Source organism: Cytobacillus sp. C11.1, from assembly GCF_058145115.1.
Window position 1 is genome coordinate 1,785,449 of sequence record NZ_CM176935.1, and the last position, 56,764, is coordinate 1,842,212.

54 protein-coding genes, 3 pseudogenes, 1 riboswitch and 1 other annotated feature (2 of these 59 cut by a window edge) are annotated in these 56,764 nt (G+C 42.1%); of the genes and pseudogenes, 33 read left to right on the top strand and 24 right to left on the bottom strand.

Features of this window, described 5'->3' with window-relative positions; all coding sequences use genetic code 11:
* Together AC3ZVC_RS08890 and AC3ZVC_RS08895 are read right to left on the bottom strand one after the other, a co-directional pair.
* A protein-coding gene (locus AC3ZVC_RS08890; RefSeq protein WP_490067953.1) for a TraR/DksA C4-type zinc finger protein crosses the window boundary here: on the bottom strand, positions 1 to 194 show its 5' end (the start). 562 nt of this gene lie to the left of the window's left edge; the window shows 194 of its 756 coding nt (coding positions 1-194); the start codon lies at positions 192 to 194; its stop codon lies beyond the left edge, outside the window.
* Between the two features lie 338 nt (positions 195 to 532).
* Positions 533 to 1,465 (bottom strand): 1,4-dihydroxy-2-naphthoate polyprenyltransferase, encoded by a 933-nt coding sequence (locus tag AC3ZVC_RS08895; RefSeq protein ID WP_490067954.1) that lies wholly within the window; start codon positions 1,463 to 1,465, stop codon positions 533 to 535.
* Positions 1,466 to 1,906: 441 nt separating this feature from the next.
* Between AC3ZVC_RS08895 and AC3ZVC_RS08900 the strand changes: the two genes are divergently transcribed.
* From AC3ZVC_RS08900 to menC, 6 genes are all read left to right on the top strand, one after another.
* Positions 1,907 to 3,310, top strand: coding sequence for an isochorismate synthase (locus tag AC3ZVC_RS08900; RefSeq protein ID WP_490067955.1), 1,404 nt, complete (start codon positions 1,907 to 1,909; stop codon positions 3,308 to 3,310).
* Positions 3,310 to 5,055 carry a 2-succinyl-5-enolpyruvyl-6-hydroxy-3-cyclohexene-1-carboxylic-acid synthase gene (menD, locus tag AC3ZVC_RS08905; protein WP_490068869.1) on the top strand — a complete coding sequence of 582 codons (1,746 nt, stop codon included), beginning with the start codon at positions 3,310 to 3,312 and terminating at the stop codon, positions 5,053 to 5,055. Before AC3ZVC_RS08900 ends, menD begins: the two co-directional genes overlap by 1 nt.
* On the top strand, positions 5,056 to 5,880 hold the full coding sequence (gene menH, locus AC3ZVC_RS08910; RefSeq protein ID WP_490067956.1) for a 2-succinyl-6-hydroxy-2,4-cyclohexadiene-1-carboxylate synthase: 825 nt from the start codon (positions 5,056 to 5,058) through the stop codon (positions 5,878 to 5,880).
* A 106-nt stretch (positions 5,881 to 5,986) separates the two neighbouring features.
* Complete coding sequence (gene menB, locus AC3ZVC_RS08915) at positions 5,987 to 6,808, top strand: 1,4-dihydroxy-2-naphthoyl-CoA synthase (RefSeq protein WP_144546471.1); 822 nt, start codon at positions 5,987 to 5,989, stop codon at positions 6,806 to 6,808.
* A 350-nt stretch (positions 6,809 to 7,158) separates the two neighbouring features.
* Positions 7,159 to 8,643, top strand: coding sequence for an o-succinylbenzoate--CoA ligase (locus AC3ZVC_RS08920; protein ID WP_490068870.1), 1,485 nt, complete (start codon positions 7,159 to 7,161; stop codon positions 8,641 to 8,643).
* 2 nt (positions 8,644 to 8,645) lie between these two features.
* Entirely contained in the window at positions 8,646 to 9,755 is a 1,110-nt protein-coding gene (menC, locus tag AC3ZVC_RS08925) for an o-succinylbenzoate synthase (RefSeq protein ID WP_490067957.1), read from the top strand.
* A gap of 50 nt (positions 9,756 to 9,805) precedes the next feature.
* Here menC and AC3ZVC_RS08930 read toward each other — a convergent pair whose 3' ends face one another.
* The 5 genes from AC3ZVC_RS08930 to AC3ZVC_RS08950 form a co-directional block, all read right to left on the bottom strand.
* Entirely contained in the window at positions 9,806 to 10,000 is a 195-nt protein-coding gene (locus AC3ZVC_RS08930; RefSeq protein ID WP_490067958.1) for a hypothetical protein, read from the bottom strand.
* A 498-nt stretch (positions 10,001 to 10,498) separates the two neighbouring features.
* Positions 10,499 to 10,657, bottom strand: a complete 159-nt coding sequence (locus tag AC3ZVC_RS08935; RefSeq protein ID WP_490067959.1) for a DUF1540 domain-containing protein — start codon at positions 10,655 to 10,657, stop codon at positions 10,499 to 10,501.
* Positions 10,658 to 10,784: 127 nt separating this feature from the next.
* A complete protein-coding gene (locus AC3ZVC_RS08940; protein ID WP_490067960.1) occupies positions 10,785 to 11,834 on the bottom strand; it encodes a cytochrome d ubiquinol oxidase subunit II in 1,050 nt (349 codons plus the stop codon).
* Positions 11,835 to 11,847: 13 nt separating this feature from the next.
* Entirely contained in the window at positions 11,848 to 13,209 is a 1,362-nt protein-coding gene (locus tag AC3ZVC_RS08945; protein WP_490067961.1) for a cytochrome ubiquinol oxidase subunit I, read from the bottom strand.
* 320 nt (positions 13,210 to 13,529) lie between these two features.
* A complete protein-coding gene (locus tag AC3ZVC_RS08950; RefSeq protein ID WP_490067963.1) occupies positions 13,530 to 14,555 on the bottom strand; it encodes a metal ABC transporter solute-binding protein, Zn/Mn family in 1,026 nt (341 codons plus the stop codon).
* A 291-nt stretch (positions 14,556 to 14,846) separates the two neighbouring features.
* Between AC3ZVC_RS08950 and AC3ZVC_RS08955 the strand changes: the two genes are divergently transcribed.
* Positions 14,847 to 15,410, top strand: coding sequence for a beta-class carbonic anhydrase (locus AC3ZVC_RS08955; RefSeq protein WP_490067964.1), 564 nt, complete (start codon positions 14,847 to 14,849; stop codon positions 15,408 to 15,410).
* On the opposite strand, the gene yidD is transcribed toward AC3ZVC_RS08955, so the two are convergent.
* Positions 15,407 to 15,646, bottom strand: coding sequence for a membrane protein insertion efficiency factor YidD (gene yidD, locus AC3ZVC_RS08960; protein ID WP_490067965.1), 240 nt, complete (start codon positions 15,644 to 15,646; stop codon positions 15,407 to 15,409). The genes AC3ZVC_RS08955 and yidD overlap by 4 nt on opposite strands.
* Positions 15,647 to 15,786: 140 nt before the next feature.
* On the opposite strand from yidD, the gene AC3ZVC_RS08965 reads away from it, so the two are divergent.
* On the top strand, positions 15,787 to 16,260 hold the full coding sequence (locus AC3ZVC_RS08965; protein ID WP_490067966.1) for an S-ribosylhomocysteine lyase: 474 nt from the start codon (positions 15,787 to 15,789) through the stop codon (positions 16,258 to 16,260).
* 32 nt (positions 16,261 to 16,292) lie between these two features.
* Here AC3ZVC_RS08965 and cls read toward each other — a convergent pair whose 3' ends face one another.
* Together cls and ytzI are read right to left on the bottom strand one after the other, a co-directional pair.
* A complete protein-coding gene (gene cls / locus AC3ZVC_RS08970; RefSeq protein ID WP_490067967.1) occupies positions 16,293 to 17,741 on the bottom strand; it encodes a cardiolipin synthase in 1,449 nt (482 codons plus the stop codon).
* 101 nt (positions 17,742 to 17,842) lie between these two features.
* Positions 17,843 to 18,025, bottom strand: coding sequence for a YtzI protein (gene ytzI / locus AC3ZVC_RS08975; RefSeq protein ID WP_490067968.1), 183 nt, complete (start codon positions 18,023 to 18,025; stop codon positions 17,843 to 17,845).
* A gap of 126 nt (positions 18,026 to 18,151) precedes the next feature.
* On the opposite strand from ytzI, the gene AC3ZVC_RS08980 reads away from it, so the two are divergent.
* Entirely contained in the window at positions 18,152 to 18,589 is a 438-nt protein-coding gene (locus tag AC3ZVC_RS08980) for a Dps family protein (protein WP_490067969.1), read from the top strand.
* A 305-nt stretch (positions 18,590 to 18,894) separates the two neighbouring features.
* Here the strand turns inward: AC3ZVC_RS08980 and AC3ZVC_RS08985 are convergent, their stop codons facing one another.
* A complete protein-coding gene (locus AC3ZVC_RS08985; protein WP_110066387.1) occupies positions 18,895 to 19,152 on the bottom strand; it encodes a DUF6154 family protein in 258 nt (85 codons plus the stop codon).
* Between the two features lie 508 nt (positions 19,153 to 19,660).
* Here AC3ZVC_RS08985 and AC3ZVC_RS08990 point away from each other — a divergent pair.
* Entirely contained in the window at positions 19,661 to 19,990 is a 330-nt protein-coding gene (locus AC3ZVC_RS08990; protein ID WP_490067970.1) for a hydrolase, read from the top strand.
* 27 nt (positions 19,991 to 20,017) lie between these two features.
* Here AC3ZVC_RS08990 and AC3ZVC_RS08995 read toward each other — a convergent pair whose 3' ends face one another.
* On the bottom strand, positions 20,018 to 20,902 hold the full coding sequence (locus AC3ZVC_RS08995; protein ID WP_490067971.1) for a DUF6612 family protein: 885 nt from the start codon (positions 20,900 to 20,902) through the stop codon (positions 20,018 to 20,020).
* A gap of 161 nt (positions 20,903 to 21,063) precedes the next feature.
* Here AC3ZVC_RS08995 and ytkD point away from each other — a divergent pair, with 161 nt between their 5' ends.
* Complete coding sequence (gene ytkD / locus AC3ZVC_RS09000) at positions 21,064 to 21,531, top strand: RNA deprotection pyrophosphohydrolase (RefSeq protein WP_490067972.1); 468 nt, start codon at positions 21,064 to 21,066, stop codon at positions 21,529 to 21,531.
* Positions 21,532 to 21,559: 28 nt separating this feature from the next.
* Here ytkD and AC3ZVC_RS09005 read toward each other — a convergent pair whose 3' ends face one another.
* The 3 genes from AC3ZVC_RS09005 to AC3ZVC_RS09015 are packed head-to-tail and all read right to left on the bottom strand — an operon-like array spanning position 21,560 to position 24,162.
* Complete coding sequence (locus tag AC3ZVC_RS09005) at positions 21,560 to 22,369, bottom strand: ABC transporter permease (RefSeq protein WP_490067973.1); 810 nt, start codon at positions 22,367 to 22,369, stop codon at positions 21,560 to 21,562.
* Positions 22,347 to 23,126, bottom strand: a complete 780-nt coding sequence (locus tag AC3ZVC_RS09010) for an ABC transporter ATP-binding protein (RefSeq protein WP_490067974.1) — start codon at positions 23,124 to 23,126, stop codon at positions 22,347 to 22,349. The genes AC3ZVC_RS09005 and AC3ZVC_RS09010 overlap by 23 nt, the downstream gene beginning before the upstream one ends.
* Positions 23,127 to 23,166: 40 nt before the next feature.
* Positions 23,167 to 24,162, bottom strand: a complete 996-nt coding sequence (locus AC3ZVC_RS09015; RefSeq protein ID WP_490067975.1) for an ABC transporter substrate-binding protein — start codon at positions 24,160 to 24,162, stop codon at positions 23,167 to 23,169.
* Positions 24,163 to 24,817: 655 nt separating this feature from the next.
* Between AC3ZVC_RS09015 and AC3ZVC_RS09020 the strand changes: the two genes are divergently transcribed.
* The 4 genes from AC3ZVC_RS09020 (at position 24,818) to AC3ZVC_RS09035 (ending at position 27,513) form a co-directional block, all read left to right on the top strand.
* Positions 24,818 to 25,603 carry an alpha/beta hydrolase family protein gene (locus AC3ZVC_RS09020; RefSeq protein WP_490067976.1) on the top strand — a complete coding sequence of 262 codons (786 nt, stop codon included), beginning with the start codon at positions 24,818 to 24,820 and terminating at the stop codon, positions 25,601 to 25,603.
* 92 nt (positions 25,604 to 25,695) lie between these two features.
* The gene (locus AC3ZVC_RS09025) at positions 25,696 to 25,938 is read left to right on the top strand and encodes a DUF2584 domain-containing protein (RefSeq protein WP_490067977.1); all 243 of its coding nucleotides are present in this window, start codon (positions 25,696 to 25,698) and stop codon (positions 25,936 to 25,938) included.
* Positions 25,939 to 26,048: 110 nt separating this feature from the next.
* Complete coding sequence (locus tag AC3ZVC_RS09030; protein WP_490067978.1) at positions 26,049 to 26,570, top strand: RNA polymerase sigma factor; 522 nt, start codon at positions 26,049 to 26,051, stop codon at positions 26,568 to 26,570.
* Positions 26,554 to 27,513 carry a hypothetical protein gene (locus tag AC3ZVC_RS09035; protein ID WP_490067979.1) on the top strand — a complete coding sequence of 320 codons (960 nt, stop codon included), beginning with the start codon at positions 26,554 to 26,556 and terminating at the stop codon, positions 27,511 to 27,513. Before AC3ZVC_RS09030 ends, AC3ZVC_RS09035 begins: the two co-directional genes overlap by 17 nt.
* Positions 27,514 to 27,792: 279 nt before the next feature.
* Here AC3ZVC_RS09035 and pckA read toward each other — a convergent pair whose 3' ends face one another.
* Positions 27,793 to 29,379, bottom strand: coding sequence for a phosphoenolpyruvate carboxykinase (ATP) (gene pckA / locus AC3ZVC_RS09040; RefSeq protein WP_490067980.1), 1,587 nt, complete (start codon positions 29,377 to 29,379; stop codon positions 27,793 to 27,795).
* 218 nt (positions 29,380 to 29,597) lie between these two features.
* Between pckA and AC3ZVC_RS09045 the strand changes: the two genes are divergently transcribed.
* The 3 genes from AC3ZVC_RS09045 to asnB all read left to right on the top strand — a co-directional run bounded on the left by AC3ZVC_RS09045 (position 29,598) and on the right by asnB (position 34,093).
* Positions 29,598 to 29,972, top strand: a complete 375-nt coding sequence (locus tag AC3ZVC_RS09045; RefSeq protein WP_490067981.1) for a thiol-disulfide oxidoreductase DCC family protein — start codon at positions 29,598 to 29,600, stop codon at positions 29,970 to 29,972.
* Between the two features lie 105 nt (positions 29,973 to 30,077).
* Positions 30,078 to 30,194: riboswitch (SAM riboswitch) on the top strand.
* Positions 30,195 to 30,697: 503 nt separating this feature from the next.
* On the top strand, positions 30,698 to 31,894 hold the full coding sequence (gene metK, locus AC3ZVC_RS09050; RefSeq protein ID WP_490067982.1) for a methionine adenosyltransferase: 1,197 nt from the start codon (positions 30,698 to 30,700) through the stop codon (positions 31,892 to 31,894).
* A 294-nt stretch (positions 31,895 to 32,188) separates the two neighbouring features.
* On the top strand, positions 32,189 to 34,093 hold the full coding sequence (gene asnB, locus AC3ZVC_RS09055) for an asparagine synthase (glutamine-hydrolyzing) (protein WP_490067984.1): 1,905 nt from the start codon (positions 32,189 to 32,191) through the stop codon (positions 34,091 to 34,093).
* A gap of 37 nt (positions 34,094 to 34,130) precedes the next feature.
* Here asnB and AC3ZVC_RS09060 read toward each other — a convergent pair.
* Together AC3ZVC_RS09060 and AC3ZVC_RS09065 are read right to left on the bottom strand one after the other, a co-directional pair.
* A pseudogene (locus tag AC3ZVC_RS09060) lies at positions 34,131 to 34,971 on the bottom strand (C39 family peptidase).
* A gap of 336 nt (positions 34,972 to 35,307) precedes the next feature.
* Complete coding sequence (locus AC3ZVC_RS09065) at positions 35,308 to 35,829, bottom strand: gamma carbonic anhydrase (protein ID WP_490067986.1); 522 nt, start codon at positions 35,827 to 35,829, stop codon at positions 35,308 to 35,310.
* Between the two features lie 183 nt (positions 35,830 to 36,012).
* Between AC3ZVC_RS09065 and AC3ZVC_RS09070 the strand changes: the two are divergent.
* Both AC3ZVC_RS09070 and AC3ZVC_RS09075 read left to right on the top strand, forming a co-directional pair.
* Positions 36,013 to 36,815: pseudogene (locus AC3ZVC_RS09070) on the top strand (alpha/beta hydrolase).
* A gap of 229 nt (positions 36,816 to 37,044) precedes the next feature.
* Entirely contained in the window at positions 37,045 to 38,139 is a 1,095-nt protein-coding gene (locus tag AC3ZVC_RS09075) for a tetraprenyl-beta-curcumene synthase family protein (RefSeq protein WP_490068871.1), read from the top strand.
* Positions 38,140 to 38,175: 36 nt separating this feature from the next.
* On the opposite strand, the gene mnmM is transcribed toward AC3ZVC_RS09075, so the two are convergent.
* Both mnmM and mnmL read right to left on the bottom strand, forming a co-directional pair.
* Positions 38,176 to 38,748: a tRNA 5-(aminomethyl)-2-thiouridylate-methyltransferase MnmM gene (mnmM, locus tag AC3ZVC_RS09080; protein WP_490067988.1), complete on the bottom strand. Its 573-nt coding sequence runs from the start codon at positions 38,746 to 38,748 to the stop codon at positions 38,176 to 38,178.
* A complete protein-coding gene (gene mnmL, locus AC3ZVC_RS09085; RefSeq protein WP_490067989.1) occupies positions 38,745 to 39,713 on the bottom strand; it encodes a tRNA modification radical SAM protein MnmL/YtqA in 969 nt (322 codons plus the stop codon). Before mnmL ends, mnmM begins: the two co-directional genes overlap by 4 nt.
* A 327-nt stretch (positions 39,714 to 40,040) precedes the next feature.
* On the opposite strand from mnmL, the gene AC3ZVC_RS09090 reads away from it, so the two are divergent.
* From AC3ZVC_RS09090 to AC3ZVC_RS09100, 3 genes are all read left to right on the top strand, one after another.
* The gene (locus AC3ZVC_RS09090) at positions 40,041 to 40,304 is read left to right on the top strand and encodes a YtzC family protein (protein ID WP_490067990.1); all 264 of its coding nucleotides are present in this window, start codon (positions 40,041 to 40,043) and stop codon (positions 40,302 to 40,304) included.
* A gap of 12 nt (positions 40,305 to 40,316) precedes the next feature.
* Complete coding sequence (locus tag AC3ZVC_RS09095; protein ID WP_214727955.1) at positions 40,317 to 40,499, top strand: glycogen biosynthesis protein GlgD; 183 nt, start codon at positions 40,317 to 40,319, stop codon at positions 40,497 to 40,499.
* A 203-nt stretch (positions 40,500 to 40,702) separates the two neighbouring features.
* Positions 40,703 to 41,884 (top strand): MDR family MFS transporter, encoded by a 1,182-nt coding sequence (locus AC3ZVC_RS09100; protein WP_490067991.1) that lies wholly within the window; start codon positions 40,703 to 40,705, stop codon positions 41,882 to 41,884.
* 175 nt (positions 41,885 to 42,059) lie between these two features.
* Here the strand turns inward: AC3ZVC_RS09100 and AC3ZVC_RS09105 are convergent, their stop codons facing one another.
* The gene (locus tag AC3ZVC_RS09105) at positions 42,060 to 42,410 is read right to left on the bottom strand and encodes a hypothetical protein (RefSeq protein ID WP_214727958.1); all 351 of its coding nucleotides are present in this window, start codon (positions 42,408 to 42,410) and stop codon (positions 42,060 to 42,062) included.
* A 142-nt stretch (positions 42,411 to 42,552) separates the two neighbouring features.
* Between AC3ZVC_RS09105 and AC3ZVC_RS09110 the strand changes: the two genes are divergently transcribed.
* From AC3ZVC_RS09110 to AC3ZVC_RS09140, 7 genes and pseudogenes are all read left to right on the top strand, one after another.
* A complete protein-coding gene (locus tag AC3ZVC_RS09110) occupies positions 42,553 to 43,914 on the top strand; it encodes a sigma-54 interaction domain-containing protein (protein ID WP_490067992.1) in 1,362 nt (453 codons plus the stop codon).
* A 384-nt stretch (positions 43,915 to 44,298) separates the two neighbouring features.
* Positions 44,299 to 45,618 carry a GntP family permease gene (locus AC3ZVC_RS09115; protein WP_490067993.1) on the top strand — a complete coding sequence of 440 codons (1,320 nt, stop codon included), beginning with the start codon at positions 44,299 to 44,301 and terminating at the stop codon, positions 45,616 to 45,618.
* Between the two features lie 57 nt (positions 45,619 to 45,675).
* The gene (locus AC3ZVC_RS09120; protein WP_490067994.1) at positions 45,676 to 46,452 is read left to right on the top strand and encodes a 3-hydroxybutyrate dehydrogenase; all 777 of its coding nucleotides are present in this window, start codon (positions 45,676 to 45,678) and stop codon (positions 46,450 to 46,452) included.
* 171 nt (positions 46,453 to 46,623) lie between these two features.
* Positions 46,624 to 47,142: a CBO0543 family protein gene (locus tag AC3ZVC_RS09125; protein WP_490067995.1), complete on the top strand. Its 519-nt coding sequence runs from the start codon at positions 46,624 to 46,626 to the stop codon at positions 47,140 to 47,142.
* A gap of 174 nt (positions 47,143 to 47,316) precedes the next feature.
* Positions 47,317 to 47,541: a binding site (T-box leader), on the top strand.
* A 51-nt stretch (positions 47,542 to 47,592) separates the two neighbouring features.
* Positions 47,593 to 50,009: pseudogene (leuS, locus tag AC3ZVC_RS09130) on the top strand (leucine--tRNA ligase).
* A 590-nt stretch (positions 50,010 to 50,599) separates the two neighbouring features.
* The gene (locus AC3ZVC_RS09135) at positions 50,600 to 50,905 is read left to right on the top strand and encodes a rhodanese-like domain-containing protein (protein WP_490067997.1); all 306 of its coding nucleotides are present in this window, start codon (positions 50,600 to 50,602) and stop codon (positions 50,903 to 50,905) included.
* Positions 50,906 to 51,009: 104 nt separating this feature from the next.
* Positions 51,010 to 51,192 carry a sporulation protein Cse60 gene (locus AC3ZVC_RS09140; protein WP_009333366.1) on the top strand — a complete coding sequence of 61 codons (183 nt, stop codon included), beginning with the start codon at positions 51,010 to 51,012 and terminating at the stop codon, positions 51,190 to 51,192.
* Between the two features lie 42 nt (positions 51,193 to 51,234).
* On the opposite strand, the gene AC3ZVC_RS09145 is transcribed toward AC3ZVC_RS09140, so the two are convergent.
* Positions 51,235 to 52,491 carry a BaiN/RdsA family NAD(P)/FAD-dependent oxidoreductase gene (locus AC3ZVC_RS09145; RefSeq protein WP_490068000.1) on the bottom strand — a complete coding sequence of 419 codons (1,257 nt, stop codon included), beginning with the start codon at positions 52,489 to 52,491 and terminating at the stop codon, positions 51,235 to 51,237.
* A 268-nt stretch (positions 52,492 to 52,759) separates the two neighbouring features.
* Between AC3ZVC_RS09145 and AC3ZVC_RS09150 the strand changes: the two genes are divergently transcribed.
* Complete coding sequence (locus tag AC3ZVC_RS09150; RefSeq protein ID WP_490068001.1) at positions 52,760 to 54,376, top strand: putative polysaccharide biosynthesis protein; 1,617 nt, start codon at positions 52,760 to 52,762, stop codon at positions 54,374 to 54,376.
* A gap of 42 nt (positions 54,377 to 54,418) precedes the next feature.
* On the opposite strand, the gene AC3ZVC_RS09155 is transcribed toward AC3ZVC_RS09150, so the two are convergent.
* Positions 54,419 to 54,643 carry a hypothetical protein gene (locus AC3ZVC_RS09155; protein ID WP_490068002.1) on the bottom strand — a complete coding sequence of 75 codons (225 nt, stop codon included), beginning with the start codon at positions 54,641 to 54,643 and terminating at the stop codon, positions 54,419 to 54,421.
* A gap of 121 nt (positions 54,644 to 54,764) precedes the next feature.
* On the opposite strand from AC3ZVC_RS09155, the gene AC3ZVC_RS09160 reads away from it, so the two are divergent.
* Positions 54,765 to 55,484 (top strand): pseudouridine synthase, encoded by a 720-nt coding sequence (locus tag AC3ZVC_RS09160; RefSeq protein ID WP_490068004.1) that lies wholly within the window; start codon positions 54,765 to 54,767, stop codon positions 55,482 to 55,484.
* 65 nt (positions 55,485 to 55,549) lie between these two features.
* On the opposite strand, the gene AC3ZVC_RS09165 is transcribed toward AC3ZVC_RS09160, so the two are convergent.
* On the bottom strand, positions 55,550 to 55,771 hold the full coding sequence (locus tag AC3ZVC_RS09165) for a DeoR family transcriptional regulator (RefSeq protein ID WP_214727979.1): 222 nt from the start codon (positions 55,769 to 55,771) through the stop codon (positions 55,550 to 55,552).
* Between the two features lie 467 nt (positions 55,772 to 56,238).
* On the opposite strand from AC3ZVC_RS09165, the gene AC3ZVC_RS09170 reads away from it, so the two are divergent.
* Positions 56,239 to 56,764, top strand: partial view of an ABC transporter ATP-binding protein gene (locus AC3ZVC_RS09170; RefSeq protein WP_490068005.1) — the 5' portion only. It continues 194 nt past the right edge of the window; the window shows 526 of its 720 coding nt (coding positions 1-526); the start codon lies at positions 56,239 to 56,241; its stop codon lies beyond the right edge, outside the window.

Sequence of the window (56,764 nt, forward strand, 5' to 3'; positions counted from 1 at the left end):
TCCTTTTCACGTTCATAAAGTTCAGAGCCCATATCAGCGGGGTGGTTGTCATAAAGGGAAAGTTCCCCCACTGTATCTCTTGCACTCGCACTTTCCAGGCTTCCTTCTTTATTGCCTTGAAGCTGAGCTTCCAGTGATCTTTTTTCATCGTTCAATTCCTTTTTTAAGCTGCTGATTTGTTCATTGCTCAACATAATATGTCACATCCTTCTCAGATTGGTATCATGGTGTCTTTCCAAATATTTTTTATAAATAGGCCGAGCTAGCTAATCAGCTTCTAATTCCCCAGCTGAAGCTTGTCCGAACGCTCATGCCGCGCCGATTTAAAAACATAAAACATAGTCCATATGGGTTTAGTATGGACGTTATTGGCAAAATCATAACGGAAGAAAGTCTTCATTGTATAAGGCAAGGCGAATATTCTTCCTTGCGTAAAAAATACCCGTTATTGTCGAATCGAAACCTGGATGGCGTTTTCTGTTGTTTTTTCAAACAAAAAACCCCTGCTTAAGAAGCAGAGGTTAAAGTAATTTTATAAGAAGTAGCCAAGGAACAGGCCTACTGATAATAAAAATCCAAAAATGGTATTTGTCTGTGCCGTAGCCTTCATGGCAGGCATCATCTGCATTGGCAGTGTTTGACCGATAAAACCTTTTGTTGCTTTAACAGCTTTTGGAGCACTAATAACGACAATGGCAAGCCATGGAGAAATGATGTTCATGGCGATTAAGGCAAAAACCCATACATACGACACAATAAACATTCCGGCCAGGAGGTTAATTGCGCCTTTTTTCCCTAATAAAATCGCCAGCGTTTTACGGCCAAATTCTTTATCTCCATCCAAGTCCCTGATATTGTTGGCCAGCAGGATGGCACCAACAAGAATCAGAATTGGGAAGGAAACTAGGATGCTTGTAGAAGTCACTGTTCCCGTTTGGATATAAAATGAAATAAGGATGATCAGCATACCCATAAAAAACCCGGCAAATAACTCGCCAAACGGTGTATAGGCAATTGGCAGTGGACCGCCTGTGTACAAATATCCGACTGCCATGGAAGCCAGCCCGATTACCGCTATCCACCAGCTGGTACTCATGCAAATATAAAAGCCAAGCAGTATGGCAATACCATATAAACCAAATGCCAGGTTCAATACAGTTTGTGGTTTAATCCCTTCACGGACGATCGCTCCGCCAATTCCGACGGATTCCTCCGTGTCCAATCCTCGTTTATAATCGTAATATTCATTAAACATATTGGTAGCAGCCTGGATCAGGAGGCTCGCTGTCAGCATGGCAAAAAATAATCCAAAGTGAATTTCTGTCATTTCCATTGCTAAAGCCGTTCCAAGCAGAACCGGAACAAAAGCGGCTGTAAGAGTGTGAGGTCTTGTCAACTGCCACCAAACTCTCCAGTTCCTTGAATTGGAGGCAGGCGGAAAACTGGTCTGCGTTTGTGGTTGCATTATAACTCTCCCCTTGTTTAATCTATATTCTGTAATGTTAGGTTTTATTGCGTCAATCAAACTTGTTTATTTTAACCGATTCCCAGGGTATTGTCAAAGAAATACTTCATATGGAAATCATGAACCAACTTAAGTGTAGGTAAAGATTAAAGGGGTGTCAACGTATTTTTCCCGTAAACGGAGGCGGTATTTTCCATCTAAAAAGGGAAGATTAAAGTTAGTCTTTCAGGAATTCCTTGGGCTAAGGAGAAGCATCGCTTTCCAATGGCTTAAAATGAGCGTATTTCATATACCCGAGCCCAAAGTAAGCTATAATATAATAAGGATATAAAAAGGATTGCAGTGATTGACATCATTGACATTTTCCAATCCTGAGGTGTATCTTAGAATAAGTTTAAAGTAGGATAATGGCCATTCTGGGCTGTTATTGGAGGGATTTTTTTGGTTACGATACAAGATACGGAACTAAAAGAAGGGATCCAAGAGGCGATCGAGAGGGCAAAGGCCTTATCGAAGCCTGTTTTAGTGAGTGAAGTTCAAAAAATAAATCATATAGAACCCCTTTCTTTTTATGTGGCAGGAAAGAGCCGTTTTTTTGGTGAACGTTTTTTCTGGAAGGATCCTTCTGGTGAAGTTTATATTATCGGTCTCGGTGTATGCAAACAAATTCAGTCAGATCAAAGTGCTGGGCGATTTGATCGTGTTGAAAAGGAATGGAAGCGTTTTATAGATGATAGTATTGTTTTCAATCCATATACCGGAAATGCAGTAGGTCCCGTTATGTTTGGCGGCTTTTCTTTTGATCCATTAAAAGAGAAAACGAAGCTGTGGTCGAAGTTTTCTGATTCACTCTTTCATGTACCTACCTTTATGTACAGTGAAATTAAGGGACAGGCCTTTTTAACAACCAATGTTGTTTGTACCCAGCATGATGACCTTTCTCTTTTCGAAAAGGTTGGCGCTGAACGCGCAGCAGTATTGTCCTCTATAGAGAGTCATTTACCGGAGCCGGGAAATGTCCTGCTCAAGGAAGCGGATATCAATCCGGAGAAGTGGATGAATACGGTGGAAGACATTGTAGAGGAATTAAAAACAGGCTCTTTAAAAAAGGTTGTGCTCGCAAGGGAATCCAGGCTCGTATTTGAAAAGCCGATTGAGATTGAACAAGTGCTTGCAAATCTAATGAATCTTCAAAAAGAGAGTTTTATCTTTGCTTTTGAATCAAATGGAGATTGCTTTATTGGGGCATCTCCGGAACGGCTGATCAAAAAATACGGTGAAAGAGTGTTTACCACATGCCTGGCAGGATCCATTCCTAGAGGTAAAACAGAAGAGGATGACCATATTCTTGGTGATGCCTTATTAAGTGATCAAAAGAACCTGACCGAGCATCAATATGTGGTAGACATGATTAAAGAAGCGATGGAGGAATCCTGTACAGAAGTTGAGCTTCCGGATAAGCCCCAGCTGATGAAAATGAGAGACATTCAGCATCTTTACACCCCTGTTATTGGAAAAACAAGGGATGACGCATCTCTATTGGCTTTGGTTGACCGCCTGCACCCGACTCCTGCTCTTGGCGGACTGCCTAAAAATGAAGCCGTAGAAAAAATAAGAGAGATAGAAGAACTGGATCGGGGCTTTTATGCCGCTCCACTAGGATGGTTGGACTTTAAAGGGAATGGTGAATATGCTGTTGCCATCAGGTCAGGTCTGATTCAGGGCAATGAGGCATCCATTTTTGCCGGCTGTGGAGTAGTCCAGGATTCAAATGCCGAAAGCGAATACCAGGAAACAAAGATTAAGTTCCGTCCAATGCTTACGGCTCTTGGGGGTAATAAATGATGAATCATCAGGAATCGTTAACTTTATATATTGCCGCTTTTGTTGCGGAATTGGTAAAAAGCGGGGTAGAGGATGTCGTGGTCAGTCCCGGCTCCCGTTCTACCCCGATGGCAATGGTGATGGCAGAGCATCCTGAGCTTCGTGTGCATATCCATGTAGACGAACGCTCGGCTGCCTTTTTTGCGTTGGGAATTGCCAAGGCTTCCCAAAAACCTGCCGCTTTGCTATGCACATCCGGGACTGCGGCTGCCAATTATTACCCTGCCATCGTAGAAGCCAATTATTCAAGAGTTCCACTGGTGGTCTTGACTGCCGACCGGCCCCACGAGTTAAGGGATGTAGGTGCGCCACAGGCAATCGATCAAATTCATTTATACGGAAAAAATGTTAAGTGGTTCGTTGAAATGGCACCTCCGGAAAATACAGCAGAAATGCTGCGCTATGCCCGAACTGTATGTGCAAGGGCGGCTTCAATGGCACAGCGCTCCCCTGCAGGCCCGGTTCATCTCAACTTTCCATTTAGAGAACCATTGGTGCCGCAGCTCGATCGAAAAGATTTATTTGCACTGAATGAGCGCGATGATGGTTTTGTAAACATTAAAACAGGTCAGCTTGGCCTTCGGGAAGATGAGTACAGGGAAATAGCGGAGAGCTTAAACACAACCAGCAGAGGCATAATCGTATGCGGCCCTCTGGAAAAAGTTGGTTTCCCTGACGCTGTAATTCAGCTTGCGGAGAAACTCAACTTCCCTATTATTGCTGACCCGCTATCCCAACTAAGAAGCGGTATGCATGATGGCAGCTGGATTATTGATACATATGATAGCTTTTTGAAAAATGAAGACGCAAAGAAGGCCCTTAAGCCTGAAGTTATTATTCGCTTTGGTGCAATGCCTGTGTCAAAGCCTTTGACAATCTTTATGAAAGAAAACAGTGATGCCCGCCAATTGATTGTTGATGGCGGCGGCGGCTGGCGTGATCCGGCATTGCTTTCCACTGAGATGATACATTGTGATGAAACACTATTTTGTAAGTCGCTTACTCCTTCTTTAAATGCCGGCAAGGATGATCAGTTTTTTTCTTTGTGGAAGGAAATCAATCAGATAACCCGGTCCAGATTGGCTGATATAAATAAAGTGGAAGACCTAAGTGAAGGGAAGCTATTTTACCAGCTATCCGAAATGCTTCCTGAAGGCTCCACACTTTTTGTTGGCAATAGTATGCCGATTCGGGATTTGGACACGTTTTTCCATTTCAATGAAAAGAATATAAGAGTGATGGCGAACAGAGGTGCCAACGGAATAGATGGTACCGTATCAACAGCCCTTGGTGCTGGCACCTTGTCACAGCCGCTATATCTCGTTCTTGGCGATCTTACGTTCTTTCATGATTTAAATGGATTAATTGCATCAAAGCTCTATGGAATAGATATCAATATTTTATTGATCAATAACAATGGCGGCGGCATCTTTTCATTCCTTCCGCAAGCGAACCATCCAAAGAACTTCGAAAAACTGTTTGGAACACCGCTTGATCTGGAATTTGGACATGCGATCACCATGTACGGCGGGCAATATGATTTGATTTCTGATTGGGAACATTTTATTTCCACATTCAAACGGAACACTGATGCAAAGGGCATAAAGGTTATGGAGATTACGACAAATCGGGACAAAAACCTAACTGAGCATCGAGATTTGTGGGATTCTGTTTCCCGGGAAATAAGTCGATTGCTTGATAGGTGAATGCCGGTGAATTATGTCATAAAAGGGGTCCGCTATCATGTCGATACTTGGGGTAATGGGTTTCCGCTGCTCCTATTGCACGGTTTTACTGGAAACGGAGAGAGCTGGAAAGAGTTTGAATCCTTCTGGAAGGATCATTCCACAGCCATTGCTTTAGACATTATCGGTCATGGCAACACGGAATCACCAGCTGATATTGCCCAATATGGAATTGAGGAATCTGCAGACGCGATTAATCATCTTTTAGAAAAAATGGGAATTGAGAAAATTGATATCCTCGGTTACTCAATGGGCGGGCGACTCGCGCTCACGTTTGCCATTAAATATCCCCAAAAGGTACGGAAGCTAATCCTGGAAAGCGCTTCTCCAGGGCTTCGTACAGAGGATGAGAGACAAGCTAGGCGTCTTCAGGATGAGAAATTGGCCGAAAAAATAAGGGCCGAAGGAGTCTCCAGGTTTGTTGAGTTTTGGGAGAACATTCCCTTGTTTGAAAGCCAAAAAAAACTCCCATATGACATTCGCAGAGGAATAAGAAAGCAGCGTTTGGATAATTCTATTGAGGGCCTGGCCAACAGCCTAAAAGGGATGGGGACGGGATCCCAGCCATCCTGGTGGGAGCAGCTTTCAAATGTTGAATCCCCTGTTCTTTTAATTACTGGCAGTATAGACAAAAAGTTTTGCAGGATTGCCGGCGAAATGTCGAAGATCCTCCCAAATGGCCAATGGATATCAATTGAAGATGCCGGACATGCAATTCATGTGGAGAAACCTGAAAAATTTGGTACAATAGTAAGTGGGTTTTTGTCGCAAACCGTTGAAAGCTGATTGACATGATCGAAAGCCTGCATTTATAAGCAGGAACCTGTCACATAATGCAGAAGAAGGATGCGGCAAAAAACGCGAATTTTTAATACATAAGGAGGATTCATGTATGTCAGCAGTAGAATGGGTTGCAGGAAAACAATACGAAGAAATTTTATATGAAACATACAATGGAATTGCCAAGATTACGATTAATAGACCGCAAGTCCACAATGCGTTTACACCAAGAACCGTAATGGAATTGATTGATGCGTTTGCTTACGCGCGCGATGATGAAAATGTAGGTGTCATCGTCCTTACTGGTGCCGGAGACAAAGCGTTTTGTTCAGGCGGAGACCAGTCTGTAAGGGGACATGGCGGATATGTAGGCGATGACCAGATCCCTCGTTTAAATGTTCTTGACCTGCAGCGCTTAATCCGTGTAATTCCTAAGCCTGTTATTGCAATGGTAAAAGGCTATGCGATCGGAGGAGGACATGTTCTTCATATCGTATGTGATTTAACAATTGCTGCCGATAACGCTGTGTTCGGACAAACTGGCCCTAAGGTTGGAAGCTTTGATGCGGGATATGGTTCAGGTTATCTTGCAAGAATCGTCGGACATAAGAAAGCACGCGAAATTTGGTATCTGTGCCGCCAGTATGGCGCTCAGGAAGCTTTGGATATGGGGCTTGTCAATACAGTTGTGCCATTGGATAAAGTGGAAGAGGAAACAATTCAGTGGTGTGAAGAGATTCTTGAAAAGAGCCCAACAGCTATCCGCTTCTTGAAGGCTGCCTTCAATGCAGACACTGATGGACTTGCAGGAATCCAGCAATTTGCCGGTGATGCAACACTTCTTTACTATACAACTGACGAGGCTAAAGAAGGCCGCGACGCGTTCAAAGAAAAGCGCAAGCCGGACTTCGGCCAGTTCCCTCGTTTCCCTTGATTTGAAACGGTAAGATTTTACGCAGCTTGATGGCTTGTCCCATCAGGCTGTTTTTATATAGGCTCTGTTAAAGCTTATTGTTGTTTTTTACACCCTGTTGATTGGAGCGGAAGGCACGAGCTCCTCGAAAATGTTATCGCATTTTCTTCGTGCGGTGTTTACTCAGAGATGCTTATTCAAAGTCCTGCGGGAGTGCGGATCAAAGGGAGACCCTGCAGGAGCAAAGCGACGAGGAGCGTCGGACCGCCCGTGGAAAGGGAGTGCCTGCAGGGAAATCAACAGGCAAATTTAACAGAGCCTTTATATAAAAGAGATGAAGCTTACTTTTACATAAAAAAGGGGTGTTTATGATGGAAACGCAGATAATGCCTAACTTTCTTCTTAAAAGATTTTTTTTAACCCCCGAACGCCCTGCCATTCATTTTTCAGGCAAAACTTATTCCTTTTCAGAAGTATATAAACGGGCTTATACCATTGCGGGGCAGTTACAGGCCGCGGGGTTAAGGAGTGGACAATATACCGGCGTGCTGCTCCGAAATCATGTTGATACAGCTTTCATTCTATTGGCTTTACAGCTGATTAACGTAAAAGCAGTCATATTAAATAACAGGCTGACAGCAAAGGAATTGATATGGCAGGTGAATGATTCCCAATCAGCTTACCTGTTAACTGAAAGGGCCTTTGAAGAGGTAAGTCAAAATATCACCGATTCCCTACCAGCTGTATCAGCCATCCTTAAGGAAAATTTATTTGACTCTTATTACACCGATCCTGAAATTGTTGAAGAGATTAGCCTTGATGAGGTATGCACCGTTATGTATACGTCCGGTACAACGGGAAATCCAAAAGGTGTCCTGCAAACTTATGGAAACCACTGGTGGAGTGCGATTGGTTCTGCACTGAATCTGGGGTTAAGTGAAAACGACAGCTGGCTCTGCATGGTTCCCCTCTTTCATATTAGCGGGTATTCAATTCTCATGCGCACCATTATATATGGCATGAAAATGGTGCTTTTTGAATCATTTGATGAGAAAAAAGCCATTGCAGCGATCCATAGCGAAAAAGTTACCATTATGTCTGTTGTCAGTACGATGCTAACAAGGATAGCGGATGACCTTCAAGATAAAAAGCTTCCGGATTATTTCAGGTGCATGCTTTTAGGTGGAGGCCCTGCAGCAAAATCCTTGCTTGAGGTTTGCAGGGGGAAAGATATTCCGGTGTATCAGACATACGGGATGACGGAAACCTCCTCACAGATTGTAACACTGGCTCCGGAATACAGCTTTAGCAAACTCGGATCTGCCGGAAAGCCCCTGTTTCCCTCTCAGCTTTATATTGCTGCGTCAGATGGGGGAAACGCAAAGCCGGACGAAGCAGGAGAAATCTTAGTGAAAGGCCCGAATGTAACGAAGGGGTACTTAAATCGTGAAGATGAAACGGTGAGGAAAATAAATGACGGATGGCTTTCTACTGGAGATATCGGCTATTTGGACTCAGAAGGATTCTTATATGTCCTCGACCGGCGATCTGACTTGATTATTTCTGGCGGTGAAAATATTTATCCTGCCGAAATCGAAGGGGTGTTAGTTTCTCATCCGGGCATAGTTGATGCAGGTGTTATTGGCGTTAAGGACGAGGTTTGGGGGGAAGTCCCTGTTGCCTTTGTTGCCGGAGAAAGGCTGGATAAAGAGGAAATCATACAATATTGCTCGGGGAAGCTTGCAAAGTATAAGGTTCCAAAAAGAATATTGCACATTGATGAAATTCCAAGAAATGCGTCTAAGAAGATTTTAAGAAGAAAGCTCCGGGATTTACTTGAGAAAAGCGGTAAATAGACATGGATATTAAATCAATCACATTATATAAAATAACAATGCCCATGAGGACTCCTTTTTCCACCCATTTGGGTACTGTGGAAGACAGAGAAGGGATAATGGTTGAAGTGAAGGATAAAGAGGGCCGGAAAGGCTATGGTGAAGGAGTAGCATTCTCGTCGCCATGGTATACCGAGGAAACGGTTGAAACGAGCTATCATATGCTGAGGGACTTTCTTATTCCGTTATTGAGGAAGTCGACAGACTTAACCCATCCATCACAAGCTGCTCCTTTATTTGATACTTTTAAAAGAAACCGTATGGCCAAGGCTGCTCTGGAAACTGCCTTGTGGGATTTGGCCGCTAAGAAGGAAGAAGTTCCACTGTCCCAATTTATTGGCGGAACCCAAAAGAGGATTCCATCCGGTGTGGTCGTTGGTGCAAAAACAAAGGAAGAAGTACGAAGTCAAATCGAGTCTTACCTCGAGGATGGCTATCAAAGGGTGAAAATTAAAATCAGCCCTGATAATGACTTTGAGTTTATTTCGGATATTCGCCGTCATTTTCCGAAGCTGCCATTGATGGCAGATGCAAATTCAGCTTACACACTGGATCATATTGACCATTTAAAGAGGCTTGATGATTTTGGGCTGCTGATGATCGAACAGCCGCTGGAACACGATGACATAGTCGACCATGCCAAATTGCAGAAAGAGCTAAAAACACCGATTTGCCTGGATGAAAGCATCGTGACGTTTAATGATGCTCGGCGAGCGATTGAATTGGGCAGCTGCAAAGTGATCAATATTAAGATCGGCCGGGTTGGCGGAATGGGCACAGCCAAGAAAATTCATGACTACTGTCTGGAAAAGGGGATACAAGTCTGGTGCGGAGGGATGCTGGAGTTTGGGATCTCCAGAGCGCATAACATCGCACTTGCTTCCATGGCGGGTTTTACAATACCTGGTGATATTTCAGCCTCGAGCCGCTATTGGGAGGAAGATATTGTTTTTCCTGAGGTGACGGTGGAAAATGGAATAATAGAGGTCCCTTGTAAGCCTGGCATTGGCTTTGAGATTAATGAGAAGAGATTAAAGGAAGTCTTAGTTTCAAAGGAAACCTTTGCGTTTTAGGCAGCAAAAAGCAGTTCTGCTTTAGTGGCGGAACTGCTTTTTTCATATGGCTAAGTGAAGTAATAAATATAGACAGCCAGGGCTACAACAGATAGAAGAATAGCAATGATATAAATATAGGTCAGGTTCGCGGTGTTTTTCTTAGTGGCACTGGAATAGCCTTCATCGCTTTTTCCTGTTAATAATAGTGTGAAAATGACTGCAGCTATAAGAATTATGATGACAAGAGCAATGGCGAAGGTCAATATAAACACCTACTTTTATTATTTTCTATCTTTATTATAGTGTTAATAATAGCATTGTTAATGCTTTATTTATTGCGGTTTTGTGAACTTGCATCTCAGTATTGTATTTTTTAGCTTAAGAGGAAAATTTGCAAAAAAATAAGACGCTTACGCAGCGTCTTTTATCCTAAAAATTATTGAGTAATTTCGTCTTTAATAAATGAATCCTCTTTGATCGCAAAGGAGCTTAATCCAGCAGCAGCGGCGAACGCAGCTCCAAGCATGATAACTGTTGATAACATATGTATCACTCCTGTAAGTTGTTGTTATTCAATACATTCCCCGTTATGTATGTCTTAAACATTATATTTTAAAAAATACTCAACTTTCCCGAAAAAAAGCGATGCCGGTATAGTACCTGGCACCGCTTTATTATTGTAACCTGGAAGACATTAAAAAATGCTTACACTATGGCACGCCTGTGTTCGACAAAATTCGGGCGGTGCCTGTCACCATCTCTTAAAGGTCGTGCGGTTCGAAGGTTTTGCAGTCTGTTTCGCGTGTGTTATCGGCTGTTTCGCCCGTATGGCTGACTACATAGATTTTATCAGCGCTGCAGCGGTTGCCGTTTGCCCAGAATGTACAGTTATTTACTTCGCATAAAACGTCTTTAGCCATTACCTATCACTCCTTAGCAGATTTGCGACCAAACCGAATTCGACAAAATTCGGGCGGTACCTGGTACCAGGGTCTTCTTTATTTTCTGCAGGGTGCGGACATTAAGTCGTGGCATTTGCAGGGAATGTTAGGTTGGGTCTTTGGTTTGTTTTTGCCGCAGATAGCGTTTGTCGTTCATGAATAAGCTCCAAAAGTAAATAAAGCCGGGAAATAGGATTAGGAATCCTGCGATATAGGTAGCGAAAATAGCCCTGAATGAACTTGGGTCTGTAAAGGCGGAGGCAATGGTTACCTCTGGATAAACGATGTATGGCAGATGTGCTTTTCCGTATACATAGCTGGCAGCCAGGTATTGCAGGGTGACAGCTATGACGGAGAGCCTTGGGATTCCCTTCACGCCTTTTTTATTTACCGATGGCAGGAAAAGTGCTAATCCGCCAAGTAAAAACAATCCGAGCGAAAATAATAGCACAGGAAGATCATCAAGCATTTTTTCATAAATCCAGAAGGCTTCCTTCTTTAGTGTGAACATAATGAGAAAAGCCATTGCAATCGAAATCGGACCCAGAATAATGGCATCCCTCCGGTACACAGAGTAGGCTACCATTTCCTCTGAGGCTTTGGAGTAATCCGCCAGCAGCAGGGATGACAAAAACAGGGTGCTGCTGATGGCAAAGCCGATAAATGCATATTCATTGGGGCTTGTAAAAAGACGTGCGAGATCCAGTGACTGCCTGCCATCAGCGAAGTTCACGAAATTCCCGTGAGTGATCGGCAATACGCTGATCAGCAACCCAGGAATCAGTATCCCTGATATACCTGAAACATATGTAAGCGGTTTTCGATATTCCTCAGCGATGTTGGAAAACACGAGGAATGCACTGCGGATAGCCAGCAGCAGTAAAATTAGGCTCCCAGGAATGAGAAGTACGGTTCCCAGAGTATAAGCTGCAGAAGGAAATAGGCTATAAACGGCTACCACAATTGCAACGATAAAGGTGTTTGTAACTTCCCAGGTAGGCGATAAATAACGGTTTGCCACATTTGCAGCTTTGATTTTCGGCCGATTTAAATAAATCATAGACCAGAATCCGGCGCCAAAATCCATCGTTGCCATAACTGCGTATATAAATACGAAACCCCATAGCACCGTTATGGCCAGCAGTTCTTCAGGCATTCAGTTCACTCCTTCACGAGTTTGATCCGTAGAGTGGAACGTTTTTCTGTTCAGCTCTATTGATATCATCAATGACGGTATTCTTTTTAAAGTAATAAAGCATGACAAATACAACTGCCACCCCGAGCACCACATAAATCAAGGCAAAAAGAATAAATAAAATACCCAAATTCTCCGCAGTTGTAACGGAATCGGCAGTGGAAAGCACCCGGTAAATGGTCCAAGGCTGGCGTCCTGTACATGCGAAAATCCAGCCAAATTCAATCCCCAGAACTGCCAGCGGGCCAGATGCAATAAAAGCCCACATAAAGAAACGGGGAAAACGGTCCTTTTTCAAAAACTTGTTCCATACGAAGGCGACCAATGATAATAAAATCAGTAATGAGCCTATGCCGACCATCGCATTAAAAAGGGTATGGATGAAAAGCGGCGGCCACTCTTCTTCCGGAAAATCATTTAGCCCTACTACGACGGTATCAAAGCTATTTCCGGCCAAAAAACTCAACGCCCAAGGGATCTCAATTCCCCATTTCACTTCCTGTGTTTCACGGTCTGTAAATCCGCCGATTGCCAGCGGGGCGTACGATTGAGTTTCAAACAGCCCTTCAGCCGCAGCCAGCTTTTCAGGCTGGTATTCATGCAGATATTGAGCTGATTCATGGCCGTTTATAGCTGTTAGAAAGGAAAAGATTCCTCCTACGATTAAGCTAAGCATTAACGCTTTTTTATGAAAGTTATAAACTCTGGTTTCAAATGGCGTCTTCAACATTTTAAAAGCGGCTACCGATGCGACCACAAATGCCCCTGTGGTATAAGCCGATAATGCCACATGCCCTGCTGTCACAATAAAGCTCGGGTTAAAAAAGGCAGCCCAGGGGTCCACATCGACAATTTCTCCATCAACAATCCTGAATCCCTGCGGTGTTCCTTCAAAGGCATGGACATTTGTAATCAGGACCGCAGAAGCGAACGCACCAAGAGCAACGAGAACCAGGCTTGAAATCCGCATCCATGGCGGGATTCTTTCAGCTGCATACACATATATGGACATAAATAAAGCCTCAATAAAAAAGGCGTAGATTTCAATTTGGAATGGCAATGCCATTACTATGCCGATCACTTCCATAAAACCTGGCCATAAGAGGGAGAGCTGTGTCCCCGCAATCGTTCCTGTCGGGATTCCCACTCCAAGGAGAACGGCAAAGGCCTTGGTCCACCTTTTAGCCATAATGACGTAATCCTGGTCCTTCGTTTTTTGATAAAGGAGTTCGGCAGTTAGCATCATAAGCGGCAAACCAACGCCTATTGTGGCAAAAATAATGTGGAAGCCCATGGTGGTCCCAAATAAGGACCGGGCAATCAATAAATCACTCATTGAATTTTCATCCCTTCAAAATTCTTCAATGGAAATAGTTTCTTCTAAATTAAATCCAAATATGTAAACATTTCCTTGAATTGATTTTAAGGAAAGAATTCTAGAAAACAGGTGAGCTGATTTCTGTTTCAGTCTCTCGGTTTCCCTGGACGGCCCGTTGCTCTTCTGCGCATGATACCTCTGTGCGGGATCTATCTTTGATTCACTCTCCCGCAGGGATATCACGCCTTCCGCTCCCATCAACAGGTGCTGAATTCAAAGTGAACTTTTACACAGCCAAGGGAATAAAAAAACCTCCCAGGCTGGGAGGTGAACTTTAATTATTCATTTAATGCTTTTTCAAGCGAGGCAAGATTGTCTCTCATGAGGGTAAAATAAGTCTGGTTATCTTGTATATCCTCTTCTGTTAAGACAGACAAGTTATGGAGCATTAAAGGTTTGGCACCAATTTCTTTTTGCAGAATTTCGGTAAGCCGTGAGCTTACATTTTGTTCAAAAAAGACATATTTTAAGTCATGCTCTTTTGCTTCAGCAATAATTTTCTGTAATTCCTTTTGGGTAGGTTCACTTGAAGAGTTTAACCCGGAGACGCTAATTTGGTCTAAACCATAACGTTCTTCCCAATAGCCGTAAGCTGCATGGGAAACAATGAATTCTTTATGCTTCGCATTCTTAATGGTTTGCTCGAAATCGCTGTGCAAGTCATCAAGCTCTTGTGAAAGCTCCTGATAGTTTTTTTCGAATTGCTCTTCGTGTTCAGGCATTTGTTCTGCTAAAGCAGCTTTAACCGATTTTGCCAATTCCTTGGCGTATAAAGGGTCAAGCCATACATGCGGGTCAATGTCCCCATGGTTATGGTCATCATGGCCTTCTTCTGCTTCGCCGGAATGATCATCAGAATGGCTTTCTTCTTCGTCACCGGCATGTTCCTCTGAATGCCCTTCTTCTTCTTCATGAGCTGCATCGTGATTGTCTTCGGAATGAACAAATTCGATATTTTCTCCGGCTGCGGCCATTGTAACATTCTCATTTTTCAATGTTTCTTTTGCTTTTTCCACAAATCCCTCAAGTCCGAGTCCCACAAAAATAAATAGATCTGAATCAGCCAAATTCATCATATCTTTTTGAGATGGCTCAAAAGTATGTTCATCTGATCCAGGAGGGTAAACCGTTGCTACTTCTATAAAATCTCCGCCAATCCTTTCTGTAAAATATTGGAGCGGATAGACAGTTGTATAAACAGTCTCTTTCTTGTTTTCCCCTCCTTCTTTTGCAGGGCTTTCATCTGTGCAGGCTGATAAAACCAGAATAAGGCCTAGAAATAAAAAAATAATGGCTTTTTTCATGACGTTTCTCCTCTCTTTATAAAGCGTATTTATTACGATTTATCTAGTAAAAAAATATTTAATACGTAATCATTACGATTTCACTTAGTAATCTTACAAAATATATAGCAAAAAAGCAAGGATAAAAATTTGTTTGCAGCCCCGGCTTTTTGTATCATGGTTAAGAGGGACATTTTTTAACAATCAATAGCCAGCCTGTTAAAGTCTCTCTATATTATTGACAATAACTTTGTCCGATATAGCAGCTAAGAGCTGCTGGTCTCATAATTAATTAGAATGGGAGTGGAACAATTGAAACTTTTAGAAGAAATCTTAAACCATAATCAGCAATTTGTTGAAGAAAAGAGATACGAAGAGTTTGAAACAACAAAATTCCCCAATAAAAAGATGGTTATTTTAACTTGCATGGACACCCGTTTAGTCGAGCTGCTTCCTAAAGCACTGAATGTAAGAAACGGTGATGTGAAAATTATTAAAAATGCTGGCGCGCTTGTCACACACCCTTTTGGAAGTATTATGAGAAGCATTCTTATTGCAGTATACCAGCTGCAGGCGAAAGAAGTATTTGTGATTGGCCATCATGATTGCGGGATGAGCGGAATGAAAGCTGATACTGTTGTTAGCAGTATGAAGGAGAGAGGCATTACAGAGGATGCATTGGATACGGTGACTTATTCAGGAATTGCCGCCGGAGACTGGCTGAAAGGCTTTGAAAATGTAGAAGATAGTGTTGCGCACAGTGTCCATATGGTGAAAAAGCATCCATTAATGCCCGAGGATGTGCCTGTGCACGGATTAGTCATTAACCCAGGCACAGGTAAGCTCGATTTGGTAGTAGACGGGTACGAGTCTTAATCCCTTTTCTTGCCGGGCCATTCCTCAGGGACAAAATCAAGGCCGCCCGGATGAAAAGGATGGCATTTGACGATTCGTTTTATTGTAAGCCATCCGCCCCTTAACGCTCCGAACCGCTTAACAGATTCCAGCCCATAATGGGAACATGTCGGATAAAATCGGCATGTTGGAGGCTTAAGAGGAGAAATAACAATTTGGTAAAAGCGAAATAGTGATATTAATAATTTTTTCAGCATAAAAAGGCCTTCCCTTTTACGAACATATTTTCCTTTAAAATAACATATAATCGTTAAAACGTCTAAATGTTCATATTAATTTGATGAATTTAGTCGGAAATTGCGTTATAATAAAAGGAAAACATTAGGGAGTGTTCTTGATGCCTTCAGTTGAAAGCTTTGAATTAGATCATAACGCTGTTAAAGCGCCATATGTAAGGCACTGTGGTGTACATAAGGTTGGAAGTGACGGTGTGGTCAATAAATTTGATATTCGCTTTTGTCAGCCAAACAAACAGGCCATGAAGCCGGATGTGATTCATACATTGGAGCATCTGCTTGCTTTCAATATCCGTACACATGCCGAAAAGTATGATCATTTTGATATCATTGATATTTCACCGATGGGATGCCAGACAGGCTATTATCTGGTTGTAAGCGGAGAACCGGCAGTCGAGGAAATCATTGATTTGCTAGAAGACACATTAAAGGATGCAGTTGAAGTAACGGAAATTCCTGCTGCAAATGAAAAGCAATGCGGCCAGGCAAAACTTCATGATCTTGAAGGTGCAAAGCGCCTGATGAGATTTTGGCTGGATCATTCAAAGGAAGATTTAAAACAAGTTTTTGCATAAAAGAAAAACGGGCTGCTATCAGCCCGTTTTTTCTATAAGATCGGAGACAGCAGCCTTGAAACTGACTCTTTTAATTTAATTTTTAAAGCCCTCTTGCTGTAGTCTTCCGCTGTCAGCTTTCTTGATAGCTGGATATCTTCTTTAAAGCTTTCCGTTAAGTTTCTCGATACTTCACGATCATATATAAATGCGTTAACTTCAAAGTTCAGCCTGAAACTTCTCACGTCAATATTGGCCGTCCCGACAGAGGAAACTTCTTCATCTACAATTATCGTTTTGGCGTGGATAAAGCCATTTTCATAAATATAAATATTTGCATCAGCTTTCAGCATTTCCCCCACATAGGAAAAGGTTGCCCAATAGACAAACATATGGTCAGGCTTGTTCGGAATCATAATATTGACTTCCACTCCGGAGAGTGCAGCAATTCTCAAAGCGTCCAGAACACTTGCATCCGGAATGAAGTATGGGGTTTGGATATAAATAGATTTGCGGGCTGACGAAATCATTTTAATATAGCCATTTTTAATTTGTTCCCACTCCGAATCAGGTCCGCTGGTAACAATCTGCATTCCTACATTTTCAGACGAATAGGCTGGTGGAAAGAATTCAGGAGCATAGTAAATATCATGGCGATGGGAAGCCTGGTTCCAGTCAAGGATGAAGCGTGTTTGCATGGAGTGGACTGCGCTTCCTTCAATCCGTAAATGGGTATCACGCCAATAGCCGAATCTTGGATTCAAGCCGAGATATTCATCCCCAACGTTGAATCCGCCGACATAGCCAATTTTACCGTCTATGATAGCAAGCTTCCGGTGATTGCGGTAATTAATCCTCAGGTTGATAAAATGCAGACGTGAAGGGAAAAAGGCTTCAATCTCGCCGCCTGCTTCCATTAGCTCTTTAAATACTTTTTTGTGCAGGCTTCTTGAGCCAAGCTCATCATACAGTACTCTCACTTTTACCCCTTCTTTGGCTTTTTCAGTGAGCAGATTGATCAGGCTTTTCCCAAGATTATCTCGCTTGAAGATATAGTATTGTAAGTGAATGTGATCCTTTGCTTCCGTTATATCCCGCATAAGCGAGTCAAATTTCTCTCTGCCATCGGTAAAGATTGTAACAGAGTTATCCTGAGTCAATACAGCATCATTATTGACCAGATGCATGTAGATCAGATCTTTGCATTTCAAAATGATGTTATTCTGAAAACGAAAATCTTTGGCTTTGATCCCCTTAATCTGATTATTGAGCAGTTCATCTATCCCAATCTTCTTGCGGTCTTCCCATTGAAACATTTTTCTTCTCGTTAAATTTTGGCCAAAGAAAAGGTACATGAAAAACCCAAGCAGCGGAATGAAGAACAGGACCATCAGCCATGCCCAGGTAGCACCGGCATCTCTTCGTTCCAAAAATATAACGAAGACAGCAAGAATAATATTTAATACTAAAAAAACAGTAAGCGTTATGGAGTAAATATCCATTAGAATGTCCTCTCCACTTTTATTGTCATTTTATTCAATCCCCTATTAAAGAAAAGGAAAACCTCCGAAAAGGCGGAGGCTCTATTTAGAATAGCGTATGCTTATGAATGGTTTTGGTTTTTTTCTGATTCCTCTTCCTGTTGTTCGTTTTCTCTTTCGTTTTCAGGAAGCGGATCAATCGGGTCTACTGTATGTTTAAATTGATAGGCTTTTGAAGTGGTTACTACACTTAATAATAGAACGACGAAGACGATGATAATTGATATAACTAAAACCGTATACATGTTTCTCCCCCTTTTCTAACAATATTTTACCATGAAATAGCCTTTTCATAAAAATTTCGCTGAAGAACTGGCACAGGTTTTATTTCTATTTTTTGAGGGTAATCTATTGTTGGGAGGATGATTTATATGAGTAAGGAATTAGTAAGTGCTGTTAATCAGCAAGTAGCAAACTGGACTGTTTTATATGTAAAGCTTCATAACTACCACTGGTATATTAAAGGGAAAAACTTCTTTACCCTGCATGCCAAGTTTGAAGAACTTTATAATGAAGCCAATGAACATGTAGATGAATTGGCTGAACGAATTTTAGCATTAGAAGGAAATCCGGTTGCAACCATGAAGGAGTGCCTGGAAACGGCTTCAATCAAAGAAGCGACTGGATCTGAAAAAGAAGAAGAAATGGTCCAATCGATTGTCGATGACTTCGAAAAAATGCTGGACGAGCTTCAGGAAGGCATTGAGCTTGCAGAAGAAGCTAAGGATGAAGGCACAGGCGATATGCTGATTGCTGTTAAGCAAAGCTTGAAAAAACATATTTGGATGCTTAAAGCATACCTGGGATAATAGATAAAGGACTGGCTGCAAAGCCAGTCTTTTATCATTTGATTCTGTTATAGTTCAGTGTTGATATTGGCACTCTGTTCATTGGAGCGGAAGGCTTGAGACTCAAGTGGGAGAAGCGAGTCTAAGGGAGATTCCGCAGGCGCATGGTGCCTGGGAGCATCAGACAGCCCGCGGAAAAAGCAAACGTCTGGTGCGGAAACAACAGACAAGTATTAGCAGTGCTTGTCATTTTTTTGCAAAATAAAAAGCGGCATTGGAGCCGCTGCATAATATTATGGACTGAAAATATATCCTGTTATGTATCGTTAGTGTATGTTTCTATGATGGATGATCGGGCTGCGGCGCTGGCCATAATTTTCGCTTGCGAACTTCCCTTTCAGGCTCTCAATCAAATAAAGCCCCATTAAGTCATAAAGCTCCTGGTTATCCATATCGCGGATAATGCTCAGCAAATCCTCTCTGTCCATTTCCTCCAAGAAGGCGAAAGCAAGCATGTCAATATCCTCTTCATCACCTGTCAGCTTGTTTCGGTAGAGTTCGTAAAGCTCATCAATAAGTTTCATGGCAATTCACCTCCCTAAAAAAAGATCCCGTTTTTAATAGTATACTTATTTAATACCCTTCATGCCGAAAAATATTCCTCGCTGCTTTACTTCGGGACAATGCAATGTCTGCTTCGCTGATCACAGCCATTGATTAAACTTAGTATATGTAAGCTCCGGGAGAATGATCTTAATTTCGTATAATTTTATCATAAATGTGGGAAACGATAACTAAGAAAGTCGAATTGCTTGGAACATTAGCATTAATTTTTTCTTAAACCAACGCTCTGTTAAAGCTTATTGTTGTTTAGCAACCTGTTGATTAGAGCGGAAGGCTAGAGACTCCTTAAAAAATGCAATCGTATTTCTTCTTGCGGTGTTTTCTCAGAGATGCAAATTCAAAGTCCTGAGGGAGTGCAGATCGCAGGAGCAAAGCGAAGAGAAGCATCGGATCCCCGCGGAAGCGAGTGCCTGCAGCGAAAATCAACAGGAAAATTTAACAGAACCTAAACCAAAAGGGGCTGACAGGATGGAAGGGAATAAAAAAACGTATTATATAACGCTTGCCTCCGGGGAAATATCACAGAGTGCCACAGACTCGACCTGGAATTATAAAATAGAGGCAAATGACGATGAAATTATTGCATTAAGGGAGTATTTTGACCAGAATTTTTCAACAGAGTGGCAAAACTTCTTCAGAGCTCACGTTCCGTATGTCCAGTACCATTACGACCGTGAAAATGATGCCTACGATGAGACGATGAAGAAAATCTACGGAATGATTTATAATCTTGGCGACGATGAAGCCCGAAAGCATATTGAAGGTATGGGGATTCTTACTGAAGATGAGCATAAATAAAAAGCTGAGGCATTTGCCCCAGCTTTCTTACATTTCCATCTCTATAGCTGTATCGATCACTTCCTGCGGTACTGTTATGGCTTCTACCTTATCGTAGTTGGAATATTGACCGTTCATGGTCTGTTTCATGGCGATTGTCTGGTCTTCAGCTGCAATTTCCATTTCCATGATCATGTTCAGCACGTTTGGATAGAACGATTCTTTATCAATGACGATTTCGTATTCAACGCTATTAATTTTCATATTTTCAAGCATTTCTCCATTGGCAGCCAATTCAGGCGGCAGTGTTTCAGCAGCTGTTTCCTTCACAAATTCGTTGAATTTTTCTCCATTGGCCTTAAGCTTCAGAATATAGCTTTCAGCGTCTTGTTCAAATGTAAAGTCATCTACAAACTGCTGAAGCTTTTTTAGTTCTTCGCCAGGATTTGTCTGCTGGCTGGACATCTGGAGCAAATCATCTGACATTTCTTTAGGGAATTTCATCCACTTCTCGCCTGCTGCATCAAAAAGGAACATGCCTTTCTCGGTAAAATAGCTTTCAATATCATAGGATTCTTCTGCGCCTTCCATTGACATTGTCATCTTTTGATAAAAAGCGGTAGGATCTGTTGTTACATCCATATCAATAACTGAATCAATATTCATGCTTTCTGCTGCTTCAGAATCAGAGCTCATTTGCTGGCTCATATCCATTTTAACGGAGAAGCTTTTTAGCCCTTCGGAAGCTTCTGTCGATTTAGTTAATACTTCCTCAAGTGTCAGTCCCGATTTTTCTTCCGTTTTGGTTTCTTCTTTGTTTGTTCCTTTGGCGTTTCCTGAAGCTGTTTCATCGACAGGCTTGGCTGTTTCACTGCACGCAGCCAGCATAAGGATCATAACAAAACCTGTCATGATTGCCAGAGTTTTTTTCAAGATATACACTCCCTCGTGTGTTAGTCAGTTGTTTTTACGATAAAAAAAGAAGAAAGTTTCAAAAATATGTATTTTCCATACTATTGGCCCAGAGTTTTTTTATAAGCCATTTCCCCTTATAATGATAACATCAAAGGATATTTTTACGAGTGAGGTATAATATGGAAAAATTTTCGGATGCGAACGGAGGGGAAGTACGCCTCTCTTTTAAAAAGGGTTCCTTTGACAGCGAGCCTAAACATGTCCTTGTCATTTGCCGCTTTGAAGGCAAATGGCTGCTGACCAATCATAAAGAGCGCGGCTGGGAATTCCCCGGGGGCAAAGCAGAGAGAAGTGAATCTCTTGAAGAAGCGGCAAGGAGAGAGGTTTATGAGGAAACGGGTGCCATTCTGAAAAGCCTTGAATTTTTAGGAGAATATGAGGTTAGTGCGAATAACGGTCATTTTGTTAAAGCGGTTTTTTACGGAGAGGCCGGGCAGCTGGAGGAGAAACCACAATATTTTGAAACAGACGGGCCGGTTCTAATATACGGAAATCTTTTGGAAGAAAGATGGGGAGATCAATACAGTTTTATCATGAAGGATAAAGTGATCGAAAAAAGCATTAAAAGAATAGTAGAAGAAAAATAAAAACGGCAATTTTTCGTTGCCGTTTTTGTTATGATCCATTTTTAATTAATTTTTTCTCAAGAAGTTCGACAAGCTGGTACATGATCGTTGCAAAAACAGCAATCACAAGCAGTGACAGCATAACAAGAGTGAAGTTAAAGACCTGGAAGCCGTAAATAATCATATAGCCCAGACCTTTTGAAGAAACAAGGAATTCCCCGACAATAACTCCAACCCACGATAATCCCACATTGACCTTTAATGTTGAGATAATGGTTGGAAAAGAGGCTGGCAGAATGGCTTCCTTAAAAATTTGCACTCTATTGGCACCGAAGGTCTGCAGTACCTTTATATAGTTCGGATCGACTTCTCTAAAGGACGTATACACGACAATAGTAGTGATGATGATTGAGATAATGGCACCCATGGCGACGATGGAAGTGAAGCTCGGGCCTAATGCTACAATCAAGATCGGGCCCAGCGCAACCTTAGGCATTGAATTAAGCACCACCAAATACGGGTCGGAAATCTTTGAAATCATCGGTGACCACCAAAGAATCGCTGCTAGGAAAGTGCCTAAAAAAGTTCCGAGTATGAATCCGAATACCGTTTCTGACAAGGTATAGCCCAGGTCAATCATTAAGGTCCCATCCTGGATTTTTGTTAAAAGCAGACCCCAAACCTTAGAAGGAGAGCTGAAGATTAAAGGGTCTACCCATTGTTTCTGGCTTGCCAGCTCCCAGCCTGTAAAAAAGACTAGAAAGATAACCAGTTGATAGAAGCGGACCCAACGTTTTTCGCGATTCAGTGATTGGATATATTTCTGATGAAGGAATTTAACGTTCTCCTGCGGGCTCAAGGGACTCCAGCTCCTTCCATATGGTTTGAAAAATGGATGGGTATGCTTCATGATTACGAGCGTTAAATGGAGTTTCATCTCTTAATTCTTTTGGAATAACAAATGTTTTATGAAGCTGGCCGGGCCTTGCTGAGAAAAGAAAAATGCGATCGCTCATGCTTATTGCCTCGCCGATATCATGGGTAACAAGTATAGCCGTTTTTCCGAAAGATTTAAGGGTGTTGGAAACCAAATCCTCAAGCTTCAGTTTCGTTTGATAATCCAAAGCGGAAAATGGCTCATCGAGCATCAGCAGCTTGGGTTCTGTCGCAAGCGTTCTTACAAGAGCGACACGCTGCCGCATTCCCCCGGAAAGCTGCTTTGGCAACTGTGATTCGACACCCTTAAGGCCCATTTTATCGAGGAGTTCCAGTGCATATGCTCTTTTATCCTGTGAAAGGCTATTTCCTATTTTCAGCCCCAACAAAATATTCTCTTCAATTGTTTTCCACGGAAAAAGGTAATCCTGCTGCAGCATATAGCCGATTTCGTTTTCTGCTGTTTCTACCCGCTTTCCTTCAAGCGTCACAGCCCCTTCTGTCGGTTCAAACAGGCCAGCTATAATGGAAAGCAAAGTTGTCTTGCCGCATCCGCTCGGACCGAGGAAGGAAACAAATTCCCCTTCCTCCACCTCAAGCGAAACATCGGAGAGGGCCGTAACAGCAGTGGTCTTCGTAAAATAAGTGTGGTGAATGGCATTTACTTTTAGAAAATCCATGTCGGCCTCCTCTTTTTAAAATTTTTATAAAGCTGCGGTATTATTTCATTACACCATCGGCGATTTCTGTATTAACCAATGTGCCATGCTCGATGCGCTTTGGCAGCTCTCCCGCTTCATCCATGATGTTCTGCAGATTATCCCATTCTTCTGTATCCAAAATAGGATCTGTCGCAAAGGAACCCTGGCTCTTATAGCGGTCTACCACCATTTCGATTATTTCCAGCTCTGTGTTGTCAAAATAACCTTTGATGGCTTCTGCTGTTTCCTTCGCGCTGTGGTTCTCTACCCATTGCTGTGCTTTATAGATCGCCCTTGTAAATTTCTCGACCGTTTCTTTATTTTCATCAATATAGCTTTGTTTCGTCATGAATGTGGTATATGGTACATGACCGGACTCCGTTCCAAATGAAGCGACAATATATCCTTTGCCTTCTTTTTCAAACACACTGGCAGTCGGCTCAAATAGCTGGACAAACTCCCCAGTACCAGAAGCGAAGGCTGGAGCAATATTGGCATAATCAATATTTTGAATCAATTCCATATCTGCGTGCGGATCAATTCCATGCTTTTTCAGCACAAATTCGCCGACCATTTGAGGCATGCCGCCTTTGCGCTGGCCCAGGAATGTTTTTCCCTTTAGCATATCCCAGGAAAAATTATCGATTTTATTACGGGAAACCAGAAACGTCCCGTCTGTTTGTGTCAGCTGAGCAAAATTGATCACGGGGTCATTGGAGCCCTGTGCGGATACGTAAATGGATGTTTCAGAGCCAACGAGCGCAACATCCGCGCTGTCTGAGAGCAAGGCTGTCATCGTTTTATCTCCGCCTGCAGTAGTTGTAAGCTCAACACTAAGCCCTTCTTCTTCAAAAAAACCTTTTTCCAGGGCTACATATTGCGGGGCATAGAAAATGGAACGTGTTACCTCTGCAACGCGGACCTTTTGGACTTCATCCTTGCCGCATGCCGCCAAAGGAACAATAAGTATCGCCGTAAGCAACAACAGTATGCTTACTTTTAACCGTTTTTTCATAAGCCGTAAGACCTCCCTTATGGTAAAAAATTTCAGATTTAAAAGCCTAGGATATCGTATGAAAGCGGAAAAAATGTGTGAATGCCTATATTAAAACTTTTTAGAAGCAGGGAAGAATGCTTATACTAGTAGCCGTAGCAGGAGAAAAGTTGGGGAATGTGCAAAATTTTAAGAAATTAAACGAGCCGGACTTTTGAAATATACGTAATTATTCATAAGCGAAACAAGAAGTATGTGTTTAATAAGTGCCGCGATGTAAGGTTTATTTAGTACTCTTCGAAAGGTGTGCAATTTGAATGGTTATGAAGGAAGTTTGAATGGTTTATATTCGACTTTTAAAATATAGGCTGTTTTCTAAAAGACTATTGTTATTGAATAGATTTGTGAATAGAAACATTGAAAATAAGGTTGGTTGATTGGAGCGTAAGGTGCGAGACTCCAGCGGGAGGAGTGGGACAGGTGAGACCCCACAGGCGCTGCGCGCCGAGGAGGCTCAGCCCGCCCCGCGGTTCGCTGAGCATCCTGGAGCGGAAATCAACCTCTCCTCACTACTTGTTTAAAAAGCACAGAGTTTGCGAAAACAGCCAAAATACAAGTGCAACTTCCCGGTCTGACGTCAATCAGCAAATAACTACTCCAAAAGGGAGATGGGACTATGAATTTCAAAAACGGGCAAATCATTGATAAGCAGAGATTTCCTTCACCTAACCCAGCAATCGAACTATCGGTGGTCACATATTATGCAAACGGATTACATATCAAGGGTCTTCTTGCAGAACCAAAGGGTGAAGAATTGTTTGATGGATTCCTATACTTGCGCGGCGGTATTAAAAATGTCGGCAAAGTGAGGCCTGGGAGGATTGTTCAGTTTGCTTGTGAAGGCTTTATTGTTTTCGCGCCTTTCTATAGGGGGAACCAAGGAGGAGATGGCAACGAGGATTTTGCGGGGGATGACCGGCAGGATGCCTTCGCAGCTTTCACTCTTCTCCAGGAGCATTCAAGAGTAAAAAAGGTTCATATTTTTGGCTTTTCACGAGGCGGTGTGATGGCGCTGCTGACTGCAATCCAATTTCCTGAAGCAGCTTCAGTAGTGACATGGGGAGGCGTCAGCGATATGTTCCTTACCTATGTGGAACGCAAGGACCTTCGCCGGATGATGAAACGGGTGATTGGCGGGACCCCGACTAAATTTCCGGACCGCTATAAATACAGGACGCCGCTTTTTCAGCTGGAAAAGCTGCAGGCGCCAGTTCTGATCATCCATGGAGAGCAGGATCTGAATGTCTCGGTGGAGCATTCATTCCGCCTGGAAAAAAGGCTAAAAGCACTCAATAAGAAGGTGGATAGCTGGTATTTTAAAGAATACACCCATTACTTCCCCCCTGCCGTTAATCGGAAAACCGTTGAGGATTTAACAGCCTGGATGAAAAGCTGCGAATGAGAATCTCTCTATTTTTTCTTTGGGACTTTCAGTGCTGTTAAAGGTGGGGTAAAATAGAGGTAATGATATCACAAATGAAGGAGAGATACCAAATGGGTATGCCTTTGGAGTTAAATACAATGATCGTGACAAAGGGCAGGGAAAAGAGACTTGATGAGAACTATTTTTCACTGGTCAAAGAAGGGTACAGATTATACCCGCTGGACATCCCTGTTGAAGTGAAAAGAACGATTGACGGCGACCTGAATGGCACAGGGATTATCAAAAAAGTGGAGTGGGAAAATAACCAGACAGTCATTACGTACCAACTAGTAGCATTAAATTCAACAAATTAAATGAGCGCCTGGACTATGTCCGGGCGTTTTTTGATGTAAATAAAATTTTTCCAATAAAACTGTAAGATGGAATCAAAAAATCCGTCCTATTTAACAAAGGAGGGAAGTTGATGGATGCCGGCCGGCAAGTGGAACAATGGTTTCAAGAATATGAAAAAGATATCACCAATTACCTGGTGTATTTTACAGGATCCATGGATGTAGAAGATCTTGTGCAGGAAACATTTTTAAAAGCATTTCAGTCCTGCGGACGTTTTAAATTTGATTCAAATCCAAAAACATGGCTAATCAGTATTGCACGCAATGCAGCCATTGATTTTTATAGAAAGAGAAGTGTCTGGCAAAATCTTAAGGAGAAATTGTCAAGGCAGCCTTCACAAATAGAATTAGCAATCACAGAAGAGATTTTAATACAAAAGGCGGAATCTGCCCGGTTATTGGCGGCTATTAATACATTGAAAACTAACTACCGTGACGTAGTCCTGCTAAGAGGAATTGCCGAACTATCAGCTGAGGAGACTGGAGAGGTACTGGGGTGGACAGAAAATAAGGTGAATGTGACCTTTCACCGTGCAGTAAAAAAACTAAATTTGCTATTAAAGGAGGATGAGCAAAGTGACACATCTTTCTGATAAAGAGCTGCTCGAGAAATTGAAAGAACTTCCTGCCCATGAACTAAATGGGGATCAGAAAAATAGAATTATACACAGCATTCGGAAACAAAAGGCGCCAAAAAGAAAATTTATTTTTTCTTTTCAAAGGGCTGGTGTTTTGGCTGCAATTCTATCAGTACTTATCATTGCCCCTGTTTTAGTTTTGGAGAATAAAAGCGAACCAGAAAATCATCTGGGGGGAGTGGTTGAAAGAGCAGAAAGCGGTGAATATTTTGCTCTTCTTGGTCAAGATGGGAAACCTGTCTATCCAGATTCGAATTTTGGCATACCAGGAAGGGTCAGTTTGTTAAGTCCTCCTGAATGGATTGCCGGTGACGACAGAAGTGTAGCGAAAATCATGGTCTATTTATGGTGGAAGCCTGGCGAGCAGGTTTATCAAAACATGAAAGTGGAAGCAGTCCATGTGGATACTGGCTTTACACAGAAGATGGCTTCATTCCCCTTAAGCGCAGGTATTTATGGTTCTGATGCCCACGCTTTGACAAGCTTCCAGCCTTTTGAAAAACATGGCATCTGGAATCTGAAGTTCATGTTTGGAGAAAAAACATTTGAGGAATTTTCCATTCGCGTGAAGGAGCCTTATGTAAAGATGGGTGACTCCACACTAATGATTTCGCAGGAAGACCTGGTGGCAGGAACCTTTAAAAATGTGTACCTTGAAGTTGAGGGCGATGACCTGCCTGAGCAAGTGGAACTTGGGTTATTTAGTTTTGAAGACAGAACAGAAGAAGTATTTATATTTTCAGATAAAGAGGAATATATCAAAGCTGAAAGCGGAAAAACAGTCAGTATGTATAGCGGTAACCTGGAGATCAAGAAGAGCGGTAAATATAGAATGACCGTCCTGAATCAGTCGATGCCGCTTGATGTGAGGAAGGCGGACCATCATCCTAAACAATAAAAGGTTAACCTGTAGAAGTAGCTTTAGTTTGGATAGTGTCGATGAACGAGGAAAGGCACTTGCAAAGGGAACTAATCGGTGTCAATAGTGCAGGTGAGCGGAGAAAGGAGCGCGAGAAGGGAACTAATCGGTGTGAATAGTGCCGGTGAACAGGGGAAAATGAGCGTGAAAGGAACTAATAGTTCTGATTACTAATCGAAAATTGACAAATCCAATTGGTTCCCAAGAAAATACTACAAAAAAGGAATTGCCGCTCCAAAACGGCAATTCCTTTTTATATTATGCGATTGGTCCGCCTTTTTCTTCGATTTCAGAGGAAACGCTTGTGAATTTCTTGAAGTTCTCACGGAATTTTGATGCGAGTTCTTTCGCTTTAAATTCATAAGCAGCCTGGTCAGCCCATGTTTTGTTTGGCTGAAGGACTTCATCAGGTACACCTGTTACGTGCTGTGGAATTTCAAGGCCAAAGATTTCGTCTTTGATTGTGTCTACGTTGTTCAGTTCGCCTTCAAGAGCAGCTTCTATCATTGCACGTGTGTAGGCAAGCTTCATACGTTCGCCGACTCCGTACTCTCCGCCAGTCCAGCCTGTGTTCACAAGGAAGACTTTTGCGTTATGCTCATCGATTTTTTCACCTAGCATTTCAGCATAGCGGTTTGCAGGCAGCGGAAGAAATGGTGATCCGAAGCAAGTTGAGAATGTTGCCTGCGGTGATGTAATGCCGCGCTCAGTTCCAGCAAGCTTGGAAGTATAGCCGCTTAAGAAATGGTACATTGCCTGTTCTTTTGATAATTTAGAAATTGGAGGCAATACGCCAAATGCGTCAGCTGTTAAGAATACAATTGTATTAGGGTGTCCGGCAATGCTTGGGTCAACGATATTATCGATGGCCTGCAGCTGGTATGCCGCACGTGTATTTTCAGTTAGTGTGCTGTCATCGTAATCAGCCACGCGAGTTTCGCTGTTAATCACTACATTTTCCAATACGGCCCCAAAGCGGATCGCATCGAAAATTTGCGGTTCTTTTTCGCGTGATAAGTTGATGCATTTCGCGTAGCATCCGCCTTCAATGTTGAATACGCCATTTGCTGACCAGCCGTGCTCATCATCACCGATTAAGCGGCGGTTTGGATCAGCGGACAATGTCGTTTTTCCAGTTCCGGATAAACCGAAGAATAAAGCAACATCGCCTTCACGTCCAACGTTTGCTGAACAGTGCATAGGAAGGATTCCGTTTTCTGGAAGCATATAGTTCATCACAGAGAAGATGGACTTTTTCATTTCGCCAGCATATTCTGTACCGCCGATCAAAACAGTGCGGCGTTCGAATGAAATGATGATAAATGTTTCGGATTTTGTGCCATCAACAGCAGGATCTGCTTTGAAATTAGGAGCAGAAATCACAGTAAACTCTGATTCATGGTCAAGAAGCTCATCTTCTGCCGGACGAATAAATAATTGGTGTGCGAACAGGTTGTGCCAAGCATATTCGTTGATGACCTGGATTGGCATGCGATGTTTTTTATCGGCACCCGCAAAGCCTTTGAAAACAAATACTTCTTCTTTTTCTTTTAAGTAGTTTATTACTTTATTATATAAGCTTGAGAATGCTTCTTCAGAAATTGGCTGGTTTACGCTGCCCCAGTCAATTTTATCTTTATTTGATGCTTCTTCAACAATGTATTTATCTTTAGGGGATCGTCCTGTATACTTTCCAGTAGTAGCACGTACGGCACCAGTTGATGTAAGAGACCCTTCGTTACGGTTTAAAACTTTTTCCACAAGCTGAGGAACAGATAATTGTACTTGAATGTTGCTGCCATTTAATAATTCGCTCAATTCGTTTGATATGCTTACAGAGTTCATCTGATGAATACCTTCCTTTTTCCGATTTTTTTATGAAAGTGATTACATCTCAAAATTAGTATAACACATTAAATTAATTAGTCTATACTATTGTGATAATTTTTTACCCAATGTTATAGAAATGTCACAATTAGACTAAAAAGTACATTTTAACGCCTTATAACCGGTATATGTTAAAATAGAAGAAAGTGTTAAGTCTGAACATGGGACTGGTATTAATGAAGACAATTGCCCTTTATGATGGAACGTGTTCTTTATGCAAGGAGACGAAGCGGCTTTCTAAAAAGCTTGATTGGCTGAATAGGGTGGAGTGGGTTTCCTTGCAGGAATATGTAAAAAAACCGAACTCCATTTCGTTTCCCAAACAGGATTTGCGAAAAGAACTTCATATCATTACTCCTAATGGTGATATTAAAAAAGGGTACTATGCCGTAAGAAGACTCATGCTGCATTTTCCTGCAACCTTTTTAGTAAGCATTCTATTATATATCCCATTTACACCTATAATCGGAAATCCCATTTATCAATGGACCGCTAAAAACAGGCATAAATTTTTAAAGAATAAGTGTGATGACGGAAACTGTTCCCTGTAAGGATATCACCTTATTTTCATCAGGGAAATTTTAATAAAAAAATTGATTAAAATTTGTTGACATAATTCGATAAAATACGGTATGATTCAACCTTGAACGGATACTCTCTTATCCCGAGCTGGTGGAGGGACAGGCCCTATGAAACCCAGCAACCTGCTAAAAGGCAATAAACAGCAAAGGTGCTAACCTGACGCAAGGACGTAATTCCTTGAACGATAAGAGTGAAAGGCGCGAATTGATTTGCTTTCAACCTTTTCACTAATGAGAAGGTTTTTTATTTTGCACTGGCAATGAAATGAACGGCTTTTGGAATGTACTATTTATGTGAGTTTTATGGCCTGGCTCTGCTAGCAAGTTTGCTTTTTAAAGGCAGCTTCCAGCGGTGCTTAAGAAAATGAACCTTGGCTTCGTGGTCAGCGTTTCCAATTTTCTTAATAAAGTGAAACTTCCATCAGTATGGGTTTCACTGATGGTTAGTTGAACCAATCGGGCTTTTACGGGCAGTTGGTCCCCACGCACAATTCTTAGTTAGACTATAAAACACTAGAAGTGTGGGGCATACTGCCCGTTAATGCGGGATAAAAACTCCATGTTTATTTCATACTACTAAGGGAATGAGTTCCGTATCAAACAGAGATCCTTGAAATGCCAGGAAAAAGTTTTTTTGAGGCTGCTTCCGCGTTTCTAATTCTCGCTCAATTTTCTATTTATAAGGAGGAAGCCAGATGTCAACAAAGCGTCGTTTGTTTACTTCTGAATCAGTTACTGAAGGTCATCCGGATAAAATTTGTGACCAAATTTCTGATGCAATTTTAGATGCGATTTTATCTAAAGATGCGAATGCCCGCGTTGCTGCAGAAACTTCTGTAACAACAGGACTTGTATTAGTCGCAGGTGAAATCACAACATCTACATACGTAGATATTCCAAAAATCGTTCGTGAAACGGTGAAAGAAATCGGTTATACCCGTGCTAAATATGGTTTCGACTCTGAAACATGTGCAGTCTTAACTTCCATTGACGAACAGTCAGCGGATATCGCCATGGGTGTTGACCAGGCGTTGGAAGCACGCGAAGGAAATATGAGCGATGAGGAAATCGAAGCAATCGGTGCAGGAGACCAGGGCTTAATGTTTGGCTTTGCCTGCAACGAAACAAAAGAGCTTATGCCTCTTCCGATTTCTTTAGCACATAAAATATCCCGCCGCCTGACCGAAGTGCGCAAAGAAGAGATTCTTCCTTACCTTCGTCCGGACGGCAAAACTCAGGTAACGGTTGAGTATGATGAAAATGACAAGCCTGTCCGTATTGACACGATTGTTATTTCCACTCAGCATCATCCGGAAATCAGCCTGGAGCAAATCCAGCGCAACCTGAAGGAACATGTCATCAATCCGGTTGTTCCGAAAGAACTAATCGATGAGGATACAAAATACTTCATTAATCCAACAGGACGTTTCGTTATCGGCGGACCTCAAGGGGACGCAGGGTTAACGGGACGAAAAATCATTGTAGATACTTACGGCGGTTATGCACGCCACGGCGGCGGAGCGTTCTCCGGTAAGGATCCTACAAAGGTTGACCGTTCTGCTGCCTATGCTGCACGCTATGTTGCGAAAAACCTTGTAGCTGCTGGTTTAGCAGAAAAAGTGGAAGTACAGCTTGCATACGCTATTGGTGTAGCACAGCCAGTATCCATATCTGTAGATACATTTGGCACAGGAAAAGTAGAGGAAGATGTGCTTGTTGATCTTATTAGAAAGCACTTTGATCTTCGTCCTGCAGGCATTATTAACATGCTTGACCTTCGCCGCCCGATCTATAAGCAGACAGCTGCTTACGGCCATTTCGGACGTACAGATGTTGATCTTCCTTGGGAGCGTACAGACAAAGCAGAAATTCTTCGTACTGAAGCCCTTTAATCATAAAGCGGGAGTTGCATTTAATATGTAACTCCCGCTTTCTTTTTTACGTCTTAAAACATATAAGGGAAAATTCACCCGTTTAGGGTCTTTCTGCCCTTTAGGCGTTTACCGATTTATGTTATCGTATAAACTTCTGGTAATGGTCTTATTTTCCGCTGAGGTTTTTTTCATAATCCCCGTGCTAATTTAAAATGATTAGTGGTAGTATTATAGGGTATGTTTTTTAAAGACAGAGGAGCCGAATAGGCTATATTAAATAACGAGAAAAGAATGGAGTAGGTGACGTACATAATGTGTGGTTTTATTGGTTGTGTACATGATAAAGCACAAAATTACCGTGACGCAGATAAAGAGCAATTTGAAAATATGAATGATATCATTACCCATCGTGGCCCGGATGATTCGGGATATTATTTTGATGAACATATCCAATTCGGCTTCCGCCGGTTGAGTATTATCGATATTGAAAGCGGACATCAGCCGCTGACTTATGAAAATGAGCGTTATTGGATTATTTTTAATGGTGAAATCTACAACTATGTGGAATTGCGTGAAGAACTTCTCAAAGCAGGCTTAAGCTTTGAAACTAGCTCTGATACAGAGGTTATTATCGCCCTTTACAGCCATTTAAAAGAAAAAGCTGTTGAAAAGCTTCGCGGCATGTTCGCTTTTGTAATTTGGGATAAACAGGAGCAGTCATTATACGGAGCAAGAGATCCATTCGGGATCAAACCTTTCTTTTACTATGACAAAGGGGACCGTACCTTCTTTGGTTCAGAAAAGAAGAGCATCCTATTGGCGCTGCAGAATGATGTATTGAATTATGATTCCTTGCAGCATTATTTAACCTATCAGTTTGTGCCTGAGCCAAATACGATGTCAGAAGGAATCCATAAGCTGGAGCCAGGCCACTATTTTACGAAAAAAATTGGCGCTCCAATGGATATCAACCGCTATTGGAAAGCAGCTTTCCATCCCGTGAAAAAATCGGAAGCAGACTTTACGAAAGAAATTAGAGATGTATTGTTTGATTCGGTTAAAATGCACATGCGTGCGGATGTTCCTGTTGGTTCCTTCCTTTCCGGCGGTATCGATTCATCCATTATTGCTTCAATTGCAAAGGAATTCCATCCGGCTATAAAAACTTTCTCTGTCGGGTTTGAGCGCAATGGCTTCAGCGAAGTGGATGTTGCGAAAGAAACGGCAGAAAAGCTGGGCGTTGAAAACATCAGCTATATCATATCGCCCGAGGAATATATGAATGAGATTCCGAAAATCATGTGGCATATGGATGATCCGCTTGCAGACCCAGCCTGCGTGCCTTTATATTTTGTCGCAAGGGAAGCACGCAAGCATGTTACAGTAGTTCTTTCCGGTGAAGGCGCGGATGAGCTGTTTGGCGGCTACAATATTTACCGTGAGCCGCAATCTCTAGACGTGTTCAACAAAATACCGGCAATCGGCAAAAAGCTGCTAAGAATGATTGCAAATATGATGCCGGAAGGAATGAAGGGCAAAAGCTTTATCGAGCGTGGTGTAACACCGATGGAGGAGCGCTATATCGGAAACGCGAAAATGTTTACAGAAGAAGAAAAGCGCAATCTGCTTCATGTATATAAAGATGGCTTAAATTATACAGATATCACAAAGCCGCTTTATGAAGAAAGCCGAGGCTATGATCCGGTTGACCGCATGCAGTATATTGATATTCACACATGGATGCGCGGCGACATTTTATTAAAAGCGGACAAAATGACGATGGCCCATTCACTTGAACTACGTGTTCCTTTCCTTGATAAAGAAGTGTTTGAAGTAGCTTCCAACATACCGACCAGCCTGAAAACGGCAAATGGCACAACGAAGTACATTCTTCGCAAAGCGGCGGAAGGTGTTGTGCCTGATCATGTGTTAAATCGCAAAAAGCTTGGCTTCCCGGTTCCAATTCGCCATTGGCTAAAAGATGAAATGAACGATTGGGCTAAAAATATTATTCGTGAAAGCAGCACAGACCATTTGATCAACAAAGATTATGTGCTAAGGCTTCTTGAAGATCATTGTCAGGATAAAGCAGATAACAGCCGTAAAATCTGGACTGTTCTTATGTTTATGGTATGGCATCAGGTATACGTAGAAAAGAAATACTCCTTTGAAAAAGAGTATTTAGTGAATAAGGATCTTCAGCCTCTAAAAGGCTAAAATAAAATGTCCATCAGGGTAATCCTGATGGACATTTTTATGGTGAAAGATAGGTAATAGCTTGTCTTCCCATCTGCACCCAGGCTTCCTCAAAGTCCGAGATGGGTGTTTGTTTGTTTTTTTCGCCTGTAAGAGGATCGTTGAAATACACATAATCATGATCGTAGCCTGTAAGAAGGACGGAATGCTCTTTATATGTAATCTGTATTGCACCGCTTGGCGTATGCCATGTTTGGAAAAAATCATCCGAGAGCACTTTGTAAGCAGTATTCGTAATGACCCAGACAGGCCGTCCATCTGATAGGTGAATTTTTAATTCTGTAAAATCGGAACCGGTCAGGTCTTTAATGGAACCTGGCAGATACTTTTCGGCAAGCTCTTTCACAGGTTTATGGTAAACGCCGAGTCCCGGATTATCAAAGGAGTACATATCGCCCACAAATCCATCATTCGGATGGCCGAAATAAATTTTTCCGTTTTCTATTTTATAAGGTTCAGGGTTTTTCTTTATCTCTTTTGCCAGAGTAATTTTATCAGCTTGGATGCCTGCATGCTGAAGGAGCATGGAAAGGCTGGTTACTTCGCACCCTCTCGGCAGTTCGGGAAATTGATTAACAGCGGGAGCATCAATCAGTGTTTCGTCTTTTATTTTAATAACAGCTGTCTCTATAAATGCACTTGTTGTCTTAACCGGTTGGCTCAACAATGACTTTAGCTGGATCAACGGCTGAAGCTGGACGAACTAAATTATCATACACAAATCCAGCGGAAATCAGTAGGAAAACGATTAGAAAAACTGGCGCTGTTTTTAGCAATGTTCTTCTGAATATCACAATCATTAAAAGGAAAACCACTATTGCCGCTATATATAAATACAATTTTTTCACCCGCCAAATCGGTGTACCTCTTTAAATTTAGAGTCTTTTCGTATAGATTGTTGTTTTTAGACTATAAAGCTTGCCCGTTGATTTCCGCTCCAGTCACTTGCTTTCCGCGGGGAGGAACGGGAGCCTCCTCGGCGTTTCACGCCTGCGGGGTCTCCCGCTCCCTCTCTTCCCGCAGGAGTCAAGTGCCTTCCACTCCAATCAACTCAGTAATTAAAACTAGTTTTGTAAGCAACAAACTTTGCGAAAAAAGCCTAAATTTATTATCGGCAATATCCTATACTCTTTTAATTTGTTTCCTTTATTTAATAAGGGAATAGGATAGAAGGATTACTTGGAACACTTCTGCAAAGACTTATAGTATTGCCCTTTTTCGGCATATTCCCTGCTGATGCGTTCCATATCTTGAATATCTTCGGGAGTCAGCTCTCGGATTACCTTAGCCGGCCTTCCGAAGGCAAGCGTATTAGGCGGGATTTTTTTGCCCTGTGGAACAAGACTGCCCGCTCCAATGAAAGCCCCCTCGCCGATTTCCGCCCGATCCAGCACAATGGACCCCATTCCTATTAATGCTTTTTTGCGGATAATGCAGCTATGCAGGATTACCTGATGGCCGATAGATACTTCATCTTCCAATATTAATGGGTTATTCGGACTTTGATGCAGAACCGAATTGTCCTGGATATTTACTTTTTTGCCGATAATGGCGGGGGCTACATCTCCGCGAATGACGGTATTAAACCATACACTGGATTCCTCGCCGATCTCCACATCACCGGTTATGGTCGTAAAATCAGCAATAAACGCCGACTCTGCAATTTTGGGTTCTTTGTCTTTGTATGGATAGATCATCTTTGAACACTCCTATAAGCAGTTTGATTATTTTGATTCTATCACAAGAAGCATTTTTAACGTTATTTTAGCGAAAAGAATCGGCGTATTTTTATCAGTGTTTGATTCATGAACAATTTAAGCATCTAGGCTATAATATATTTACATAAGATAGTTCGTAATAAAAGGCTGGGGGGATGGACTATGTGGAAATGGGAAACTGATGGAGAAGCAAAGGGCGTTATTGTCATGGTGCATGGGGCTATGGAGCATCATCGCCGCTATGGCTGGCTGATTGAAATGTGGCGCTTGGCCGGTTTCCATGTCATCATGGGAGATTTCCTGGCCAGGGCATGACGACCAGGTCAAGAAGAGGCCATATCGATTCCTTTGATGAATATATCCTTGAAGTAAAGGATTGGATACAGGCTGCATATGAGTTCGAATTGCCTGTTTTTCTTTTGGGCCATAGCATGGGGGGCCTGATTGCGATTAGGCTGCTGCAGGAGGAGAGAATGAATTTGGCGGGAGTGATTCTTTCGTCTCCGTGTTTAGGACTGGTCACACAGCCGTCCAAAATCATTAACCTTTTGTCACTTGGCCTTAACACAGTGATTCCAAGCCTGAGAATGGATGCAGGCTTATCTGTCGAGATGGCAACCAGAAATCAAGATGTACGTGATGCAGATTTAAATGATTCCCTGTATGTAACCAAGGTTTCAGTCAGATGGTACCGCGAGCTTGTTGCATCCATCAAGCTTGCCTTTGAAAATCTGGATAAAATACAGGATGTGCCGCTCCTCGTTCTGCAGGGAGGAGATGACAAAATTGTCAATAAGATTACAGTCAGGGATTGGTTTAATTCAGCGCCATTCTCCGAAAAAAGATTCAAAGAATGGCCGAAATGCTATCATGAAGTTTTTAATGAACCTGAGCGGGAAGAAGTCTTCGAGTATGCAAAGGATTTTGTTAACAGCCAGCTGAAAGCACTGGGTTATGTTGTGTAAGGGGAACAATTCAAACTCTGCCTGCATGGAGTAAGACTCACACCCATAATGGGTTTGCGATGAGCAAAAGGTCACTAATCAATTAGTACCTCTAAAAATAAATCGGCTGTCAGATGAAAAATAGCTGGGATTAACCCGGCAGCTTTCGGGGATAGCTTTAAGAGGATTAACCAACTTTAATAAATAACTAAACAGCGGGTGCCCTGTGTCAAAGGAGGTAATTAATGTTATGAGTGTTCCTTCCATGCCAATTAGTTTGATGTCACATGTATATCGGAAAGTTCTGCCTGCAGTCCACAAAGAACTGGGATATTGGAAAAGCAGGGCAGAAGCGATCCCAGATCCGGAATTAAGGAAACAGGCCCTTGCCAGCATTGAGAATAAAACCTTCCATTGCGAAGGAGGGGCGATTATGTCTTTAATGGCGAAGGGAAAATACGAGAAAGCCATTAAATTTATTGTCGCTTATCAGACAATCAGCGATTATTTGGATAATCTTTGTGACCGCAGTACCTCACTGGATCCTGGAGATTTTGCTGCTCTGCATGAGTCAATGGAGGATGCCCTAAATACCGATGCCTCCAGTAAAAATTATTATCATATGAGAAACGAACAGGATGATGGAAATTATCTCGCGGATCTAGCAGCTACCTGCAGGGAGGTTTTGTCCGAACTAGAGCATTACACTCATATAAAAAGCCATTTGCTTGAATTATGCCGCTACTATTGTGATCTGCAAATACATAAACATGTGGTTGTGGAGGAGCGTGTTCCACGCCTGCAAAACTGGTTTGATCAATACAGGGCGGATATTCCGGAAATGGAGTGGTATGAGTTTTCAGCCTGTTCCGGATCGACGCTCGGAATTTTCTGCCTTATCTCTTACGCCTTAAGAGATGATTTTAAGCGAGAACATGCAGTGAATATCCACAACGGCTATTTTCCTTATATCCAGGGCCTCCATATTCTTCTGGATTACCTGATTGATCAGGAGGAAGATCGGGCAGGCGGGGACTTAAACTTTTGTTTTTATTATGAAAATGAAGAAAAGCTGTTTTCGCGCCTCAAGCACTTTGTCCTTGAAGCGGACAAGCATACCGAAAAACTTCCACATAAGCATTTCCATAAACTGATTAATCGCGGATTGCTGGGCGTCTATTTATCAGATGAAAAAGTTAGAAAACAAAGGAATGTGCACCGATTAGCGAAAGGCATGATCAAAACGGGCGGAATGGTCAGTTATTTCTTTTATATGAACGGACGTGCTTACCGGGCGCTGCAAAAAATGGTGCCGGCCGGGGTGGGCAAAGCATTTATAAAATAATAAAAGCCTGCATTCACGCAGGCTTTTTGCATTTGTTTACCGTTTTTCAATCGCCACAATAAATGGAGGATGATTCTTTTGATTAATAAACTGATACTGCAGGACATGGACCAGGCTTTGGTCCAGCTGTCTGACATAACGGAGCAGATAATCCCGTTCAACTGCTCCTTCTATATGGCCGTGATAAATGACCAAAAGAATGATTCCTTCAGGCGCCATCAGCTCCAATAGCTGGTCGATTGCCGAAATAGTTGTTTGCGGCCGGGTAACAATTGATTTATCTCCTCCAGGCAAATAGCCTAAATTAAAAATGGCAGCGGTTATTTTACCATGATGAACTGGCGGTACATTTTCAAGGATAAATTCGTGTCCTGAATGAAAAAGGGTAGCCCGGTCAGCCAGATCATTCTCTGCCAGGCGTGCTTTCGTATTAATAACTGCATCTTCCTGAATATCGAATCCGTAAACCCTTCCGTTTGGCCCAACTAAGTTGGCAAGATAAACGGTATCGTGCCCATTCCCTAAAGTGGCATCAATAACGATGTCTCCAGGCGATACTGCTTTTTCAAGCAGCTGCCTTGCAAAAGGTAAAATTCTTTCAAGGTTCATGACATTGCCTCCAATTGGCTTGGGCTATAAAACTTCCCCTGCCAGCTGTTTCTGCTCATTAATTCAGCATCAATGCTGTTGAGAACCTCCCATTTATTAACGCTCCACATCGGCCCGATCATCAAATCAATCGGACCATCTCCCGTAATTCGATGCACAATCATTTCCGGAGGTAAAATCTCCAGCTGGTCGCATACTAAGTTTACATACTCTTCAAGAGACATGAACTCGAGCATGCCTTTTTCAAATTGCTTGACCATTGGCGTCCCCTTTAATAAATGGAGAAGGTGAATCTTTATTCCCTGTACATCAAGCTTTGCAACCTCACGAGCAGTTTCCATCATCATTTCGGGCGTCTCAAGCGGAAGGCCATTAATAATATGGGAGCATACGCGGATTCCATGTTTGCGGAGTTTGTTTACTCCCTCCACATAGCATTGGTAGTCATGTGCGCGGTTGATCAGCAGGCCTGTCCGCTCATGAACAGTCTGTAATCCCAGCTCTACCCAAAGGTAGGTTCTTTTGTTAAGCTCAGCCAAGTATTCGACTACATCATCAGGCAGGCAGTCAGGGCGCGTCGCGATGGATAGGCCAACTACATCTTCCTGTGCGAGCACTCTTTCATACATTTCACGCAGCACTTCTACAGGAGCATGTGTGTTTGTGAAAGCCTGAAAGTAGGCCATATACTTACCATCTTTCCATTTATTGTGCATTTTTGTCTTGATATCGTGAAACTGTATTTCCAAATCGTCTGCACGGTTTCCGGCAAAATCCCCTGAGCCTGCCGCACTGCAAAATGTGCAGCCGCCATGTGCAACAGTACCGTCACGGTTAGGGCAATCGAAGCCGCCGTCCAATGCTACTTTAAAAACTTTATGGCCAAATTCATTCCGTAAATGATAGTTCCAAGTATGGTAGCGCTTATTATCAGATGCAAACGGAAAAGGATTCATTTGATCCATACCTGTTCCCTCCCTTTGAGAACTTATATATTAAGGTTAAAAGCATACTTTTTTAATAAAAGCTCTTTTAATTTTGCCTGTTGATTTCCGTAACCGATTGCCAAAACTAACAATGAGCTATAACAAAGCCTTTTATAAAAATACGTGGCGATGAAATGCACCCATTTAGCAATGCTTGTTTTGACAGAATTAATCTTAACATGAACGTAAAGCCTTATCCAAGGGGAATTGGCAGGAAATAGGGTAGTAAGGATTGCGGAAAATGTACAAACTAATACATGAAGCATGCATGCTTCTAAACCCATTCTTCAAGGAGGGGAACGTAAAATGGCAACTCGTGAATCGATGGATACGCTCTTGCAGCAATGTGAGGATGCGATCCGCTCTGCACAAGAGCAGTTTGAGTCCGGGCGGACACAGGAACACTATAATGATGAAGATTACTCCAGTGCTCTTCAATCTTTAGAAGCTGCTTATAATGATATTACTCAAATGGCCCATAGCGCCAATTCCCAGCAGCGCGAACAGCTTCATCGGATGAGGCTTCAGCTGCAGCAGCTCCAAAATCAGATGATTATACTTCCTCATTAAGGAGTGATTGATTTGGTAAAAAAACGTTCCAAGCAAAATAATCCTGAACAAAAGACACGAAATGGAGTCAACAGCCAGGACCTTGAACTTGGACAGGATTTTGATGCAGTAAAGCAATCGAAAAAGAAGTATGAAAACACAGGCGGACAGCCTGTCAAATCAAAATTCCATCCGGAACCTGAACAATCCTCCTGAATAAACTTGGAAAAGCCCCGATGCACTTCGTATCGGGGCTTTAATATGCATCAAAAAGTAGAATTATTCTGTCTATAATAATCGAATAAAAACCTATTGCAAGGACAGGAAAAAACAACTAAAATTATTTTGGAATTCGAAATATAGTGCCGGGGCAGTGTCTTCCAGCAGGTAAAATAAATATGTTAAAGGGGCGTTTTTACATGCCGCGTACCTTATGGCTTTTAATTATTGGGATGGCAGTAAATGTAACCGGCTCTTCTTTTTTGTGGCCTTTAAATACCATTTACATTCATGAGCACTTAGGAAAATCTTTATCTGTAGCAGGTCTCGTCCTTATGCTGAACTCGGCTGCCAGTGTCGTTGGCAATTTGTTTGGCGGAAGTCTCTTTGATAAAATAGGCGGCTATCGGTCCATTCTGCTCGGAATTGGGATTACCGTAATAGCGCTTCTTAGCCTGACCTTCTGGCATGGCTGGCCTGCGTATGTCGTGTTTCTGACATTTGTAGGCTTTGGATCGGGGATTGTTTTTCCATCAATGTTTGCCATGGCGGGATCGGTTTGGACGGAAGGCGGGCGAAAGGCATTCAATGCCATTTATGTGGCACAGAATGCAGGTGTGGCGATTGGGGCAGCTCTTGGAGGCCTAGTCGCATCCTATTCGTTCCAGCTAATTTTCCTGGCCAACACACTCATGTACATTGTATTTCTGCTGATAGCCGTATTCGGATATAGGGGCATTAATACAATATCAGGCCAGCAAACATCGATTCTTCAGGAAAATCGAGTTGTTAAAAACTATACAAAGCTATATGCTTTGCTCATTCTATGTGTGGGATATTTACTCTGCTGGGTTGGATATGTTCAGTGGCAATCCACTATTGCGGCATATACCCAGGAAATGAACATTTCTCTCAAGCAATACAGCCTGCTTTGGTCTATCAACGGAGCGCTGATTGTTCTTGGTCAGCCTTTTATCAGCGGTTTGGTAAAATGGTTCAAAACATTAAAGTCGCAGATGATCGCTGGAATGGTCATTTTTATCGGATCCTTTGCGGTAGCGGCAAACGCCCAGCAATTTTCAGCCTTTATTGCTGCAATGGTGATTCTGACGATTGGCGAAATGCTCATTTGGCCGGCGGTGCCGACGATTGCCAATCAGCTTGCGCCTAAAGGACGGGAAGGATTTTACCAGGGGATCGTTAACAGCACAGCAACAGGCGGCCGTATGATTGGACCTTTATTGGGCGGTATTTTGGTTGACCTTTATGGAATCTCCATACTATTTGCTGTTTTGATGGTATTATATGTTTTTGCTATCATAACAACCATGGTATATGACCGGAAATTGAAGGAGACCAAGGAATTGGCACATGCTTCATAAGAAAAACCTGCAGTTTGCCGCTGCAGGTTTTTCTGTTTATAAGATTTCTTAGCGAAGATAAGCCAGATATCAACGAAAAATTGAATATATCAACGAAAATAAGCCAGATATCAACGAAAAAATCAATATATCAACGAATCCGCCAGTTTTATCGGCCAAGTTTATTTCTGAACCTTTAACCGGCGCCTTCCAAAAATTCTTCCTTTTGCTTGTCCGCAAATACAACCTCATTGAAAAAGCTTTTTAATATAAGCCATCTGGCTGGATAGGAGTCAATAAAGTCTTCCAGCACCTCTTCCGAATAAAGAAGCAAAACATCCAGATCGGCTCTATGTTGCTTTAAGTCATATAGGAGGGCGTGCGGAATCGTGTAATAGTCATTCAGCTGCCATTGATTCAGTTTTACGGTGAAAATATTCTGTTCTTCAATGTAATCTTCCAGCGCCTGTTTTTGTAACTGAGAACTTTCCTCTTTTGTTAATTTTCCGGATTGCCAATGCGGATTGATAAAATAAATTCCTTTCATGCAAAACACCTCCCAAAGCTTCCGATTAATAATGGTATGGGCAATAAAAGAAGGAAGAATACCTTTATTGCCGAATTTGTTGTCAGAAAAATATGATAAAATAATTAATAAAATTGAGCTTACCTTAAAAGAGGAGATTAAGATGAAAAGCGCACTATTTGATTTGCCAATTGAAATTGTCGAAACCATCGTTGAAAATGCTTTTGGCTGGCTGGTGGTTGTTGATAAAGAAGGGAAAATTATTTATATCAATAAAAATTACTGCGATTTTCTGGAGGCCGAAAGAGAGCAGGTCCTGGGTATGCATGTTGCCCATGTTATTGAAAATTCACGGATGCACATTGTTGCCGCAACAGGAAAGGAAGAAATTGCTGACCTTCAATACATTAAAGGCAATTATATGATTGCTAATCGCATTCCCATCGTTGCGGGAGGGGAAGTGTTAGGAGCATTTGGGACTGTGTTTTTCAGGGATACAAAGGAATGGATGCAAATGAACAGCCATGTGAAGAGCATGCTGACAAAAATCCAGAGCTACATACAGGACATTGACCGAAGTGTTAAATATAGTCTCGACGATATATTGGGAAGCTCCAAACAAATCCAGAGCCTAAAGGAAAAAGTAAAAATGGTAGCTGCAAGCGATATTTCCGTTTTGATCAGAGGGGAAAGCGGGACAGGAAAAGAGCTGTTTGCTCATAGCATTCACCAGCTCAGCAACAGAAGCCATCAGCCGTTCGTAAAAATAAACTGCGGAGCCATCCCGGAGCATCTGCTGGAATCAGAGTTGTTTGGCTATGAGGAAGGAGCTTTTACAGGTGCAAAAAAAGGCGGCAAAAAAGGAAAGTTCCAGCTCGCAGATGGAGGCACATTGTTTCTGGATGAAATTGGCGATATGCCGCTTAATATGCAAGTAAAGCTATTGCGCGCTCTTCAGGAAGGTGAAATCGAAAGCGTTGGTTCTATTAAACCTGTAAATGTCGATGTCAGAATTATTGCTGCAACCAACCGGCCGCTCGAAAAAATGATGGAAGAAAAGCGTTTCAGGGAAGATTTATTTTATCGGATCAATGTTGTGCCGTTTATGGTTCCTCCATTGCGAGATAGGCTGGAGGATCTGACTATCCTGATTGATTTTTTTATAGAAAAAATCACCAAAAAATCAGGCAAGAGAATCAGTAGGATTGACGATGATGTAATCGAAAAATTTCACCAGTACAGCTGGCCGGGAAATATCAGAGAGCTGGAAAATGTCTTAGAGGCATCCGTGCATTTAACCAGCAATGAAACCATCTCAACGGAATCATTGCCAGATTACCTGAAAGATTCGGCTGTTTACCCGGTTGGAAAAAAGAAACTGAAGGATATATTGGAAGAAACAGAAAAGCGTATCCTTACACAAAGCTTGAGCAAATTTAACAATGACCGTCGCGAAGCAGCGAAAGCCCTCGGCATCAGCAAGTCTTCTATGTATGAAAAACTAAAAAAATATGGAATTGAATAAGCAAAGGTGAAGATTGAAGAACCAGCAAAAGGTAGTCCGGAAACCTGGAATGCGCTCCGAATTTCTGGACTGTTTTTATTCTAGTAATTTTCTTTTTAATTAATCAAGGTTTAAACATAATTATCTGAAAACTTGTCTAGTATATTTGGCGGCCTTGCTATTTGCTTATTCCAGAATTCCGGAAAAAAGATTCATAAATAGTTCATCATCCCCCTATCTATAAAGAAGTTCTATTTGGCATGTTTCTTGCAAAGTTAATTAGTAAATAAGCCACTATCGGATTGCAGTTTTAAAACGAAGGTTCAGCTTATTTTTGCAAGCGGTTACAAGAAGGAGGTTGCCAATTAGTTTTTTCTATTTAAGAATAATAAAGGGGGAAATGAAATGCTAAGCATGATCGGTTTAATAGGAGGGCTCGCCCTGCTGATTTTCCTAACGATGCGGGGAATGAACCTATTGGTTGTAGGACCATTGTCTGCACTGTTTGTAGCTGTTTTTAGCGGAATGCCGCTGTTTCCGCAGCTTACCGGGGAAGGAGAGGCCAATCTGGTCGGGAATTATATGTCCGGTTTTTCAGGTTTCGTTACTTCATGGTACTTAATGTTCCTATTGGGGGCGATTTTTGGGAAAGTAATGGAGGATAGCGGAGCGGCTGACAGTGTGTCCAAAATGGTGGTTGATAAGCTGGGCATGAAATACGCGGTACTTGCCATTGTTGCTTCCTGTGCGATTTTAACTTACGGAGGCGTCAGCTTGTTTGTAGTGGCTTTTTCCGTATATCCAATGGCCTTAAGTTTATTTAAGCAGGCTAATCTTCCAAGAAGGTTTATCCCTGCAGCACTTGCTTTTGGTTCCGTAACTTTCACCATGACATCTGCCGGGTCACCGGAAATCCAAAACTGGATTCCAATCGAATACCTTGGAACAACTCCATATGCTGGATGGGAAGTGAGTTTAATCGTAGCTGTGTTTATGATGATATTCGGCTATTGGTGGCTGAAGCGCATGATTACGAAGGCTGTGAACAAAGGAGAAACCTTCGAATCGCGCAAACAGGATCCAGTTACTGAAAATAAAGAGCTGCCGCACCCCTTCATGGGCGTTGTGCCATTAATCGTTGTATTGATTATTTCGTTTGTGTTCCATGATTCGCTTAAACAATCTGCACTTATTCTTGCATTATTGGGCGGTGTCATTGCTACTTATTTGTTAAACCGCAAGTACTTTACGAACTTTTGGAATGCTGTGTCAGATGGAACCCTTGGCGCGCTAATCGCTATCGGTAATACTGCTGCTGTGGTTGGATTTGGAGGGGTTGCCAAGGCAGTTCCTGCTTTTGCAACAGCAGTAGATATGATGACAAGCATTCCTGGCAGCCCGCTGATTGGCGGTGCAATTGCTGTCAGTGTAATTGCCGGTATGACCGGTTCGGCTTCAGGGGGCCAGGCAATCGCATTGCCAATATTGGCGCCGCATTATATGGATATGGGTGTCAATGCGGAAGCCCTCCACAGGACAGTAGCCATTTCATCTGGTGCCCTCGACTCGCTGCCGCATAATGGCTATGTCGTTACCACTGTAAGGGCGATTTGCGGGGAAACCCACCAGGCTGCATATGGAGCTGTAGCAGCTGTTACGGTTATCGTTCCGCTAATCGGACTTGCGCTAGCTATTGTCTTGTTCTCTCTTGGACTTGGAATCTAACTGCAGCAGGGGCTCATCCAAGCGGGCCCCAGCTTTGTTTTTGAAAGGAGAAAACTTATGGTAAAAAATAAAGTAGTATTTATAACTGGAGCAGCTCAGGGAATAGGCTACGAAATTGGAAAAAGGTTTGCGGAAAACGGGTCTAAAATTGTTTTGACAGATATTCAGGAAGACGCCGTCAAAAAAGCTGCAGAAACTCTCAACAGTGAAGGGTACGAAGCGATCGGCCTAAAATGCGATGTGACTTCTGAACAGGAAATACAAGAGGCGATCCAGGAAACAGTCAGCCATTTCGGGACACTGGATGTTCTGATCAATAATGCAGGACTGCAGCATGTTTCGTTTATTGAGGATTTTCCAACTGAAAAATTTGAGTTTCTCATCAAGGTCATGCTGACCGCGCCCTTCGTAGCGATTAAGCATGTAATGCCTGTCATGAAAAAACAAAAATCAGGAAGAATCATCAATATGGCTTCAATCAACGGATTGGTAGGGTTTGCAGGGAAAGCTGCTTATAATAGCGCGAAGCATGGAGTGATTGGCCTTACGAAAGTCGCTGCTCTGGAGGCAGCCGAAGACGGCATCACTGTTAATGCGATTTGTCCGGGCTACGTAGATACTCCGCTAGTAAGAAACCAGCTGAATGATCTTGCCAAAACGAGAAATGTACCGCTTGAAAAAGCACTTGAAGAGGTTATTTATCCATTAGTGCCGCAAAAAAGACTTTTAACCGTTGAAGAAATTGCAGACTATGCGATTTTCCTTGCTGGCGAATCAGCAAAAGGGATTACGGGCCAAGCGGCAGTTATTGATGGAGGCTATACCGTTCAGTAATAAAAGGGACTAAAACAGCCACTGTGAACTGCAGGAGAATCGGATCTTATCTACATATTAAAGAGGGCTGCCATGCCCTCTTTTTCTATTGATCCAGAAGTTGAATAAAATAGCGTGAAATTTGGGTATATTGGAAATACCTAAATCCTGCAGGTAATTGGTGGAGATATTTTGTATTTACTATTGGTGGTTCTAGTCTATATTTTTTTCGCATGGAAATTTGTTGATTGGAAAAGATGGAAGGAGTATTATCCAACCGTCCAATTTTATATGATCGCAAACTTCCTTTATAATTTTTTGTTCTATAATCATACGCTTTGGGCTTACAGGGCCGTTACCTTCGATTGGCTAAACCACACTTTTATTGAAATCACCTTCACCTTGATTATCATTCCAGTCGTCGTTATGATCTATCTTCGTTATTTTCCTGAAAAGAAGCTAAAGAAAAAATTTATATATACAGGTGTTTGGATCATCTATTTTTCAGTGCTGGAGTATTTGTTTTCAAAGAAAGGATTGTTTGTATATGATAACGGCTGGGGATTCTGGTGGTCTGTACTCTTTAATACAATAATGTTCATTATGCTGCGAATGCATTATAAAAAGCCCGGCATCGCTTTGGCGGTTTCCGTTCCTATTATCGCTATTCTTCTATGGTTCTTTCATCCTCATCTTGCTGATTTGAAGTAGATTTTGGGAGAAACACTGAGTAATTGCGGGGTGCTGTTTATTTTAATAATATTCATGTAGAATTGTGCACTTATTCAATGGTCTCTGCATATTCTGGATATTAAATTCCCTGTCAGGATAAGCCTACTTGCAACCTGGCGGGAAATTTATTACAATAGCTATATTCTCATATATATAAATGCTTAGATAAGGAATAGTAATGGTGCTTCAGCCCGATTATAGAGAGTTGACGGACGGTGCAAGTCAGCCGGGCACATCATGAACTCGCCTTTGAGCAGCAAGTGTGAAGTAGCAGTAATGCTTGCCGTATTCCGCGTTAAGGATGAATGAAGCGAGTGACATGGTCACTAATGTGGGTGGTACCGCGGGAGATTTATACATAATCCTCTCGTCCCTTTTATGGGATGAGAGGTTTTTTTATTTTATTTTCACTAATAGGAGGAAACAAAGATGAGTTTCAATCACCAGGAGATTGAAAAAAAGTGGCAAAGCTACTGGGACGAAAATAAGACATTTAAAACAACTGAAGATAAAGGCAAGCGCAAGTTTTATGCGCTTGATATGTTCCCTTATCCGTCTGGCGCAGGCCTTCATGTTGGGCATCCGGAAGGCTATACAGCAACAGATATCCTTTCTCGCATGAAGCGTATGCAGGGCTATAATGTCCTTCACCCAATGGGCTGGGATGCATTCGGTTTGCCTGCAGAGCAATATGCGCTTGATACAGGGAATGATCCGGCAGAATTTACAGAGCAAAATATCAATACATTCCGCCGCCAGATTAAAGCACTAGGCTTTTCCTATGATTGGGATCGTGAAGTCAATACAACAGATCCTGAATATTATAAATGGACACAATGGATTTTCTTAAAGCTTTATGAAAAAGGGCTAGCTTATATTGATGAAGTAGCTGTTAACTGGTGTCCTGCATTGGGAACTGTTCTAGCCAATGAAGAGGTTATTGACGGAAAAAGTGAGCGCGGCGGCCATCCGGTAGAGCGCCGTCCAATGAGGCAGTGGATGCTAAAAATTACGGCTTATGCGGATCGCCTGCTTGAGGATCTTGATTTGTTGGATTGGCCAGAAAGCCTTAAAGATATGCAGAGAAACTGGATCGGACGTTCAGAAGGTGCAGAGGTTACCTTTAATATAGATGGCCATGACGGTACTTTCACTGTTTTTACAACACGCCCAGACACATTATTCGGTGCAACATATGCTGTTCTGGCTCCGGAGCACGGGCTTGTTGATAAAATTACAACGGATGAGCAGCGTGAAGCGGTTCAGGCATACATTGACAAAGTAAAGAGCAAGAGCGATCTTGAGCGTACTGATTTGGCAAAAGAAAAAACGGGTGTATTCACTGGCGCTTATGCAGTCAATCCCGTTAACGGCGAAAAAATGCCAATCTGGATTGCAGACTACGTTCTAGTAAGCTATGGAACAGGTGCGATTATGGCTGTTCCGGCTCATGACGAACGCGATTATGAGTTTGCCAAGCAATTCGAACTTCCAATTAAAGAGGTAGTTGCAGGCGGAGACGTTGAGAAAGAAGCCTACACTGGCGATGGCGTCCATGTAAACTCTGATTTCCTTAATGACTTAAACAAAGAAGATGCCATCGAAAAAATCATCGCGTGGCTTGAAGAAAAAGGTATTGGAACGAAAAAGGTTACGTATCGACTTCGTGACTGGCTATTCAGCCGCCAGCGTTACTGGGGAGAGCCAATTCCAATTATTCATTGGGAGGACGGAACAATGACAGCCGTTCCAGATGAGCAGCTGCCATTGGTACTTCCGAAGACAACGGAAATTAAACCATCCGGTACAGGTGAGTCTCCATTAGCCAACATTGATGAGTGGGTAAACGTTGTGGACCCTGAAACAGGCAAAAAAGGCCGCAGAGAAACAAACACAATGCCGCAATGGGCAGGAAGCTGCTGGTACTACTTGCGCTATATTGATCCTAAAAACAGTGAAGCTCTTGCAGATCCTGAAAAATTAAAAGAGTGGCTTCCGGTTGATATCTATATCGGCGGAGCAGAACATGCGGTTCTTCACCTTCTATATGCCCGCTTCTGGCATAAGGTCCTTTATGATGTAGGCGTTGTCCATACGAAAGAGCCTTTCCAAAAGCTATTCAACCAGGGGATGATCCTTGGCGAAAATAATGAAAAAATGAGTAAGTCAAAAGGTAATGTAGTCAATCCGGATGAGATTGTTGCGAGCCATGGTGCAGACACACTTCGTCTATACGAAATGTTCATGGGGCCGCTTGAAGCATCGATAGCCTGGTCTACAAATGGATTGGACGGTTCAAGAAGATTCCTAGACCGCATCTGGCGCTTATTTGTTGAAGACAACGGCGAATTAAGTTCGAAAATCCAGGACACTGAAGAAGGCACGAATCTGGAAAAGGTATACCACCAAACCGTTAAAAAGGTAACTGAGGACTACGAAGGATTACGCTTCAATACAGCCATTTCACAAATGATGGTATTTATTAATGAAGCATATAAAGCTGCTGTCCTTCCAAAAAGCTATGTTGAAGGCTTTGTAAAAATGCTTTCCCCAATCGCTCCTCATATATCAGAAGAGTTATGGTCAAAATTCGGCCACAGCGGATCGATTGCCTATGAAGCATGGCCTGCATACGATGAAGCGAAAATGGTTGACGACGAAGTAGAAATCGTTATCCAAATCAACGGCAAGGTAAAAGCAAAACTAATGGTTCCTGCAGATGCCAAGAAAATATATTGGAGCAAATCGCAATGGGCGATGACAAGGTAAAAGAGCAAATCGACGGAAAAACAGTCCGCAAAGTTATTGCAGTACCAGGTAAACTTGTAAATATCGTTGCAAATTAAGACTTTTTAGCTAAATCCACCTCTTTTTACGAAAAAGGGGTGGTTTTTTTGTGTGAATGCAGAAAAAAGGCATAAAAAGAGATACTGTTAGTGCCATAAAACAGCTTGAAATTATTTTGAAAAAGGCTATATCGTCAACTGTGGCATTTTAATCGTCAACCTAGCAAATATATCATCAAATCGGGCCCATATATCATCAACTAGGCCAATTAGGTGCCTGGTACCCTTTTCCGGCACTACCTTCAGAGAAGTGTATAAAGAGTTAGCCATATCGCATATCAGCGGTCAAGGCTGAAATTTGAGAGCACCCTGAAAATAAAAGCATCAGCCAACTGCCTGTAAAAGCTGAACTTTACCGCAGATTAACAGGCAGTAGGGCTGAAGATTAGCATAATGCGTGAAAAATAGAGAGCATCAGCCAACTGCCTGTAAATACCCGATAAGTGAAACTAACCTTTATGGAGATAAAACGCTCCATAAAGGAAGTTTCACTTTATATTTTTTGTGCCATATAGGGTATTATAGGAGTGGCGGCATTTATCAATGCTACATGCCTGATATTTAGAAGCTTTTTAGAAAGGGTGTTAGTAATGGACCGTATTGAAGAAATTACAACAGAAGAATTGCAAAAGAAGCTGGAAGCAGGAGAGAAGCTTGAGCTTGTGGATGTAAGGGAAGATGATGAGGTTGCATCTGGCAAGATTCCAGGAGCGAGGCATATCCGCATGGGGACCATTCCGGAAAACCTTGATAAATTTGATAAAGACACTGAATACATTTTCATTTGCCGCTCCGGCAACCGCAGCGGAAATGTATGCCACTATATGATTGAACAAGGCTATAAGGTCCGCAATATGGTTGGCGGCATGATGAACTGGCAGGGCAAAACTGAATAACACACAAAAGCGAAGCTGACAAGGCTTCGTTTTTTTGGGCATATAATTTTAAAAATTAAGAAAATTGTCCAAACTGATTAAAAAAGCCAGAAAGGAAGAGTTCTATGATAAAGGTGAAATTATTTGATCATGAACACGAAAAGGATCTAGAAAAGGATATGAACCACTTTTTAGAGAAAATCGAAGAGAAAAAGCTGCTGGATATAAAATATAATGTGGCAGCAGTACAAGAGGATGAAGACGAGCAGATATACTGTTTTTCTGCGATGGTCATATATAGAGCCTGATGCATGGCAAGCATCAGGCTTATATTTTTACTAAACGATTTTTTAGGAGCCTGCAGCATTAATCCCTGCAAGCCTGCCTGTTACGAGAGCGGATGTAATGTTATATCCGCCTGTATAGCCGTGTATATCAAGGATTTCTCCACAAAAGAAGAGGCCTTCCATCTTTTTCGAAGCCATCGTTTGCGGTTCAATTTCTTTAACAGATACACCGCCGCCAGTCACAAAGGCTTTATCAAGCGGCAAAGTGCCATTGACAGTAAACTGAAAGGATTTGCAGCTTTTTACAAAGCTTCTGATTTTTTCATTGGAGATAGTGGCGCCCTGTGCCGCAGGGTCAATTTCATTTTGGTAAAGAAGAAACATTAAGTACCTTTCGGGCAGAAGCCCTTTAAGCAAATTCTTAATGCTTTTCTTCGGTTCATCCTTAATCATTTTGGAAACTTCCTGGAATAAGGGTTCTTCTTTAGTATCAGGAACTGTATCCAGATTCATTGTAACTTCTTTTAGATTCCATTTTTTCATTGCTTTCACTACATACTGGCTGCAGCGCAAAACGGCAGGGCCGCTAATGCCGAAATGAGTAAAAATCATATCCATCCTATGGGTGATTAGGGCTTTTCCTTTCGGGTTTAGAACGCTTAGCGCCACACTTCTAAGGGATAGTCCCTGCAGCGTTTTTTCCTTAATAAATCTTTCCGCAGAGGTCAATGGAACTTCGGTTGGGAAAAGATCGGTGATCGTATGGCCCGCTTTTTTCGCCCATGCATAGCCATCTCCGGTTGAACCTGTATGCGGGACTGATTTACCTCCGACCGCAATGACCACAGCATCTGCATCATAAACATCACCTGTCTTTAATTCTACCGATTTCACCCTGCCATTTTCATAATGGACATCATGGATGGGGCTATTGGTTTTAATATCTACCTTTAACTCTTTAAGTTTTGTGATCAGGGCATCCACAACGGATTGGGCTCTATCAGTTACCGGAAACATCCGTCCGTGATCTTCTTCTTTCAGCTTAATGCCCAGGTTTTCAAAGAATCTAATAATATCCTCATTGCTGAAAAGGGAGAAGGCGCTATACAAAAAACGCCCATTCCCGGGTATGTGCTTAATGATTTCGTCTACTGGCAGCCTATTTGTGACATTGCATCGGCCTCCGCCGGAAATCGCGAGCTTTCTGCCAAGCTTGTCCCCTTTATCGATCAAAAGCACTTTTGCCTTCTGTTCGGCTGCTCCGATGGCAGCCATTAATCCTGACGGTCCTCCGCCAATTACAATTACATCATATTTCATATTTCCACCAACTTATCTTGATTCACTTTTTAAGCAATAGTTCTATTATAATGCAATTATCCGTTTTCTAAAAATAATGCCGTTATATACAGGTTTTGTAAGTGGCATTTCTTCGTCAAGAAGAGTACACTACAAATAGTGTGTCTAAAAAGATAGAAAAATGACGAATTTTTATATTATTTATGATAAAATCATTGTCGCTATTAGCTTCGGCCTTATCATACTATTCTCACAGATTGCAGGCTGCAGTTTTTAAGGAAGGGATTATATGTCATCTAAGCTTTTAAAGGGAACCTTCATTTTAACGCTCGGGACGATTATTTCAAAGGTTCTTGGTTTGTTTTATGTTATTCCTTTTTATCATATTGTCGGGAAGGAAGGGACCGCGCTTTATTCCTTTTCGTATACACCTTATACAATCTTTATTAGTATTGCGACAGCGGGTGTACCGCTGGCCGTTTCGAAGTTTATATCCAAATATAACGCTATAGAGGAATATGCAGTCGGGAGAAAGCTTTTTAAATCAGGCTTGGTAATCATGCTGGCCAGTGGAATACTTTCGTTTCTCATCTTATTTTTGATGGCTCCGGTTGTGGCTGAAATGACACTTGCAGGAAAAGATGTTGAAGTCAGCATTGGGGATGTGACCACCGTTATCCGGGCGGTTTCATTTGCATTAATTATTATTCCTTTTATGAGCTTAATTAGAGGTTTCTTTCAGGGACATCAGTCAATGGGGCCCACAGCAGTTTCACAGGTTGTGGAACAAATTGTCCGAATTCTGTTTGTCCTGGTCGGTGCGTATATTGTCTTAAACGTAATGAAAGGCTCTCTTACTGCAGCAATTAGTGTTGCCACCTTTGCGGCGTTTATTGGCGGACTGGGCAGCCTCGGGGTTTTGTTTTGGTATTGGTATAAGCGCAAGCCTCATTTGGACAAATTGCTTGAGGATGATAAAGGAACAGTCGATATATCCCTAAAAGATATTTATAAAGAAATCATCCTTTATGCAGCTCCCTTTGTGTTTGTAGGTCTTGCAAATCCGCTTTTTCAGTTTATTGACCAGGTTACCTTTATGAGAGCTATGGCATCTATCGGTGAGAAAGCAAATGCTGTAGCCGCATTCTCTGTCCTAAACTTTGAAACACATAAGCTAGTCATTATTCCGGTATCATTGGCAACAGCCTTTTCACTGACGCTTGTTCCGAGTGTAACAAAGGCGTTTATGGAAGAAGACAGGTCAGATTTAAACCGCCAGCTCAATCAGACGTTCCAGGTGCTTCTGTTTCTGACTCTTCCTGCCGTAGTCGGCTTGTCCTTGCTGGCAGAACCCGTCTTTACATTATTTTACGAGCATAAAGAGCTGGGAACTGAAGTATTGCGAACATATGCACCAGTAGCAATCCTATTTGCCTATTTCTCGGTTACCGCAGCCATTTTGCAGGGAATCAATGAGCAGCGCTTTACGATTCTCAGTTTGCTCACAGGCTTGCTGGTAAAGCTGTCTTTGAACATTCCGCTTATAAAGCTATTTGAAACACAAGGGGCCGTTTTCGCAACGGCACTTGGCTATACTGTGGCAATCTTAATAAATCTTTATGTAATTAAAACATATGCCAAATATCCGTTTAAGCTTATCTTAAGAAGAGGCATGCTGATTGTATTATTTACTTTCTGTATGTTCATTGTCACAAGCATTGTTTATAAAGTTTTAACCATTTTCTTATCGCCGGCAACTGATTTACAGGCGATAATCATTGTAGCTATCTGTGCAGCAGCTGGAGCGGGCATCTATTTCTACTTGAGTTTCAGAACAAAGTTAATCTATATCCTGTTCGGGTCAAGAGTTGATAGAATGATGAAGAAGCTAAGGCTGAGGGCATAATAAAAAGGTCTCCGCATGATGGAGACCTTTTTGCTGAATTTACTACTGGCCATAACCGCCGTCACCGATGCCGAGACGCCTTTCGATTCGGTCAAGCCTGCGGTTCAGTCGGTCAACCTGCCGTTCAAGCCTTTGCACCTGGCGTTCCAGGCGATCGAGACGTCTATCTGTATTGCCGCCTCCCGGATAATCTGGATAACCTGGATAACCTGGCGAAATACCGGGAAGGGGAATATATATGCCTTGCCCTTGCTGGCGTGGGTACATACTAATCAGCTCCTCTTTCATATAGATTCGAACATATGATATTAGTCTATGTATAGCGGGCGGATGTGACATGGACAGCAGCCCAAGTAAATGGTTTTTAGAATTGGAGGGTTAATCAACGATGAGAATTGATAAAATGCTGGCCAATCTGGGTTATGGCAGCCGAAAAGACGTTAAAAAGCTCTTAAAGGATGGAGCCGTAACGGTTAACGATGAAAAAGTGAAAGACCCGAAGCACCATGTAAATCCTGAAGAGGATGCTGTAGTGATTAATGGTGAGAGGGTTGAGTATAAGGAATTCATCTATTTAATGATGAACAAACCGCCTGGCTTAATCTCGGCAACCGAGGATACCCAGTTTGAAACCGTTGTGGACCTGCTGGAAATGGATGACCTTGTTTTTTCCCCGTTTCCCGTTGGTCGCCTGGATAAGGATACAGAGGGCCTTTTGCTGCTGACGAATGACGGACAGCTTGCACATCGGCTGCTTTCTCCCAAGAAGCATGTTCCTAAAACCTACTTTGCAGTCATTGACAGTGAGGTAACAGATGAAGATATTGCCGCATTTAAAGAAGGAGTCATCTTGGATGATGGCTATGAAACCAAACCTGGAGAACTTAAGATTTTAAAATCAGGTATAACCTCTGATATTGAATTAACTATTACAGAAGGAAAGTTTCATCAGGTGAAAAGAATGTTCGAGGCTGTCGGTAAAAGAGTCATTTATTTAAAAAGGCTTACAATGGGGCCACTCGGGCTTGATGAGACATTGGAGTTGGGAGAATACCGGGAATTGACAGAAGAAGAGCTCGAAATGCTGCTAGATTATGAAGTGAAATAAAGACAAAAAAATCGCCCTTAGAACGGGCGATTTTTTTCAATCTATTATGTTGGTGAACGTTTGTGTTAAGATGAAATCTTTACTTTCTTTTGGGTAATGGTCCATTTGCCTCTGCTTGGGCTTTTAACCAAGTCATTGTAGGCAAGGACATTTAAATCTCTTTGTATGGTGCGAGGAGTAATACCAAATTCCTCTACAAGCTCCTGAGTTGTTACAGTTCCGCGCTTACTGATAAACATGTAGACGGATTTTACACGGTTTAACATCCGGTTAGTTGAAGGTTTCAAAAAACCACTCCCTATCCTTTTTTCAAACCCCATGGCAATTCCCTGCAACCGACAGCTACATTGAAGAAATAGATCCTTCAAAAGTATGTAGTTTTCTTTTCCCCAGACAACCCCTTTGTATTCTGGATATTTTTAGTCTAGATGTCATACCTCTGACTATATTGTAACTCTATTATCTGATAATTTCTACTTTAAGGAAACAAATTTACAAAATATTTATAATGCTTCCTGTTTTATAGTCTGTACATCTCCCTCCTTTTTAATGTATTTTCATTTCCCTTTAAATAGCGAGTTAAACATTCACTTTACTTTGCGAGTTAACTCTCACTGGGAAATTGCCTCTTAGTATACCTTATGGTGCAGGAGGCTAGTGTTATGTACAGAAAATTCAAAAAATGTGAATAATTTTCTTATAAATAGTAAACCTTTTCCAATCTCATCCGTAAGAATAGACAGGAGGAGAGTATATGAACTTATTGAATGTAGATATTGCCTCTGCAGGCTATGAAAATGAAAATGCGATTATACAAAATATTCATTTTGAATTAATGCAAGGAGAATTAATTGGCCTAATTGGACCAAATGGTGCAGGAAAAAGCACCACGATGAAAACGATCCTGGGACTGCTGGAGCACAAAAAGGGGTTAGTAGATTTTAAGGAAGGGGCCAACTATTCTTATATTCCGGAACGGCCTATTTTTTATGATGAACTGACACTCTGGGAGCATCTCGACTTTGTGGCTGCGGTTGAAGGAATTCAGGATAAAGAATACAAGGGTATGGCCGACAAGCTTTTACATCAGTATAAGCTGGCTGAGCATGCCCATAAGTTTCCGGGGACCTACTCAAAAGGAATGCAGCAAAAGGCTATGCTGATTCTCGCTATGATTGCAAATCCGGACGTTTATATAATTGATGAACCGTTTATTGGCCTCGATCCGAATGCTATGAAACTGTTTCTTGAATCAATTGAAAAAGAGAGGAAAAGAGGTG

What these genes read in the sequence shown, in the direction of transcription:
- pckA (WP_490067980.1), bottom strand. Translation starts at nt 29,379, where the DNA reads ATGAACTCTGTAAGCATATCAAACGAATTGAGCGAATTATTAAATGGC.
- AC3ZVC_RS09160 (WP_490068004.1), top strand. Translation starts at nt 54,765, where the DNA reads ATGAGAATTGATAAAATGCTGGCCAATCTGGGTTATGGCAGCCGAAAA.
- AC3ZVC_RS09115 (WP_490067993.1), top strand. Translation starts at nt 44,299, where the DNA reads ATGCTAAGCATGATCGGTTTAATAGGAGGGCTCGCCCTGCTGATTTTC.
- AC3ZVC_RS09045 (WP_490067981.1), top strand. Translation starts at nt 29,598, where the DNA reads ATGAAGACAATTGCCCTTTATGATGGAACGTGTTCTTTATGCAAGGAG.
- AC3ZVC_RS08935 (WP_490067959.1), bottom strand. Translation starts at nt 10,657, where the DNA reads ATGGCTAAAGACGTTTTATGCGAAGTAAATAACTGTACATTCTGGGCA.
- AC3ZVC_RS09025 (WP_490067977.1), top strand. Translation starts at nt 25,696, where the DNA reads ATGGGTATGCCTTTGGAGTTAAATACAATGATCGTGACAAAGGGCAGG.
- menC (WP_490067957.1), top strand. Translation starts at nt 8,646, where the DNA reads ATGGATATTAAATCAATCACATTATATAAAATAACAATGCCCATGAGG.
- AC3ZVC_RS08950 (WP_490067963.1), bottom strand. Translation starts at nt 14,555, where the DNA reads ATGAAAAAAGCCATTATTTTTTTATTTCTAGGCCTTATTCTGGTTTTA.
- AC3ZVC_RS09110 (WP_490067992.1), top strand. Translation starts at nt 42,553, where the DNA reads ATGAAAAGCGCACTATTTGATTTGCCAATTGAAATTGTCGAAACCATC.
- asnB (WP_490067984.1), top strand. Translation starts at nt 32,189, where the DNA reads ATGTGTGGTTTTATTGGTTGTGTACATGATAAAGCACAAAATTACCGT.
- ytzI (WP_490067968.1), bottom strand. Translation starts at nt 18,025, where the DNA reads ATGTATACGGTTTTAGTTATATCAATTATCATCGTCTTCGTCGTTCTA.
- mnmL (WP_490067989.1), bottom strand. Translation starts at nt 39,713, where the DNA reads ATGGATCAAATGAATCCTTTTCCGTTTGCATCTGATAATAAGCGCTAC.
- AC3ZVC_RS09135 (WP_490067997.1), top strand. Translation starts at nt 50,600, where the DNA reads ATGGACCGTATTGAAGAAATTACAACAGAAGAATTGCAAAAGAAGCTG.
- AC3ZVC_RS09090 (WP_490067990.1), top strand. Translation starts at nt 40,041, where the DNA reads ATGGCAACTCGTGAATCGATGGATACGCTCTTGCAGCAATGTGAGGAT.
- AC3ZVC_RS08985 (WP_110066387.1), bottom strand. Translation starts at nt 19,152, where the DNA reads ATGAAACTTATTGATGAGCTTTACGAACTCTACCGAAACAAGCTGACA.
- AC3ZVC_RS09150 (WP_490068001.1), top strand. Translation starts at nt 52,760, where the DNA reads ATGTCATCTAAGCTTTTAAAGGGAACCTTCATTTTAACGCTCGGGACG.
- AC3ZVC_RS08965 (WP_490067966.1), top strand. Translation starts at nt 15,787, where the DNA reads ATGCCTTCAGTTGAAAGCTTTGAATTAGATCATAACGCTGTTAAAGCG.
- AC3ZVC_RS08940 (WP_490067960.1), bottom strand. Translation starts at nt 11,834, where the DNA reads ATGCCTGAAGAACTGCTGGCCATAACGGTGCTATGGGGTTTCGTATTT.
- AC3ZVC_RS08945 (WP_490067961.1), bottom strand. Translation starts at nt 13,209, where the DNA reads ATGAGTGATTTATTGATTGCCCGGTCCTTATTTGGGACCACCATGGGC.
- AC3ZVC_RS09105 (WP_214727958.1), bottom strand. Translation starts at nt 42,410, where the DNA reads ATGAAAGGAATTTATTTTATCAATCCGCATTGGCAATCCGGAAAATTA.
- AC3ZVC_RS09010 (WP_490067974.1), bottom strand. Translation starts at nt 23,126, where the DNA reads ATGGATTTTCTAAAAGTAAATGCCATTCACCACACTTATTTTACGAAG.
- AC3ZVC_RS09020 (WP_490067976.1), top strand. Translation starts at nt 24,818, where the DNA reads ATGAATTTCAAAAACGGGCAAATCATTGATAAGCAGAGATTTCCTTCA.
- AC3ZVC_RS08980 (WP_490067969.1), top strand. Translation starts at nt 18,152, where the DNA reads ATGAGTAAGGAATTAGTAAGTGCTGTTAATCAGCAAGTAGCAAACTGG.
- cls (WP_490067967.1), bottom strand. Translation starts at nt 17,741, where the DNA reads ATGGATATTTACTCCATAACGCTTACTGTTTTTTTAGTATTAAATATT.
- AC3ZVC_RS09100 (WP_490067991.1), top strand. Translation starts at nt 40,703, where the DNA reads ATGCCGCGTACCTTATGGCTTTTAATTATTGGGATGGCAGTAAATGTA.
- menD (WP_490068869.1), top strand. Translation starts at nt 3,310, where the DNA reads ATGAATCATCAGGAATCGTTAACTTTATATATTGCCGCTTTTGTTGCG.
- AC3ZVC_RS09030 (WP_490067978.1), top strand. Translation starts at nt 26,049, where the DNA reads ATGGATGCCGGCCGGCAAGTGGAACAATGGTTTCAAGAATATGAAAAA.
- AC3ZVC_RS09075 (WP_490068871.1), top strand. Translation starts at nt 37,045, where the DNA reads ATGAGTGTTCCTTCCATGCCAATTAGTTTGATGTCACATGTATATCGG.
- AC3ZVC_RS09145 (WP_490068000.1), bottom strand. Translation starts at nt 52,491, where the DNA reads ATGAAATATGATGTAATTGTAATTGGCGGAGGACCGTCAGGATTAATG.
- ytkD (WP_490067972.1), top strand. Translation starts at nt 21,064, where the DNA reads ATGGAAAAATTTTCGGATGCGAACGGAGGGGAAGTACGCCTCTCTTTT.
- metK (WP_490067982.1), top strand. Translation starts at nt 30,698, where the DNA reads ATGTCAACAAAGCGTCGTTTGTTTACTTCTGAATCAGTTACTGAAGGT.
- AC3ZVC_RS08895 (WP_490067954.1), bottom strand. Translation starts at nt 1,465, where the DNA reads ATGCAACCACAAACGCAGACCAGTTTTCCGCCTGCCTCCAATTCAAGG.
- menH (WP_490067956.1), top strand. Translation starts at nt 5,056, where the DNA reads ATGCCGGTGAATTATGTCATAAAAGGGGTCCGCTATCATGTCGATACT.
- AC3ZVC_RS09015 (WP_490067975.1), bottom strand. Translation starts at nt 24,162, where the DNA reads ATGAAAAAACGGTTAAAAGTAAGCATACTGTTGTTGCTTACGGCGATA.
- menB (WP_144546471.1), top strand. Translation starts at nt 5,987, where the DNA reads ATGTCAGCAGTAGAATGGGTTGCAGGAAAACAATACGAAGAAATTTTA.
- AC3ZVC_RS08920 (WP_490068870.1), top strand. Translation starts at nt 7,159, where the DNA reads ATGGAAACGCAGATAATGCCTAACTTTCTTCTTAAAAGATTTTTTTTA.
- AC3ZVC_RS08990 (WP_490067970.1), top strand. Translation starts at nt 19,661, where the DNA reads ATGGAAGGGAATAAAAAAACGTATTATATAACGCTTGCCTCCGGGGAA.
- AC3ZVC_RS09120 (WP_490067994.1), top strand. Translation starts at nt 45,676, where the DNA reads ATGGTAAAAAATAAAGTAGTATTTATAACTGGAGCAGCTCAGGGAATA.
- AC3ZVC_RS09155 (WP_490068002.1), bottom strand. Translation starts at nt 54,643, where the DNA reads ATGTACCCACGCCAGCAAGGGCAAGGCATATATATTCCCCTTCCCGGT.
- mnmM (WP_490067988.1), bottom strand. Translation starts at nt 38,748, where the DNA reads ATGAACCTTGAAAGAATTTTACCTTTTGCAAGGCAGCTGCTTGAAAAA.
- yidD (WP_490067965.1), bottom strand. Translation starts at nt 15,646, where the DNA reads ATGCTGAAAAAATTATTAATATCACTATTTCGCTTTTACCAAATTGTT.
- AC3ZVC_RS09065 (WP_490067986.1), bottom strand. Translation starts at nt 35,829, where the DNA reads ATGATCTATCCATACAAAGACAAAGAACCCAAAATTGCAGAGTCGGCG.
- AC3ZVC_RS09140 (WP_009333366.1), top strand. Translation starts at nt 51,010, where the DNA reads ATGATAAAGGTGAAATTATTTGATCATGAACACGAAAAGGATCTAGAA.